The organism is Symbiobacterium terraclitae, from assembly GCF_017874315.1.
Lineage (GTDB): Bacteria > Bacillota > Sulfobacillia > Symbiobacteriales > Symbiobacteriaceae > Symbiobacterium > Symbiobacterium terraclitae.
Window position 1 is genome coordinate 1 of sequence record NZ_JAGGLG010000003.1, and the last position, 57671, is coordinate 57671.

Annotated in this window: 52 protein-coding genes (1 of these 52 running past the window's edge); 6 read left to right on the forward strand and 46 right to left on the reverse strand. The window is 69.3% G+C overall.

The features are described from left to right. Positions 1 to 256: 256 nt before the first annotated feature. The 17 genes from J2Z79_RS02410 to J2Z79_RS02490 all read right to left on the reverse strand — a co-directional run bounded on the left by J2Z79_RS02410 (position 257) and on the right by J2Z79_RS02490 (position 16447). Entirely contained in the window at positions 257 to 1303 is a 1047-nt protein-coding gene (locus J2Z79_RS02410) for an IS1/IS1595 family N-terminal zinc-binding domain-containing protein (protein ID WP_209465270.1), read from the reverse strand. A gap of 838 nt (positions 1304 to 2141) precedes the next feature. Then, positions 2142 to 2402 carry a hypothetical protein gene (locus J2Z79_RS02415; protein WP_209465271.1) on the reverse strand — a complete coding sequence of 87 codons (261 nt, stop codon included), beginning with the start codon at positions 2400 to 2402 and terminating at the stop codon, positions 2142 to 2144. Between the two features lie 89 nt (positions 2403 to 2491). Continuing rightward, positions 2492 to 2737: an FmdB family zinc ribbon protein gene (locus tag J2Z79_RS02420; protein WP_209465272.1), complete on the reverse strand. Its 246-nt coding sequence runs from the start codon at positions 2735 to 2737 to the stop codon at positions 2492 to 2494. 85 nt (positions 2738 to 2822) lie between these two features. Continuing rightward, a complete protein-coding gene (gene pyrE / locus J2Z79_RS02425) occupies positions 2823 to 3437 on the reverse strand; it encodes an orotate phosphoribosyltransferase (RefSeq protein ID WP_245301973.1) in 615 nt (204 codons plus the stop codon). Between the two features lie 25 nt (positions 3438 to 3462). Continuing rightward, positions 3463 to 4671, reverse strand: a complete 1209-nt coding sequence (locus J2Z79_RS02430; protein WP_425353529.1) for a dihydroorotate dehydrogenase — start codon at positions 4669 to 4671, stop codon at positions 3463 to 3465. After that, complete coding sequence (locus J2Z79_RS02435; protein ID WP_209465273.1) at positions 4661 to 5554, reverse strand: dihydroorotate dehydrogenase electron transfer subunit; 894 nt, start codon at positions 5552 to 5554, stop codon at positions 4661 to 4663. The genes J2Z79_RS02430 and J2Z79_RS02435 overlap by 11 nt, the downstream gene beginning before the upstream one ends. Beyond that, on the reverse strand, positions 5551 to 6855 hold the full coding sequence (locus J2Z79_RS02440; RefSeq protein ID WP_209465274.1) for a dihydroorotase: 1305 nt from the start codon (positions 6853 to 6855) through the stop codon (positions 5551 to 5553). Before J2Z79_RS02440 ends, J2Z79_RS02435 begins: the two co-directional genes overlap by 4 nt. Beyond that, positions 6852 to 7784: an aspartate carbamoyltransferase catalytic subunit gene (locus J2Z79_RS02445; protein WP_209465275.1), complete on the reverse strand. Its 933-nt coding sequence runs from the start codon at positions 7782 to 7784 to the stop codon at positions 6852 to 6854. The genes J2Z79_RS02440 and J2Z79_RS02445 overlap by 4 nt, the downstream gene beginning before the upstream one ends. 53 nt (positions 7785 to 7837) lie before the next feature. After that, positions 7838 to 8380, reverse strand: a complete 543-nt coding sequence (gene pyrR, locus J2Z79_RS02450; RefSeq protein ID WP_209465276.1) for a bifunctional pyr operon transcriptional regulator/uracil phosphoribosyltransferase PyrR — start codon at positions 8378 to 8380, stop codon at positions 7838 to 7840. A 258-nt stretch (positions 8381 to 8638) separates the two neighbouring features. Beyond that, positions 8639 to 9712 carry an acyl-CoA dehydrogenase family protein gene (locus J2Z79_RS02455; RefSeq protein WP_245301975.1) on the reverse strand — a complete coding sequence of 358 codons (1074 nt, stop codon included), beginning with the start codon at positions 9710 to 9712 and terminating at the stop codon, positions 8639 to 8641. Between the two features lie 113 nt (positions 9713 to 9825). Further along, positions 9826 to 10779 carry an orotidine-5'-phosphate decarboxylase gene (gene pyrF / locus J2Z79_RS02460; RefSeq protein WP_209465277.1) on the reverse strand — a complete coding sequence of 318 codons (954 nt, stop codon included), beginning with the start codon at positions 10777 to 10779 and terminating at the stop codon, positions 9826 to 9828. A 4-nt stretch (positions 10780 to 10783) separates the two neighbouring features. Next, positions 10784 to 11698, reverse strand: a complete 915-nt coding sequence (locus J2Z79_RS02465; RefSeq protein WP_209465278.1) for an RluA family pseudouridine synthase — start codon at positions 11696 to 11698, stop codon at positions 10784 to 10786. Next, complete coding sequence (lspA, locus tag J2Z79_RS02470) at positions 11695 to 12153, reverse strand: signal peptidase II (protein WP_209465279.1); 459 nt, start codon at positions 12151 to 12153, stop codon at positions 11695 to 11697. The genes J2Z79_RS02465 and lspA overlap by 4 nt, the downstream gene beginning before the upstream one ends. Positions 12154 to 12262: 109 nt before the next feature. Next, positions 12263 to 12622: a DUF488 domain-containing protein gene (locus tag J2Z79_RS02475; protein ID WP_209465280.1), complete on the reverse strand. Its 360-nt coding sequence runs from the start codon at positions 12620 to 12622 to the stop codon at positions 12263 to 12265. 711 nt (positions 12623 to 13333) lie between these two features. Then, positions 13334 to 14137 carry a yteA family sporulation protein gene (locus J2Z79_RS02480; protein ID WP_209465281.1) on the reverse strand — a complete coding sequence of 268 codons (804 nt, stop codon included), beginning with the start codon at positions 14135 to 14137 and terminating at the stop codon, positions 13334 to 13336. A 52-nt stretch (positions 14138 to 14189) separates the two neighbouring features. Next, positions 14190 to 14681: a DUF5665 domain-containing protein gene (locus tag J2Z79_RS18230; protein ID WP_245301976.1), complete on the reverse strand. Its 492-nt coding sequence runs from the start codon at positions 14679 to 14681 to the stop codon at positions 14190 to 14192. A 50-nt stretch (positions 14682 to 14731) separates the two neighbouring features. After that, positions 14732 to 16447 (reverse strand): peptide-binding protein, encoded by a 1716-nt coding sequence (locus J2Z79_RS02490; protein ID WP_209465282.1) that lies wholly within the window; start codon positions 16445 to 16447, stop codon positions 14732 to 14734. A 245-nt stretch (positions 16448 to 16692) separates the two neighbouring features. Between J2Z79_RS02490 and J2Z79_RS02495 the strand changes: the two genes are divergently transcribed. Beyond that, the gene (locus tag J2Z79_RS02495; protein WP_209465283.1) at positions 16693 to 18066 is read left to right on the forward strand and encodes a dipeptidase; all 1374 of its coding nucleotides are present in this window, start codon (positions 16693 to 16695) and stop codon (positions 18064 to 18066) included. Positions 18067 to 18128: 62 nt separating this feature from the next. Here J2Z79_RS02495 and J2Z79_RS02500 read toward each other — a convergent pair whose 3' ends face one another. Further along, the gene (locus tag J2Z79_RS02500) at positions 18129 to 19739 is read right to left on the reverse strand and encodes an amidohydrolase (protein WP_209465284.1); all 1611 of its coding nucleotides are present in this window, start codon (positions 19737 to 19739) and stop codon (positions 18129 to 18131) included. A gap of 197 nt (positions 19740 to 19936) precedes the next feature. Between J2Z79_RS02500 and J2Z79_RS02505 the strand changes: the two genes are divergently transcribed. From J2Z79_RS02505 to J2Z79_RS02525, 5 genes are all read left to right on the forward strand, one after another. Beyond that, the gene (locus J2Z79_RS02505) at positions 19937 to 21049 is read left to right on the forward strand and encodes a BMP family lipoprotein (protein WP_209465285.1); all 1113 of its coding nucleotides are present in this window, start codon (positions 19937 to 19939) and stop codon (positions 21047 to 21049) included. 101 nt (positions 21050 to 21150) lie between these two features. Continuing rightward, on the forward strand, positions 21151 to 22608 hold the full coding sequence (locus J2Z79_RS02510; protein WP_342589400.1) for an ABC transporter ATP-binding protein: 1458 nt from the start codon (positions 21151 to 21153) through the stop codon (positions 22606 to 22608). Next, on the forward strand, positions 22601 to 23686 hold the full coding sequence (locus J2Z79_RS02515) for an ABC transporter permease (protein ID WP_209465286.1): 1086 nt from the start codon (positions 22601 to 22603) through the stop codon (positions 23684 to 23686). Before J2Z79_RS02510 ends, J2Z79_RS02515 begins: the two co-directional genes overlap by 8 nt. Then, complete coding sequence (locus tag J2Z79_RS02520; protein ID WP_209465287.1) at positions 23683 to 24567, forward strand: ABC transporter permease; 885 nt, start codon at positions 23683 to 23685, stop codon at positions 24565 to 24567. Before J2Z79_RS02515 ends, J2Z79_RS02520 begins: the two co-directional genes overlap by 4 nt. Before the next feature lie 220 nt (positions 24568 to 24787). Beyond that, the gene (locus J2Z79_RS02525) at positions 24788 to 24991 is read left to right on the forward strand and encodes a twin-arginine translocase TatA/TatE family subunit (RefSeq protein WP_209465288.1); all 204 of its coding nucleotides are present in this window, start codon (positions 24788 to 24790) and stop codon (positions 24989 to 24991) included. 659 nt (positions 24992 to 25650) lie between these two features. On the opposite strand, the gene ileS is transcribed toward J2Z79_RS02525, so the two are convergent. The 28 genes from ileS to J2Z79_RS02665 all read right to left on the reverse strand — a co-directional run. Beyond that, positions 25651 to 28467, reverse strand: a complete 2817-nt coding sequence (gene ileS / locus J2Z79_RS02530) for an isoleucine--tRNA ligase (RefSeq protein WP_209465289.1) — start codon at positions 28465 to 28467, stop codon at positions 25651 to 25653. Between the two features lie 467 nt (positions 28468 to 28934). Beyond that, positions 28935 to 29477, reverse strand: a complete 543-nt coding sequence (locus J2Z79_RS02535; protein WP_209465290.1) for a DivIVA domain-containing protein — start codon at positions 29475 to 29477, stop codon at positions 28935 to 28937. Positions 29478 to 29489: 12 nt separating this feature from the next. Then, positions 29490 to 29771: a YggT family protein gene (locus tag J2Z79_RS02540; RefSeq protein WP_209465291.1), complete on the reverse strand. Its 282-nt coding sequence runs from the start codon at positions 29769 to 29771 to the stop codon at positions 29490 to 29492. A 37-nt stretch (positions 29772 to 29808) separates the two neighbouring features. Next, complete coding sequence (locus tag J2Z79_RS02545) at positions 29809 to 30426, reverse strand: cell division protein SepF (RefSeq protein ID WP_209465292.1); 618 nt, start codon at positions 30424 to 30426, stop codon at positions 29809 to 29811. Between the two features lie 50 nt (positions 30427 to 30476). Further along, positions 30477 to 31169: a YggS family pyridoxal phosphate-dependent enzyme gene (locus J2Z79_RS02550; protein ID WP_342589401.1), complete on the reverse strand. Its 693-nt coding sequence runs from the start codon at positions 31167 to 31169 to the stop codon at positions 30477 to 30479. Between the two features lie 49 nt (positions 31170 to 31218). Further along, positions 31219 to 32616, reverse strand: a complete 1398-nt coding sequence (locus J2Z79_RS02555) for an HlyD family efflux transporter periplasmic adaptor subunit (RefSeq protein ID WP_209465293.1) — start codon at positions 32614 to 32616, stop codon at positions 31219 to 31221. Between the two features lie 18 nt (positions 32617 to 32634). Further along, entirely contained in the window at positions 32635 to 33474 is an 840-nt protein-coding gene (gene pgeF / locus J2Z79_RS02560) for a peptidoglycan editing factor PgeF (protein WP_209465294.1), read from the reverse strand. 168 nt (positions 33475 to 33642) lie between these two features. Next, the gene (locus tag J2Z79_RS02565) at positions 33643 to 33888 is read right to left on the reverse strand and encodes a YlmC/YmxH family sporulation protein (protein ID WP_209465295.1); all 246 of its coding nucleotides are present in this window, start codon (positions 33886 to 33888) and stop codon (positions 33643 to 33645) included. 70 nt (positions 33889 to 33958) lie between these two features. Further along, the gene (spoIIR, locus tag J2Z79_RS02570; protein WP_209465296.1) at positions 33959 to 34549 is read right to left on the reverse strand and encodes a stage II sporulation protein R; all 591 of its coding nucleotides are present in this window, start codon (positions 34547 to 34549) and stop codon (positions 33959 to 33961) included. Positions 34550 to 34745: 196 nt separating this feature from the next. After that, positions 34746 to 35519 (reverse strand): RNA polymerase sporulation sigma factor SigG, encoded by a 774-nt coding sequence (sigG, locus tag J2Z79_RS02575; protein ID WP_209465297.1) that lies wholly within the window; start codon positions 35517 to 35519, stop codon positions 34746 to 34748. Positions 35520 to 35656: 137 nt separating this feature from the next. Further along, positions 35657 to 36412, reverse strand: a complete 756-nt coding sequence (gene sigE, locus J2Z79_RS02580) for an RNA polymerase sporulation sigma factor SigE (protein ID WP_209465298.1) — start codon at positions 36410 to 36412, stop codon at positions 35657 to 35659. Continuing rightward, positions 36396 to 37352 (reverse strand): sigma-E processing peptidase SpoIIGA, encoded by a 957-nt coding sequence (gene spoIIGA / locus J2Z79_RS02585; RefSeq protein WP_209465299.1) that lies wholly within the window; start codon positions 37350 to 37352, stop codon positions 36396 to 36398. The genes sigE and spoIIGA overlap by 17 nt, the downstream gene beginning before the upstream one ends. A 1333-nt stretch (positions 37353 to 38685) precedes the next feature. Then, positions 38686 to 39750: a cell division protein FtsZ gene (ftsZ, locus tag J2Z79_RS02590; protein ID WP_209465300.1), complete on the reverse strand. Its 1065-nt coding sequence runs from the start codon at positions 39748 to 39750 to the stop codon at positions 38686 to 38688. A gap of 24 nt (positions 39751 to 39774) precedes the next feature. Further along, positions 39775 to 41013, reverse strand: coding sequence for a cell division protein FtsA (gene ftsA / locus J2Z79_RS02595; protein WP_209465301.1), 1239 nt, complete (start codon positions 41011 to 41013; stop codon positions 39775 to 39777). Positions 41014 to 41215: 202 nt separating this feature from the next. Then, positions 41216 to 41614: a small basic family protein gene (locus J2Z79_RS02600; RefSeq protein WP_209465302.1), complete on the reverse strand. Its 399-nt coding sequence runs from the start codon at positions 41612 to 41614 to the stop codon at positions 41216 to 41218. After that, positions 41614 to 42342 carry a DUF881 domain-containing protein gene (locus tag J2Z79_RS02605; RefSeq protein WP_245301980.1) on the reverse strand — a complete coding sequence of 243 codons (729 nt, stop codon included), beginning with the start codon at positions 42340 to 42342 and terminating at the stop codon, positions 41614 to 41616. The genes J2Z79_RS02600 and J2Z79_RS02605 overlap by 1 nt, the downstream gene beginning before the upstream one ends. A gap of 16 nt (positions 42343 to 42358) precedes the next feature. Next, the gene (locus tag J2Z79_RS02610) at positions 42359 to 43114 is read right to left on the reverse strand and encodes a cell division protein FtsQ/DivIB (RefSeq protein ID WP_209465303.1); all 756 of its coding nucleotides are present in this window, start codon (positions 43112 to 43114) and stop codon (positions 42359 to 42361) included. Positions 43115 to 43298: 184 nt separating this feature from the next. After that, positions 43299 to 44180 carry a diacylglycerol/lipid kinase family protein gene (locus J2Z79_RS02615; RefSeq protein ID WP_209465304.1) on the reverse strand — a complete coding sequence of 294 codons (882 nt, stop codon included), beginning with the start codon at positions 44178 to 44180 and terminating at the stop codon, positions 43299 to 43301. A 145-nt stretch (positions 44181 to 44325) separates the two neighbouring features. Continuing rightward, positions 44326 to 45567, reverse strand: a complete 1242-nt coding sequence (gene fmdA / locus J2Z79_RS02620; protein WP_209465305.1) for a formamidase — start codon at positions 45565 to 45567, stop codon at positions 44326 to 44328. 218 nt (positions 45568 to 45785) lie between these two features. Further along, positions 45786 to 47060, reverse strand: a complete 1275-nt coding sequence (gene murA / locus J2Z79_RS02625) for a UDP-N-acetylglucosamine 1-carboxyvinyltransferase (RefSeq protein WP_209465306.1) — start codon at positions 47058 to 47060, stop codon at positions 45786 to 45788. Positions 47061 to 47109: 49 nt separating this feature from the next. Further along, the gene (murB, locus tag J2Z79_RS02630) at positions 47110 to 48036 is read right to left on the reverse strand and encodes a UDP-N-acetylmuramate dehydrogenase (RefSeq protein WP_209465307.1); all 927 of its coding nucleotides are present in this window, start codon (positions 48034 to 48036) and stop codon (positions 47110 to 47112) included. A 45-nt stretch (positions 48037 to 48081) separates the two neighbouring features. Beyond that, a complete protein-coding gene (gene murG, locus J2Z79_RS02635) occupies positions 48082 to 49191 on the reverse strand; it encodes an undecaprenyldiphospho-muramoylpentapeptide beta-N-acetylglucosaminyltransferase (RefSeq protein ID WP_209465308.1) in 1110 nt (369 codons plus the stop codon). Positions 49192 to 49313: 122 nt separating this feature from the next. Next, a complete protein-coding gene (gene ftsW, locus J2Z79_RS02640; RefSeq protein WP_245301983.1) occupies positions 49314 to 50414 on the reverse strand; it encodes a putative lipid II flippase FtsW in 1101 nt (366 codons plus the stop codon). A gap of 26 nt (positions 50415 to 50440) precedes the next feature. Continuing rightward, complete coding sequence (gene mraY / locus J2Z79_RS02645; RefSeq protein ID WP_209465309.1) at positions 50441 to 51445, reverse strand: phospho-N-acetylmuramoyl-pentapeptide-transferase; 1005 nt, start codon at positions 51443 to 51445, stop codon at positions 50441 to 50443. A gap of 45 nt (positions 51446 to 51490) precedes the next feature. After that, on the reverse strand, positions 51491 to 53053 hold the full coding sequence (locus J2Z79_RS02650) for a UDP-N-acetylmuramoyl-tripeptide--D-alanyl-D-alanine ligase (RefSeq protein WP_209465310.1): 1563 nt from the start codon (positions 53051 to 53053) through the stop codon (positions 51491 to 51493). 1 nt (position 53054) lies between these two features. Then, the gene (locus J2Z79_RS02655; protein WP_209465311.1) at positions 53055 to 54545 is read right to left on the reverse strand and encodes a UDP-N-acetylmuramoyl-L-alanyl-D-glutamate--2,6-diaminopimelate ligase; all 1491 of its coding nucleotides are present in this window, start codon (positions 54543 to 54545) and stop codon (positions 53055 to 53057) included. A gap of 356 nt (positions 54546 to 54901) precedes the next feature. Next, positions 54902 to 57013 carry a penicillin-binding transpeptidase domain-containing protein gene (locus J2Z79_RS02660; protein WP_209465312.1) on the reverse strand — a complete coding sequence of 704 codons (2112 nt, stop codon included), beginning with the start codon at positions 57011 to 57013 and terminating at the stop codon, positions 54902 to 54904. 588 nt (positions 57014 to 57601) lie between these two features. Continuing rightward, positions 57602 to 57671, reverse strand: the 3' end of a protein-coding gene (locus tag J2Z79_RS02665; protein ID WP_209465313.1) for a hypothetical protein. 446 nt of this gene lie beyond the right edge of the window; the window shows 70 of its 516 coding nt (coding positions 447–516); its start codon lies beyond the right edge, outside the window; the stop codon is at positions 57602 to 57604.

Here is a 57671-nt window from a genome sequence, read left to right on the forward strand (position 1 = left end):
GCGCCAGAGGCCCCAGCCCTACTTACCTGGGGGCGCTGGAGGATGCTCAGGCCTCCGTCGACAGGGGCAAGCCCGAAGCCCCCGCCTCACTCTCCGGGGCGCGCCAGAGGTCCCTGCCTCACTTACCTGAGCGCGCTGGAGGACGCTCCCGCCTCCGTCGCCAGGGGCAAGCCCGAAGCTCTCGCCTCACTCACCAGGGGCACACCAGAGGTCCCTGCCTCACCTGCCTGACCGCGCCTGAAAACTGCTGTAACGCTCACGATGCGGCTCGGCCATGACCCACCCGGTGCGCAGCAAGGGCTGCAACAGGCCAATGCGGTGCAGGCGGCACGATGTCACGGAACCAGGCCAGATAATGGGCGAGGTAGCGGGTTGCCACGCCCCGGAATCGCCGCAGCCAGTAGTCCGGTAGGACAGGGCACCGGATTGGAGTCGCGTCAGGATGAGGCCACCGGGCGTCGGCAGGCCTGATAGCTCGCTGTTGCCGCTGGTTCGCCATGGCTGCGTAGCCGTTGTGGTGCGTCAGGTCCAGAATCTCGCACGCCCCTCGCAGTTCGGGCCAGCCGAATGCGTAGACATGCGACCCCCGCTCCACGAGCTGCGCAAGGCCCTTGGCAAGGTACTCGGGGCTGATCCTCCCTTGCCCGACGATCGCAAGCTCGTATGTCTGCCCGGACTGGGCCGCCATCACGCCAACGGGCCGCCCATCGATGAGCAGCCGGAACCGCCGCCGTGCTCCTCCCGGTACAGGTGGCCGGACCCGTTCATCCGCATGCGGCCCGTGTCGGAGGATGTTCCAGTAGCCCCAGCTGCCGGGGCCGTTACAGACCCGGCTCCCCTTCTCTGAGTACTTCACAAGGCACATGGACACCGACACCGCGCCGCCCAGCCGTCTGGCCTTCCGCGTGAGCGCAGCCAGCGCGCGGTGACGCCAGTGAAAAGCTGTCGACACGCTGATCTTGAGCAGCGAGGCCGTTCGGCGTAAGGACAGGCTCTCCCTCAGAAGCTGCACCATGGCGTTCCATTCTGGGAGCTTCCGCAGCCGGTAGGCTGGCTTGCCCGTGAGCGGGCTGAAGGTGCGACGGCACGACTGGCACAGGTACCGCTGCACCCGGTCGCCTGACGCCAGACGGAAGGTGCCGTTCCTCACCACCCGTGAGCTCTGGCACCGTGGGCAGGATTCCCGTTCAGCCGGGCGAGGAGCCCAGTCTTCCCGCGCTCCGTCCGACACCCGCATGAGGTCGGTGTGATCGCCATGAGGAGGTGCACTCAGATCGTGCTGCAGCGTCGCCACTGCCGGCATGATGGCACCTCCTCTCATCACTGGATGCCACATCCAGTTTACCGCACATCTGTTCGTGTGTCTAGACCCACCTGATCACCCGAGTGGGTGATTTTGCTGCCTGATCCGGTGCCGCATCGGTCTCGCCCGTACCACTCTCGATCAGCGGTGAGCTAGATCAGACCGGGCGGCGGAAGCGAGTACCAGGGCAATCGGCAAGAGGAGGTGCGTGGGCTCGCATGACGGTCAGACACGGCATCGGGGCGCAGCCCCCCGTTGCTGGCCCCGCTCCCGGTGCCTGATCCCCGCCGGCCCTCCCCCATCAACAGTGAGCCAGAACAGACCGTATGCGGCGGAACCAAGTGCTAGGGCACGGCCAAGAGGGGGTACCAGGGCTAGCCTGACAGACAGGCGCGACGGGGTGTGGTCCCCCGTGCCTGTCCCCGCCCCCGGCGCCTGATTCCCGCCGCCCCTCCCCCATCAACAGTGGGCTAGAACAGACCGTATACGGCGGAACCGAGTGCTAGGGCACGGGCACGAGGGGGTACCAGGGCTCGCCTGACAGTCAGACGCGACGGGGTGCGGTCCCCCGTGCCTGCTTCTGCTTCTGCTTCTGCTCCCGCCCCCGGCGCCCGATTCCCGCCGGCCCCTGCGTCAACAGTGAGCCAGAACAGACCGTATGCGGCGGAACGGGGGTACCCGGCCCGGGTTGCGACCGGGGAAGGTTCTGCGCCAGCCCGGTCCGCGCCCCGAACACGGTGCGAGCCGGCCCGCGCCTCGAGTTGGACGTCAGCCCGAACCTCGATAACGAACAAGGCGCCGACGGACTGTCGGCGCCCAGATGACCTACCGATATGGATCACTTGAAAAGAGCCTGGCAGGCGAGCCGGCTGCCCTTCGCGAGGCGTTCGCCCAGCTGCTGCTCCTCGAAAGGCGTGGGCTCCGTCAAGAGGTGGGCAGTGTCCTTCGGCCACTGCACCAGGCACTGCTCGGTGGTGTGCGACTTGCCGTCGCAGTCGCACGTGATCGGGATGCCCTGCTCCACCAGGGCGTCGAGCAGCCTCATGCCGGAGCGGGTGTGGACCAGGTACTCCTCATCCTTGTACTTGATACGCCGCATTCGCTGTCCCCTCCCTGCCAGCATGATATCACTCCGCGAATTCGAACAGCAAGAGAGACCGGCGAACACCGGTCCCCCGATCTGGCCACTTATGCAGACTTGCTGGTGCTCTCGCTGGACGACTCGGACTCCGACTTCTTGCTCTTCCCCGTGAACTTCTGACCCACGGCGATGTGGCCGTTCTCCAGCCCATGGGCAGCGAAGGCGGAGACTAGACGCCGGGCGCCTACATGACCGCACTTCGGGCACTTCTGCGCCTCGCCAGTGGTGTTCAGCGGCACCAGTTCCTCAAAGACATGGCTGCACTCGCTGCACTTGAACTCGTAGATCGGCATACCGGTCTCCCCCCCATCCGATATGATCATGACGATCCAATTTTACCTGCGCCATGAGGGAGATTCAAGGGGATTTTAGCACTCGTCACCCTCGAGTGCTAACCTGGTCCTTGGGCTTCACCAGCGGGATGCCCTCCCGGCAGAGCGGGCACTCCTCGGGCGCCCAGGACGCCACATCGACCCGGACAAGCGACCGCAGCGGCACGCCGAAATCGACCTGTCCGCCCGAGCGGTCGACGATGCAGCCCACGCCCACCAGCGTCGGCCCGTACGGTCGGAGTGCGGCAATCGCCTTGCTGACCGATCCGCCGGTGGTGACGGCGTCCTCGACCATGAGGACGCGCTCGCCCGGCCGCAGGCTCCACTGGCGCTTCAGGGCCATCCCGCCGTCCTCGGTCTTCTCGGTGAAGACGGCCCGCACGTGGCCGCCCGTCAGACGCCCCAGCTGGCGGGCGACCTCGTAGGCCAAGATGATCCCGCCCGTGGCCGGTCCCGCTACCGTCTCCACCTCGTCGGCGGCGAACAGGGCCGCCAGCCCTGCGCACAGCCGCTCGGTCGCTTCGGGGTACTGGAACGTATGGGGCATCAGGAAGAACCGGTCGGAGTGTCGGCCCGAAGTCAGGCGGAAGTGGCCCTCCTGAAGGGTGCCCGTTTGCCGCAGCAGATCGAGCACGGCGTCTGCGTCCAGGTTCCGGGACATGCTTGACCCTCCTTTGTACGGGCGGCTAGGCGCGGTCGGCGTCCTTCAGGAACTGCCGCAGGCTCTCCGCCGCCTCGCCCGACGGGCGCCGCGCCGCCGGTGCAGCGGACGGATGACCCGAGCCCCGGTGGGAACCGCTGCCCGCTGAGGCGCCCCCCACTGCTGGACCGTTGGTGACCCCTCCCGGGCCGGTAGCGCCCGCTCCCGGGCCGGCGCCGCCCCTCGCTCCAGCGTTGCCCCTCGCTCCAGCGTTGCCCCTCGCTCCAGCGTTGCCCCTCGCTCCAGCGTTGCCCCTCGCTCCGGCCTCGCCTTTCGGTCTGGCGGCGCCGATGAGGTCGGCGACGCGCCGGTAGCCGTGATCGGCCATGAACCGGGCCATCTCCTCGGCAACGGTGAGCGGCGCACGGGGGTTGACGAAGCAGGCGGTGCCCACCTGTACGGCGGATGCGCCGGCCATCAGGAACTCGACGGCGTCCTCGCCGGTCATGATGCCGCCGATGCCGATCACGGGGATCTGCACCGCACCGGCGACCTGCCAGACCATCCGCAGGGCGATCGGCTTGACGGCCGGGCCCGAGAGTCCGCCGAACACGTTGCCCAGGTGCGGGCGGCGCCGGCGGATGTCGATGGACATGCCCAATAGGGTGTTGATCACGGAGAGCCCGTCCGCGCCGGCGCCCTCCACGGCGCGTGCGATCTCGACGATGTCCGTCACGTTGGGCGACAGCTTCACGATCAGCGGCAGGGTGGTAGCCCGGCGCACGGCCGCGGTCACCTCCGCGGCGCCCCGGCACGTGGTGCCGAAGGCCATCCCGCCCTCCTTGACGTTGGGGCAGGAGATGTTCAGCTCGAGGGCGGCGACGCCCGACCCCTCGAGGCGGCGCGCCACGTCGACGTACTCCTCGACGGTCCGACCCACGATGTTGACGATCACCGTGGCCCCCTGCTCCTGCAGCCAGGGCCAGTCGACGGTCAGGAAGTGGTCGACACCGGGGTTCTGCAGCCCGATGGCGTTCAGCATCCCGCCGGGGGTCTCGACTACCCGGGTCCCGGGGTTGCCGGCCCAGGGCTCGGAGGACGTGCCCTTCACGCAGATGGCACCGAGGTCGGCGAGGTCGAGGACGCCGGCGAACTCGCGGCCGTAGCCGAAGCATCCGGAGGCGGGCCAGACGGGCGTCTTGAAGGTCCTGCCGAAGAGCTCAACGCGCATGTCAGGAGCAAGGTCAGAACCCACCGAGCACCACCTCCTCCGCCGGGAAGACGGGGCCATCCTGGCACGTCTTCAGGTAGCCGCCGCCGGCCCTGGGCACCGTGCAGCCAAGGCAGGCGCCGAAGCCGCAGGCCATGAACCGCTCCACCGACACGAAGCAGGGCACGCCGGCGGCAGCGCAGCGCTCCTTCACGGCCACCAGCATCGGCTCCGGGCCGCACGCCCAGACCTCGCCGGCGTGGGTGGTGTCAACCCCCGCCCCGCGGCCGCCAACCCGATCGGTACCGACCAACAGTCTGTCCAGTACATCCGTGACGAGGCCCCGCTGCCCCGCAGAGCCATCGTCGGTCACGGTGATCACCTCGACACCGGTTGCCGCGACCTCCCGAGCACCGGCCAGGTACCGGGCGCTGCGGGCACCGAGGATGGCCAGCGCGGGACGCCCGGCCTGCACAGCCCAGCGGGCGGCGGCCGCCATCGGCGGGATGCCGAGCCCGCCGCCGATCAGCAGCAGCCGTCCCCGTCCGGCGGCCGGGGCGGGGAACGAGTGGCCGAGCGGCCCCAACAGGTCGACGGTGTCGCCCGGCTGGAGCGCAGCCAGGGCGCGGGTGCCGCGGCCCACGACCCGGTAGATCAGGCTGACCTCCCCGGCCTCGGGCCGGATCTCGCAGAGCGAGAGCGGCCGGCGCAGCAGCGGGTCGATGGCGGGTGTCCCGCCCGGGTGGCGCGCCACGGGGTGGATCTCCACGAACTGCCCCGCAGTCGCCCGTCGCGCCACCTCGGGGGCGGCGAGGGTGAGCTTGTAGATCTCGCCGTCCCCGTCGTGGGCGAGGACGCGCGCCTGCTCCATCACCCACGCCGCCCGCACCCGGGCCTGCCGGAGCGCCACTTGCTCGGGCGGCCTCATTCGGCGATCACCTTCATCTCGAGCATCCGCAGCCGGCCGCCGACGACCGTGGCGTGGGGCGCGCCGGTGAGGGTCCAGCCGATGAACGGCGAGTTCTTGGACTTCGAAGCCATCTCCTCGGCCCGCACGGTCCAGGTGCGGTCGAGGTCCAGGATCGTGATGTCCGCCTCGGCCCCCTCGGTCAGGGCGGGCGGGGTCCGCCTGATCAGCTGCGCGGGACGGGTGGACATGAGGAGGATCAACTGCTCCAGGCTGATCACGCCCGGCCGCACCAGGCGGTCGAGGGCGAGGCCCACCGCCGTCTCGAGTCCCGTGATGCCGAAGGCCGCCAGCGGGTACTCCACGTCCTTCTCGTCGATGTGGTGCGGGGCGTGGTCGGTGGCGATCACGTCGATGGTGCCGTCGGCGATGCCCTCCAGGATCGCCTGCCGGTCCGCCTCCTCCCGCAGGGGCGGGTTCATCTTGGTGTTGGTGGAGTAGGCCATGTCGGCCACGGCCTGGTCGGTGAGGGTAAAGTGGTGCGGCGTCGCCTCCGCCGTCACCCGGGCGCCGAGGGCCTTGCCCCAGCGGACCAGGTCCACGGAGCGGCGGCTGGAGAGGTGCTGGATGTGGACCCGGGCGCCGGTCTCCAGCGCCAGCAGGATGTTGCGGGCGACGTGGACCTCCTCGGAGGCGGAGGGGATCCCCTTCAGGCCCAGCGCGGAGGAGACCCGCCCCTCGTGCATGCAGCCGCTGCCCGAGAGCGACTTGTCCTCGCAGTGGTCCATGACGGGCAGGTCGAACTGGCTGGCGTAGATCATCGCCTGGCGCATGGTCTCCGCCCGGTCGACGGGGCGGCCGTCGTCCGTGATGGCGCAGGCGCCGGCCTCGTACATCTCGCCGATCTCGGCCAGCTCCTCGCCCTTGGAGCCCTTGGTGATCGCACCGGTCGGCCAGACCCGGCAGAGCCCCTCCCGGGCGGCCAGGTCCACCAGATACGAGACCAGCGGGGCGCTGTCCACCACCGGGCGGGTGTTGGGCATGCAGACGACGCCGACGAACCCGCCGCGCACCGCGGCCGCGGTGCCGGTGCGCATGTCCTCCTTGTACTCCTGGCCCGGGACGCGCAGGTGCACGTGGACGTCGATGAAGCCAGGCGCCACCACCTTGCCGGTAGCGTCGATGACCGCGGCGCCCTCCGGGGCCGGCAGGTCCGTCCCGATGGCCCGGATCCGCCCGCCCACGACCAGCAGGTCCGCCACGCGGTCGACGCGGCTCGCGGGGTCCAGGAGCCGGCCGTTCCGGATCAGCAGGGTGCTCATGCCGGTTCACCCCCTCCCAGCAGGAGATAGAGCAGGGCCATGCGGACCGCCACGCCGTTGGTGACCTGCTCGGTGATCACGGACTGGGCGCCGTCGGCCACAGCCGTGGAGATCTCGACGCCCCGGTTCATGGGGCCGGGGTGCATCAGCAGCGCGTCGGGCTTGGCCAGCCGCAGCCGCGCCTCGGTCACGCCCCAGAACTTGTGGTACTCGGCCACGGTGGGGAAGAGCCCCTTCTCCTGCCGTTCCAGCTGCAGCCTGAGGACGTTGACCACGTCGGCCCCCTCCAGCGCCTCCTCCACACGTGTGGTGGTGCGGACGCCGTACGCCTCGAAGCCGCGGGCCAGCAGGGTGGACGGGCCCGCCAGCCAGATCTCCGCCCCGTACTTGGAGAGCCCGTAGATGTTGGACCGGGCGACCCGGCTGTGGTACGAGTCGCCGACGATGGCCACCTTCAGCCCCTTGAAGCCGCCCTTCCGCTGCCGGATCGTCAGCATGTCCAGGAGCCCTTGGGTCGGGTGCTCGTGCAGGCCGTCGCCGGCGTTGATGACCGACGCCCTGAGGGCCCGGGCCAGGAGGTGGGGCGCCCCGCCCATCGAGTGGCGGACGACCACCGCATCGATCCCCATCGCCTCCAGGTTGCGGGCGGTGTCCTTCAGGGTCTCGCCCTTCTGAACGGAGCTGGTAGCTGCCGAGACGTTGATCACGTCCGCCCCCAGGTACTTGGCTGCCAGTTCGAACGACCGGGCCGTGCGGGTGGAGTTCTCGTAGAACAGGGTGACGATCGCCTTGCCCCGCAGGGTGGGCACCTTCTTGATGGGACGGGTTGCCAGGTCCTTCAAGGCCTCTGCCGTGTCCAGGATCAGGTCGATCTCCTCGACGGTCATCTCCTGCAGGCCCAGGATATCCTTGCGCGCAAGTCCGGCCATGTTCATCCTCCTTCTGGGCGCAGGGCGGAACGCCAGGCAGCGGGCGGTGGGCCTTACTCGATGTCGTAGAGGGCGACGAAGTCCTCGCCGTCCACCTCGGTCATGTGCACCTCCACCCGCTCCCGGCGGGACGTAGGTACGTTCTTGCCGACGTAGTCTGCCCGGATCGGCAGCTCGCGGTGACCCCGGTCGACCAGGACGGCCAGCTGGATCGCGGCGGGCCGGCCGATGTCCAGCAGGGCGTCCAGCGCGGCACGGGCCGTGCGGCCGGTGTAGAGCACGTCGTCCACCAGCACCACCACGGTGCCCGGGAGCTTGAAGTTGACCTCGCTCTTGTGGACCACCGGCAGGGCGGCCAGCTCGGTCAGGTCGTCCCGGTAGAGGGTGATGTCCAGGCTGCCGACGGGCACGTCGCGTCCCTCGAACTCCTTCAGCCGGGCCGCCAGCCGCTGGGCCAGGGGGATGCCCCTCCGGCGGATGCCGACCAGGGCCACATGCTCGGTGCCCTTGTTCCGCTCGATGATCTCGTGGGCGATGCGGGACAGGGCCCGGTTCATCTGCGTCGCGTCCATCAGAAGCGCCTTGGGCTCGTTCATGGAAGCCACCTCCTCGTGGGCACGAAAAAGCTCCTTGCCCGATGGCGGCAAGGAGGTCGTCTGACCCGGAGTTCGCCGGCGCGCACGGAGAGTCGGCGCCGGGGACCTGCGGTTGCAGTATTCCTGCTCCTTACCAGCCTCACGGGACTGGGTTAAAGTAGCATGTCCTGTGCCCACGTTATCATCTGGGGTGCGCAAGGTCAAGGGCCATTGCAGACGTAACCTTTCGGCGGGGTTCGACCCGCCGGCTGGTCGCGCTTACCATGCAAGGAGGCCGTCGGCCAGGGCCCTTCCGATGATCCCCTTCTGGATCTGACTGGTCCCCTCCACGATCGTGAGCTGCCGGGCATCCCGGACGAAGCGGGCCATCGGGTACTCCTCCATGTAGCCCACGGCGCCCATCATCTGCAGGCAGTCGTTGCTCGCCCTCACGGCCAGTTCGGTGGCCCTGAGCTTGGCCATGGAGAGGAAGTGGGCCGCCTCCCGCCCCACCTTCCCCTGGTCGACCAGGCTCGCGGCCCGGTAGGTGAGCAGGCGACAGGCCTCGATCTCCGCTGCCAGATCGGCCGCCATCCACTGCAGCCCCTGGTGTTCGATGATCGGCCTGCCGAAGGTGTGGCGGCTCCGGGCGAACTCCACCCAGTACATCAGGGCGCCCTCGGCGAGGCCGACACCCCGCGCCGCCACCACCGGCCGCACGGCGTTCAGGTTCTGCATGATCAGCTTGAAGCCCTCATTCTCCTGCCCCAGGAGGCAGCTCGCCGGAACCACGACATCCTCGAAGATGACCTGGTGCACGGGGATCCCCCGCACGCCCATCTTCTGCTCCTTCTTGCCCACCGTGACACCGGGGGTGTCGCGGTCGACCACGAAGACCGAGAAGCCCCGTGCCCCGGGGACGTCGGTCCGGGTCTTGGCGGCCACGATGAAGAAGTCCGCCACGCCGGCCCCGCTGATCCAGCTCTTGGTGCCGTTGATGACGTAGCGGTCGCCCCTCCGCTCCGCCCGCGTCCGGATGGACTGCGTATCGGAGCCGGCGTCGGGCTCCGAGAGGCAGAACGACCCTCTCCGCCGACCGGTCGCCGTGCCCCGCAGGTACTCCTGCTTCTGCGCCTCGGTCCCCGCGAGGGAAATCGCCATGGTGCTCAGGCGGGTCAGGAGAAGCATCAGGCCCGCCGCGCAGCAGTGCTTGGCTACCTCCTCCACCGCCAGGACCAGGCCGAGGCACCCGAGGCCCGCACCGCCGTACTCCTCGGGGATCGCCACGCCCAGCAGCCCCGTCTCTCTGAAAGCCTGGAAGTAGTCCTCGGGGTATTCGCCCTTGACAAACATCTCAACGATCTAGCCAGGCAGCACGGTGACCCAACTCCATGTGAAGGCCGAGTCGCGCGCATTGGCGGCGCCCCCACAACAGAGGGGGCGCCGCCCGTCCGTGTTGTCGCAGCTCACCACGCCAGCTTGCCCGCCGCCTGGAGGGCGCCGTTGATGTCCCGGTTCATGGCCGCCACCGCCCCGGCGATGGCGGCCGCGGCCTCCTGCGGTGACGGGTCGGTGCCCGGATAGGCGTAGATGATCGACCGGGACGCGTTGATCACCGCCCCCAGCCCGTCCAGATTGAAGGCGCCGACCACGTCATCCGCCGTGCCGCCCTGCGCGCCGTAGCCCGGCACCAGCAGGATTGCCCGGGGCATCTCCGCCCGGTAGCGCTTCAGGTCCTCGGGGTAGGTCGCGCCGACCACCGCCCCGACGGCGGAGTAACCCGCCTGCCCCACCAGCCGGGACCCCAGCGAGTCCACCAGCTTGGCCACCTGCTGGGCTACCGTCTCGCCGGAGAGCAGCGGCTGGTCCTGCAGCTCCCCCGAGGAGGGGTTGGAGGTCTTCACCAGGATGAACAGCCCGGTCCCCCGGGCCTCGGCCCGCCGCACGAACGGCACCAGCCCGTCGCTGCCCAGGTAGGGGTTGACGGTGAGCGAGTCGGCCCACTGGTCGGGCTCCTCCCAGGTCTCCAGCGGGCTCGGGTGGCCGAAGAAGGCCGAGGCGTAGCCCTCCGCGGTGGAGCCGATGTCGCCCCGCTTCGCGTCGGCGATGGTGAGCAGGCCCTTGCTGCGGGCGTAGCGCACCGTCTCCCAGAAGGCCGCCACGCCGTGCTCGCCATAGAGTTCGTAGAATGCGGACTGCGGCTTCACCAGGGCGACCTGGTCGGCCACCGCGTCGATGACCAGGCGGTTGAAGGCCAGGATGGCCGCCGCGGCGCCCCGGGCGGTCTTGCCGTACTGCGCAGCGGCCTCCCGCTTGATGAACTCGGGAAGCCTGGGCAGCACGGGGTCGAGCCCCACCACGGCGTGGGAGCGGCGCAGCTTCACGGCTGCGCACAGCCGGTCGGCGAAGTTCCGGGCCACGGCGTCATGCCTCCTCCCGCAGTCTCTGGATGACCGCCATCATGTCGGCCGGCGGCTCGGCCGTGAACTCCATCCACTCGCCCGTGGCGGGGTGCCGGAAACCCAGCTGCCGGGCGTGCAGGGCCTGGGGCGGCATGCCCAGGTGCGGCTTCCGGGTGCCGTAGAGCGGGTCGGAGACCACCGGGTGGCCGATGAAGGAGAGATGGACGCGGATCTGGTGCGTCCGGCCGGTCTCCAGCTGGCACTCGAGCAGCGCGTACCCCCGGTACCGCTCCAGCACCCGGAAGCGGGTGATGGCCTCCCGCCCGGTCTTGGTGTTGACCGCCATCCGCTTGCGGTCCGTCGGATGCCGCCCGATGGGCGCCTCGATCCGCCCGGCATCCGGCATGCTGTTGCCGTGGACCAGCGCCCAGTAGATACGCCGGGCCGTGTGCTCCCGGATCTGATCCTGCAGGCTCGCCATCGCCCGCTCGGTCTTGGCGACCACCAGCAGTCCGGTCGTGTCCTTGTCCAGCCGGTGGACGATGCCGGGGCGCAGCTCCCCGCCGATTCCTTCCAAGTCCTCCACCTTGTCGAGCACGGCATGGACGAGCGTTCCCCTCCAGTGGCCCGCGGCCGGGTGGACGACCAGCCCCCGCTGCTTGTTGATGACCAGCAGGTCCTCGTCCTCGTAGACGATATCCAAAGGGATGTCCTCGGGCTCCAGGTCCACAGGCTCCGGATCGGGGATCGCGACCACGATCTCGTCCCCGGGCTCCACCGACTGCTTCGCCTTCGGCACCACCCCGTTCAGGGTGACGTGCCCCTCCTCGATCAGACCCTTGATACGAGAGCGGGAGAGCCCCAGCTCCTCCCGCCCGGCGAGGAAGGCGTCGAGGCGGCCGTGGCTCTCCTCTGCGACGATCCGAATCTCCCTCACGCCCTGCTCTCCCTCTCCGTCAGCAGCAGGTGGAGGAACAGGAGTCCTACCCCCACCGTCACGCAGATGTCCGCTACATTAAAGTTCGGAAAGTAGTAGTCTCGCCAGTAGAACAGGAGGAAGTCCACCACTCGCCCGGTGACGATGCGGTCGATCATGTTCCCCACGGCGCCGCCCATGATCAGCCCCAGCGAGAGGCGGACCAGCGGGTGGCGGGCCTCAGGCTGTCGGAGGTAGTAGAGGATGCCCACCACGGCCGCAGCCGCCACGGCGACAAAGAACCAGCGCCCGTTCTTGAGCATGCCAAAGGCCGCACCCGTATTGTGCACGTACTGCAGGGAAAAGAAGCCGGGAATGACCGAGATCTCCGCGAGCTCGGTCATGCGGGTCGCCACCAGCCACTTCGTCAGCTGGTCCAGCACCACTGCGGCCACTGCAATGAGAACACTTTGCAAGTTCGACAGCCCCCCATTTCACCTGTCCCAGTCTACCACAGGCTGGGTGGGGGCGCCAAGGCGCCTGCGGGCCCGATGCGGATGCGGGGCCTGGGGCACGGCGGCTGCCCTACAGGTGCGCCTGCAACGCGTCTGCGATGATCTCGAGGTGCGTCTTCACCGCGTCGCGCACGCTCGTCAACAGGGTCACCGTCCGCCCCTGCCGGACCTCCTCCGCCAGTTCAGCCAGCGCCTTCTGTGCCTCCGGCGTGTGGAGGGACTCCCAGACCCTCTGCCGGAACTCCTCCCAGCTCACCTGGCCATCCAGGTAGGGGCGGATGATGTCGCGCGGCGCACCCAGTTCCCGATACCAGCGGTCCACCGCAGTCTTCTTCACGCCCCGCGGCCACATGGCGGTGCAGAGCACGCGCAGCCCGTCGTCCGGAGTCTGGGGGTCGTAGATCCGCTTGAACTGAATCTGCTGGGCCATCGAGGACACCTCCTGGGGATACCATTTGCCGCCGGGCCCGGGGACCCCTGCAGCGGCTCGTTGATGGGGCCTGCGGCGGTGGCGAGCCCCTGCCGCCCGACCCATAGGGTCTGTTCTGCTTCACTGTTGATACCCTCCGGCGGCCCCCACCTCTCGGCCGCCAGCTGCGGGGCGCAGGCGGGGTGAGACGACGCAGGGCCGACCCCGAGGGCGAGCCCCTGCCTCGCCCGCCCCATTGGGTCTGTTCTACTTCGCTGTTGATGCCGTCCGGCGACCCCCGCCGCTGAGGGGACGCCTCTGGTCCGGGGGGAGCGACGGGACGACAGGGAGAAGGCTCCCTGTCCTCCCCGCGCCGTAGGGTCCGTTCCCACTGGCTGTTGATGCCGTGGGCCGGGGAAGCCTGGCCCGAAGCGGGCACCGCCCATGCAGGCGCAACCCCTCCTGGTGCATCAACAGTCAGCCAGAACAGAGCGGATGTCTGCCGGCTGTCCTCGCCCGGGTGCCACCCGCCATCCATGACCGCACGAGCCTCACCGCATCCCAGTCGCTCCTGGCCCCCGCTCCATCAACAGTGGGCCAGAACAGACCGCAAGGCGGTCGACTCGCCCTCCCCCGGGTGTCCACCCTCGCCAGGGCATCGCAACCCGCAGACGCGACAAGGCCAGGGCCAATCACCCCGACAGGTGCGGCTCTGGCCAGTCAGTGCTAACTTCACGGGCGGCCCGGGCGCCGACCGGGGAACTTCCCGCGCCGGAACTGCCTCTCGGGCAGCACGCCCTGGAAGTACAGGCCCGGGTCCCAGTCGTAGTCGCCGCCCATGTCATCCGGGCCGTAGAGGGTGTCGTCCAGGCCCGCGCTGTACTGCACGGTTCCCCCGTCCCAGTCCCGGTCCTCACGCTGCAGCGGTTCGCCGTCCTCATCGATCAGGGCGTCGGTCGGCTCGACGATGCCGTAGACGTCTTCGTCAGAGTTGTACATGTCCTGGTACGAGACGGCGCCGGGTACGTCCTGCGGCGTCTCCGACGTGCCGTACTGTGCGACCTCCTGCCAGGCGTCCTCGCCGTCGTAGCCAGGGTCGCCCGAACTGTCGCGGAAGGTCCTGCCGAAGGGCGGGCTGGTCACCTGCTCCTCGATCGGCCGGTGGAACCGGTCGGGCAGGGCCTCGCGCCGCTGTTGACACTCGATGCACGTGGTTGCGCTGGGGAACGCCTCCAGCCGCTCCGGCGCGATGGGCCCACCGCACTCCTCGCAGATGCCGTAGGTGCCGGACTCCATGCGCTCCAGGGCGATGTCGATCTCCCGCAGGCGGCGCAGTGCGTTGCTGCGCAGCCCCAGGTCCTTGGACCGCTCGAAGGTCTCGGTGCCGAGGTCGGCCGGGTGGTTGTCCACCGTGCTGTCTTCCTGCAGCTGGTCGCCCTGCGAGGTGCCCAGGCCGGTCTCCTCGATCATCTCCAGTTGGCGCTGGTAAGCCTCCCGCTCCTCCAGGAGCGCCTGCCTCAACGCCTCGATTTCCATGCGGTTTCTGCCCCCTCTCGGGGGTAGTCTGCCCGCGTTATGTCGATGTTACTTAGGGACGCAGCTGCTGCTCGACCAGCCGGACGATGGTAGCGATGAGGTCGCCGATCACCGGCAGATTGGCCACCATGAGACCGCGCAGGATATAAAGCAGGACCGCGGTGAGCACCGTGAACCCGATGCCGATGCCCAGACCGCGGGCGGCGCCGCTCAGGAAGTTGATCCACATCATGCGCCAGGGATGCTGGAGCAGGATCGTGTAGTCCAGCACATTGGACCGCTCCAGCGCCACGGACAGCCGCTCAACCAGTTCGGCGAGGGTGCCCTCCAACTCGGCGCGGCCAGGCCGGTCGGCGCGACCGGCCCGATCGGTGCGGCCGGGCCTGTCGGCGCGGCCGGGCAGGTCGGCGGCCACGGATGAAGCACCGTGACTGGCGCCCGACGCAGCGTCAGCGCGGTCGGGCGCCCCGTCGGCGCCGGCGGAGGCAGAATCCGGGAGCGGGCGGTCAGGAGGGGTCTCCACATGCGTCGTTCCGTCGTGCATGCGAATGGATCACCCTCCTGCCCGAGCCGTCGGCTCCCGGTTTCACGCTCCTATTCTGCGCCCTTCGGCGCCGGATTAACGGACCACTCCTCCCAGTTCCAGAACAGTCCCCGGGGCGAGCCGTGGCGCACGCCCTGGACCCGGTTGCTCACGCCCACGACGGAGTCCTGGGCGAAGAGCCAGGTGTAGACCTGCTGCTCGGCCAGATGCGCCTGCAGCCGGCCGTAGATCTGCTTGCGGCGGGCCTGGTCGGTGGTGGCCCGCCCTTCCTCGATCAGGCGGTCACAGTCGGGATCGGAGTACCCGGTGATCGGGTGGAAGCCGCCCTCGGAATGGAAAATCGAGTGCGGGTCGGGGTCGAAGCCGAGGCTCCAGCCCAGGAGGTAGGTCTCCTTGGCGTCGCTGGAGATGTGTGCCAGGAAGTCGTCCCACCCCATGGCGTGAATCTCCACCTGGATGCCCACGGCCCGCAGGGCTTCCTGGATGAACAGGGCCGTCTGCCCGCGCAGCTGGCTCTCCACGTTGACGGCGAGGTTCATGACGAACGGCTGCCCGTCCCGGTAGCGGAGCCCGTCGGGCCCGAGAAGCCATCCGGCCTGATCCAGCAACTGCGCCGCCGCCGCGGGGTCGTAGCTGACGGCCTGCAGGTCGGGGTTGTAGTCCCACCGGGCCGGCGAGGCGTGGCTGTGCGCCACCTGCCCGTGGCCGGCCAGCAGCTGGTCGATCATCGCCTTGCGGTCCAGGGCGTGCGTGATCGCCCGCCGGACCCGGATGTCGGAGTAGATCGGATGGCTCAGGTTGTACCCGAGGAAGGTATAGGCGAAGGTGGCGTACTCGTGGAGGGTCACGTCCGGGACGTTGGCGCGGAAGTGTGCGACCATCTCCGGCGGGATGTCCGCCACGTCGGTCTCCCCGCGCTCCAGCGCCGCCACGGCGGCCTTCTGGCCGGGCACCACCTGGATGATCAGCCGGTCGATCTGCCCGCCCCGGCCCGTCAGGGAGTAGTGCCAGTCCGGGTTCCGCTCCAGCACGATGCGCTCGTTCTTCTTCCACTCCACGAGGCGCATGGCCCCCGTCCCCACGGGGCGGGTCGCGTAGGGCGACCCGGCCAGGTCTGAGATGTGCGGCTCCAGCAGGTGGCGGGGCATGATGCCGTAGCCGGTCAGCCGGGTGAAGAGCGGCGCGAACGGGTACTCGGCCTCGACCCGGAAGGTGTACGGATCCGGCACCTGCAGGCCGCCGGTCTGCACGAAGTGCTCGTAGGCCTCCAGCTTCTGCTGCCGGCTCTCGGCCTCCGTCAGGCGACCCTCTTCCACGGCGGCGTCTGCCGCGGCGTAGGCTCGCGCCAGCTCACCCCACCCCTTGACGGCGGTGAAGTCGCCGAAGCGGACCCCCTGGTAGTCGGGGTGAGCGATGGTGAGGAAGGTGAAGCGGACGTCGTCGGCGGTGAGCGGCGCCCCGTCGTGAAACGTGACGCCCTGGCGGATCTTGAACGTGTAGATGCGGTCGTCCTCGACCTCCCACGACTCGGCGAGGGCCGGGTGCGGGTTCAGCTGGTCGTCGTACACGGCCAGGCCGTCGTAGATGAAGTCCGTGACGAAGCTGGAGGCGGTGTCCACTGTCAGCGTGGGCAGCAGCACCGAGGCGTCGCCGGGCGTCGTGTAGACCAGCGTGGACGGGGCCGGCGGTGTCTCGGCCGTCTTCGTCCGGGAGAGCACCGAGCCGCAGCCCGTGAGGAGAAGCAAGCCGCAGAGCAGGGCGGCCACGAAGCCAGTCCGATCCGTGCAAGGCGGTGTCGTGCGGTGATTCTCTATGTCAGGTCACCCCCTCTGTCTACCTTCACACACCGGACTGCTTGTCAGGTTCCCCAGCCATTAGATAGACGACGGGAAGGTCAATGGTGTTCGGCATTGGTGTGCGGCCGGGCGTGGCCGGTGCGAAAAAGAAGGATCTGGTACTTGCTGGTGGAAGAATCACAGGGTCACGACTTGCAGACAGGAGCGTGAGGGAAGTGCGCGATGGCGACGCCTACCTGAAAGAACATCGGGATGAACACCTGAGCCAGTTGATGGACCTGCTCCGGATTCCGTCGATCTCCGCGCTCTCCGAGCACAAGCCGGACATGCGGCGCACCGCCGAGTGGCTGGCCGCGGAGATGCGCCGGATCGGCCTGACCCGGGTGGAGATCATGGAGACGGGCGGGAATCCGGTGGTCTACGCCGAGCGGGCGGACAACCCCGGGGGGCCGACCGCGCTGATCTACGGGCACTACGACGTCCAGCCCGTGGATCCGCTGGACCTCTGGGTCACGCCGCCGTTCGAGCCCGAGATCCGCGACGGCAAGCTCTACGCCCGGGGCGCCAGCGACGACAAGGGGCAGGTGTTCATGCACCTGAAGGTCATCGAGGCGATGCTGGCGGAGGAAGGGCGCCTGCCCGTCAACCTGAAGCTGCTCATCGAGGGCGAGGAAGAGGTCGGCTCGGAGAACCTGGAGCGGTTCATCGCCGAGCACCGCGATCTGCTCAAGGCGGACGTGGTCGTCATCTCCGACACCGCGCTCTACGCCAGGGGCGTGCCGTCGCTGACCTACGCCCTGCGGGGCCTCGCCGCCCTGGAGGTCCACGTGACCGGCGCCAAGGGCGACCTGCACTCCGGCGCCTTCGGCGGCGCGGCGCCCAACGCGGCGCAGGCGCTGGTGCGCCTCCTGGCCACGCTGCACCGCCCGGACGGCGGCATCGCCGTGGCCGGCTTCTACGAACAGGTCCGGCCGCTCTCCCAGGAGGAGCGCGACGCCTTCAGCGCCCTCGGGTTCAGCGAGGAGGCGCTCATGGCCGACCTCGGCGTGAGCGCGCTGCCCGGCGAGCCGGGCTTCACGGCGCTGGAGCGGCTCTGGGCCCGGCCGACGCTGGAGATCAACGGCATCTTCGGCGGATTCCAGGGCGAGGGCACCAAGACCGTCATCCCGGCCCGGGCCGGCGCGAAGATCACCTGCCGGCTCGTGCCCGACCAGGATCCGGAGCGGGTGCTCGACGCGATCGAGGCGCACCTGAAGGCCAACTGCCCGCCCGGCGTCAAGCTGGAGATCCGCCGCATGGGCGGCGCCCCGGCCGCGATGACCCCGATCGATCACCCGGCCATCCGGGCTGCGATGCAGGCCCTCTCAGAGGCCTATGGCGCCGAGGCCCGCTTCATCCGCACCGGCGGCTCGATCCCGGTCGTGGGCACCTTCGGGCGGGTGCTGGGTACGCCGTGCGTGCTGATGGGCTTCGGCCTCGAGGAGGAGAACTTCCACGCCCCGAACGAGCACTTCCACCTCGAGAACTTCGACACCGGCATGCGGGCCCTGTACCGCTTCTGGCACCACCTGGCCGAGACCATGAAGTAGACGCGGAAGGCGCAGGCCCCGCGCCAACCTTGCTGTGCGCTGGAGCCTGCGCCTCTTTTCCGTCACTCCTCGTACGCGACGATCCCGCCCACCATCGTGAAGGTCGAGCGAATCTGTTTCAGCTCGGCCGGGTCGCAGCGGAACGGATCCCGGTCCAGCACCGCCAGGTCGGCGGCCATGCCAGGGGCGAGGCGGCCCCGGAACGACTCCTCGAAGTTGGCGTAGGCTGCGCCGGCGGTGTAGAGGTCCAGCGCCTCGGCCACCGTCAGCCGCTGCCCGGGCTGCCACCCGCCCTCGGGATAGCCGCTCAGGTCCTGCCGGTTGACGGCGCAGTAAACGCCGAACCACGGGTTGAGCGGCTCGATGGGGCAGTCGGAGCCGCCGCAGAGCGGGATGCCGCGCTGCAGCATGGCGCGCCAGGCGTAGGACGTGGCGGCGCGCACGGGCCCGACCCGGTCGACGAACCAGTGCCCGTCGTTCCGCAGAAAGACGGGCTGGATGTCGCCCACCACGCCCAGCGCCGCCATCTGCGCCATGAGCGGCTCGGAGAGCACCTGGCAGTGGATCATGCGGTGGCGGGCGTCCGCACGGGGATGGCGCCGCTGGGTCTCCGCCACCGCCTCGAGGAAGAGCGCGGCCGCGCCGTCGCCGATGGCGTGGCAGCCCACCTGGCAGCCCTGCCGGTGCGCACGGGCGACCAGCTCGATGAAGGCCTCCCGCTCGTGGATGTGGATGCCGCGGGTCGAGGGATCGTCTGCGTAGGGCTCCAGCAGGGCGGCGGTGCGGCCGCCCAGCGAGCCGTCGGCGAAGATCTTGACGGGGCCGTACCGGTACCACGGGTCGCCGGATCCCGTGCGGGCGCCCCGCTCCACCGCCTCCTCCAGCTGCTCCGCCGGGATCAGCTGGGTGATGCGGATCGGGAGCGCATCCGGACCCACCAGCCCCCGGAAGAGGGCCTCGGTCTCGGCCAGGCCGCCGCCGTAGCGGCAGTCGTCGGTCTGCAGCTGCGTGAGGCCGTAGCGCAGGGCCTCGCGCAGGGCGCGGGCCAGCGCGTCCCGCCGGCGTGCAGCCGAGGGCGGGGGAATCAGCCGGGCGACCAGGTCGACCGCCTTCTCCCGCAGGATTCCCGTGGGCTCGCCGCTGACCGGATCCCGGTCGATCCGGCCTCCGGGCGGATCGGCCGTGCCGCGGTCGATTCCGGCCAGCCGCAGCGCGGCGCTGTTGGCCACGGCGATGTGGCCGCAGTTTCGGTGCAGACAAACCGGGTGCGCGGGGGATACTGCATCCAGGTCCTCTTTGGAGGGCAGTCTCCGTTCGGCGAGCTGATCCTGGTCCCAGCCCCGCCCGGTGATCCACTCCCCGGGCGCGAGCCGGCCGGAGGCGTCGGCGACGGCGTCGCAGATCGCCTGCAGCGACGGCAGTCCTGCCAGCGCGAGCTGGTCCAGCGAGAGGGCGTAGCCGAGGATGTGCAGGTGGGCGTCGGCGAGCCCCGGCACCACGGCCCGTCCGGCCAGGTCGATCACCCGCGTCCCAGGGCCCCGGGTCGTCCAGACAGCGGAGCGGGTGCCGACCTCCAGGATGCGGTCTCCGGCCACCGCCAGCGCCTCGGCGGGGCGCCAGCCGCCCACGCCAGCATATACCGGTCCTCCAATGAAAATTGTGGTTGCTCGCATAGGAGAATCCCTCCCGACCAGCGAAGCTATCTACCGGAGGAGATTCGGAAACAGGCGGCCTCTCCCTGCTGTGGCGACCTGCCCGCCGGACTCTTTCCACACTCTGTATTGCGCTGGAAATGTAGTTTTCAACATGGTATGATTTGGCCTGGGCCGATTGTCTCTCCGCATCGAGACTAGTCTAGGAGGTATCGAGAATGGCTCACAAGTGGTTTGCCAAGGTTGCCGTTGTGGCCCTGACCCTGTCGCTTCTGGCAGGTTGCGGAGGCGCAAAGCAGCAGCCCCCTGCGCAAACGCCTAGCAACCAGACTCCGTCGCAGCAGCAGCAGCAGCAGCAGCAGCAGCCGCAGCAGCCGCAGGAGCAGACGCCTGCGAAGGTCGACTTCACCGTCGGCATGGCCACCGACGTGGGCGGCCTGAACGACGACTCCTTCAACGCCGCCGCTTACCGCGGCATCCTGCGCGCCGAGGAGGAGCTCGGTGTCGACAAGATCGTCATCGAGTCCAAGCGCCAGGAGGATTACCCGACCAACTTCCAGCTCCTGATCGACGGCGGCGCTGACCTCGTCTGGGGCATCGGCTTCATGATGCAGGCCGCGCTCGACGAGATGGCTCAGGCCAACCCCAACCAGAAGTTCGCCATCATCGACGAGGTCGTCAACCAGCCCAACGTGGCCTCGGTCACGTTCAAGGAGCACGAGGGCTCCTTCCTGATGGGCTTCCTCGCCGGCAAGTCCACCAAGACCGGCAAGGTCGGCTTCGTGGGCGGCATGGAGAGCCCCGTCATCGGCCGCTTCGAGGCGGGCTACCGGGCTGGCGTGAAGGCCGCGAACCCCGACGTCGAGGTGATCGTGGTCTACTCCAACTCCTTCGTCGACCCGGCCAAGGGCAAGTCTGATGCGCTGGCCATCTACAACCAGGGCGCCGACATCATCTTCCACGCCGCCGGTGGCACCGGCCAGGGCGTGATCGAGGCGGCCGTGGAGAAGAACCTGTTCGCCATCGGCGTCGACTCCGACCAGAACTACCTGGCCCCCGAGCACGTCATCAGCTCCATGATGAAGCGGGTTGACGTGGCCGTGTACGAGGTCATCAAGATGGCCGTCGAGGACGAGTTCCCGGCCGGTCAGCACGTCGTTCTGGGCCTGGCCGAGGACGGCGTGGGCTACGCTCCGTCCACCCTGTGGAACAAGCTGCCCGAGGGGCTGCAGGCCGAGGTCGACAAGTGGGCCCAGGCGATCAAGGACGGCAAGGTCACTGTACCCGACACGCCGGAGGCTGTGAACGCCTGGACCGCCCCGACCCTCTAGGACTAGAGAAAGGGGGACAAAGGGTGGGACTCCGGTCCCGCCCTTTTTTATCCGACATGCTACTGAGACTCGAAGGAATTACGAAGAGATTCGGGTCGCTGGTGGCAAACGACCACATCGACCTGGAGATCCGGCAAGGTGAGATCCATGCCCTGCTCGGTGAGAACGGGGCCGGTAAGTCCACCCTGATGAACATCCTCTACGGCCTGTACACGCCGGACGAGGGGCGCATCTTCTGGAAGGGGCAGGAGGTCAAGATCCGGGGCCCCAGGCAGGCCATCGACCTCGGCATCGGCATGGTGCACCAGCACTTCATGCTGGTCCCGGTCTTCACGGTGGCCGAGAACATCATCCTCGGCAAGGAGCCGGCGAAGAACAACTTCCTGGATATGCAGACCGCGCGGCAGCAAGTGTACGAGCTCTCCCGCCGCTTCGGCCTCGAAGTGAACCCGGATGACCGGATTGAGTCCATCTCGGTGGGCCAGCAGCAGCGCGTGGAGATCCTCAAGGCGCTCTACCGCGGCGCCGAGCTGCTGATCCTCGACGAGCCGACGGCGGTGCTCACGCCCCAGGAGGTCGAGGAGCTCGGCAAGATCATGAAGCGGCTGGTCGCCGAGGGCCACACCATCATCATCATCACCCACAAGCTGAAGGAGGTGCTCCACCTCGCGGACCGGGTCACGGTCATCCGCCGGGGCAAGAAGATCGCCACGCTGGATGCCGCCGGCCGGAGCGAGGAGGAGCTGGCCCGGCTGATGGTCGGCCGCGAGGTCACCCTGAAGGTGGACAAGAAGCCGCCCGAGCCCAAGCGGGTGGTGCTGGAGGTGGAGCACCTCCACGCCAACAACGACCGAGGCCTGGCGGCCGTGCGGGACGTCTCCTTCAATGTGCGGGCCGGCGAGATCGTCGGCATCGCCGGCGTGGACGGCAACGGCCAGTCGGAGCTGATCGCCTGTCTGACGGGGCTGCGCAAGCCCACCGCCGGGCGGGTGCTGGTGAACGGCAAGGACGTGACCGGCCAGAGCCCGCGGCGCATCCGGGAGGCCGGCGTCGGCCATGTCCCGGAGGACCGCCAGAAGCGCGGCCTCGTGCTCAACTTCACGGTGGCCGAGAACGCCGCGCTGGGCAACCACAGCGCCTTCGCCCGCTGGGGCTTCATGAGCTACCAGCGGATGGTGGAGGTGGCGAGGAAGATCATCGGCGAGTTCGACGTGCGCCCGCCCCGCCACGACTACCTGGCCCGCTCGCTCTCGGGCGGCAACCAGCAGAAGGTGATCGTCGGGCGCGAGATCCTGCGCGACCCCGATCTGCTGATCGCCGTCCAGCCCACCCGCGGCCTCGACGTCGGGGCGATCGAGTTCATCCACCGCAACCTGGTGGCACAGCGGGACGCGGGCCGGGCCGTGCTTCTGGTGTCGCTTGAGCTGGACGAGATCATGAACCTGGCCGATCGGATTCTGGTGATGTACAAGGGGCAGGTCGTGGCCGAGGTGGCCGGCCACGAGGCGACCGAGGATCAACTGGGCCTGCTCATGATGGGAGGTGGCACAGGTGCCTAACGACTCCCGCTGGAAGCAGGTGCTGAAGGACGGCCTCGAGGCGCTCACCGTGCCCGTGCTGGCCACGATCGTCGGCCTGGCGGTGGGCATGCTGGCCATCATCATCGCGGGCAAGGACCCGGTGGCTGCCTCCCGGGCGTTCTACCGGGCCGTGGCCGGCGAGCCCCGCATGTTCGGCGAGACGCTGGTCTCAACCATCCCTCTCATCTTCACGGGTCTGGCGGTGGCCTTCGCCTACCGGTGCGGCCTCTTCAACATCGGCGTCGAGGGCCAGTACCTGATGGCCCAGATTGCCGTGGTCGTGGTCGGCGTGTTCTGGACGCCCCCGCCGGGGCTGGCCTGGCTCCACCCGATCCTCGCCCTGGCCGCCGGCGCGCTGGCCGGTGCCCTCTGGGCGGGCATCTCCGGCGTGCTCAAGGCGTGGCGCGGCATACACGAGGTCATCAACTCGATCATGCTGAACTACGTGGGCCTCTTCATGGCCGACTGGCTGCTGAAGTACTACCTGCGGCCGGATAACAGCCGTGCCGCCTCGTTTGACCTGCAGAAGACCGCCTGGCTCCAGCAGGGGCTCATCGAGGGCTCCCGGCTGCACACCGGCCTCTGGGTCGCCCTGGGTGCGGTGGTCGTGGTCTGGATCATCCTGTTCAAGACCTCGCTGGGCTACGAGATCCGCTCGGTGGGCTTCTCGCCGGGCGCTGCCGAGTACGGCGGCATCTCGGTGGCCAAGAGCCTCATCCTGGCCATGGCGATCTCCGGTGCGCTCGCCGGCCTCGCCGGCGCGGTGCAGACGATGGGCATCAACCACCGCTTCAACGAGACCGCGGCCTTCGTGGGCTACGGCTTCGACGGCATCGCCGTCGCCCTGGTCGGACGGCTGCACCCGGTGGGCGTGGTGCTGGCGGCCCTGCTCTTCGGCGCGCTGGACCGCAGCGGCCCGATGATGCAGGCCATGGCCGACGTGCCCAAGGCGGTCGTCTGGATCGTGCAGGGCGCCGTCATCTTCTTCGTTGCGGCTGAAGGCCTCTGGTCCTTCCTGAAGAAGCGCCGCGTCAAGAAGGAGGTGACCACCGCATGATCTGGGTAGCCCTTTCCACCCTGCTGATCGCCACGTTGCGCTCTGCCACTCCCCTCCTCCTCGCTGCCCTGGGCGGCATCTTCTCGGAGCGGTCGGGCGTCGTCAACATCGCCCTGGAGGGCATCATGCTGTCGGGCGCCTGGGGAGCGGTCTTCTTCTCCTACATCAGCGGGAACGCCTGGGTCGGCCTGCTGGGCGCCATCCTGGTCGGCGTGCTGATGGCCGGGCTGCACGCGGTGGCCTCGATCAAATACCACGCCGACCAGGTGGTCAGCGGCACGGCGATCAACCTGCTGGCCACGGGCTTCACCGAGTTCATGCTGAACCGGATCTGGGGCCAGGCCGGCGGTTCGCCCAGCGTGGCCGCGATCCCCAACGTCGGCGGGCTGAGCCTCTTCGTCTACCTGGCCTTCGGCCTCGCCATCGTCTCCTGGTTCGCCCTGTACCGCACCCCCTGGGGCCTGCGGCTCCGGTCGGTGGGCGAGCACCCGCTGGCGGCCGACACCGTCGGCATCAACGTCTACAAGATGCGGTACGCCGGCGTGCTCCTCTCGGGCGTCTTCGGCGGCCTGGCCGGTGCGTCGCTCTCCATCGGCCTGCTCTCCCGCTTCGTCCACGGCATGTCGGCCGGCAAGGGCTTCATTGCCCTGGCGGCGGTGATCTTCGGCAACTGGAACCCGCTCGGTGCCATGGGCGCCACGCTGCTGTTCGGCGCCTCCGAGTCGCTGGGCACGATGTTCCAGATCTTCGGCATCGAGAACGTGCCGACGCAGTTCTTCGCCATGACGCCGTACGTGCTCACCATGCTGGCCCTGGCAGGCTTCGTGGGCCGTTCGGTCGCCCCGGCCGCCGACGGCGTGCCGTACAAGAAGACGACCTAAGCTGGCGTTCCGGCTGCGCCGGGCCCGGGTGGTCAGCCGATCCACCGGGTCCGGCGCTCACTCTACCCGGGTGACTACCTGACAGCGCCGGGCAGCCAAACTAACATCGGGCCGCGGCGAACGCATCGTGAAATGGTCCGAAGGGTGGCTGTTCAACGCAGCCGTTGACCTGTACACTGATTGGAGACGAGGGCCTGATCGTCCAGGGGGAGGATGGCGCATGAGCAGGATCGGAACAACCGAGATCATCCTGATCCTCGTGGTCGCACTGCTGATCTTCGGACCGGCCAAGCTGCCGCAGCTGGCCCGGTCTGTCGGCGAGTCGATCCGCGGCTTCAAGGAGTCGATGAAGGGCGGGCTCGGCGAGGACATCGCCGAGGTCAAGAAGGAGCTTCAGGATATCAAGGACAGCGTGACGAAGTAGGTTCGAAGGCGCACTTGAGGGCTGTGGCAGAATGCCACAGCCCTCGTCTGTTTGCCCGTTGCGGCCGGGGGACTCGGCGGTCGGCGCCTCTGCGTTCTGTTCGACCTCACTGTTGATGACGGCGACCGGGGCAGGTGGTTGACCCACATGCGTTCTGTTCGCCTTCACTGTTGACACCCGTGCGCGCGGACGGAGCGCCGGCCCGAGAACACAGATGACGACCGGCGACCCACGCCTGGCAGCCCACGCCTGGCAGCCCATGCCTGGCAGCCCAGGTCTGGCGGGCGGCGCTGGGGGAGGCCCACACCGCCGTCGCGCATCCGTTCTGTTCGGCCTCACTGTTGATGCGCAGGAAAGGGGCTGGGGCTGGCCAAGACCCTCTCGATTCGGCCCCCTCCCCCTCCCTGGAGCCGGCCAGGTCATCAACAGTGAACACGAACAGAGCGCAATGCGGGCGAGAGGACACCCCCCGCCCTCCGGCGGTCGTACATATGCAGAACCTTATATGCCGAAACATCAAGGGCGATCTCCGCCCCCCACAAAGTGCGCCACGAAGCGCCGGCGCAGCGGTCCCATGGCGCGCAGACCCCCGTGAAGGACCGGACAACGAGCCCGTCCTTCACGGGGGTCACGGTTGCCGCAGCCTCAGCCGGCAGCCATCAGGCCTCCTCGAGGTTCATCGCCAGCACGACCCCGGCGCAGCGCTCGCACAGCGTCGGGTGCTGCTCGATCTTTCCGAGCTCCCGGTAGTTCCAGCAGCGCTCGCACTTCTCGCCAGAGGCCTTGACCACCTCGACGGAGAGGTCGCCGGGGCCCTCGCCGAAGTAGGCGCCGCTGGGAGCGGACTGGCCGCCCACGAAGACCTTCACGTCGGACACGATGAAGATCGAGGGCAGGTCGGGCAGGTGCTTGTTGAGCAGCTCGGCGAGCGAGCCCTCGCCGCCGGTGGTGTACAGGTTGACGGCGGCCTCCTGGCTCGAGCCGATCAGCTTGTCGGCCCGGGCCCGCTCCAGCACCAGCTGCACGGCCTCCCGCACCTCCATCAGCTTCTCCCACTCCTCGGCCAGCGGCTGGTCGAGGTAAGTAGGATCAACCTGCGGCATCGTGAGCAGCTGGCACGTGGCGGGCGAGTCGGCCGGCTTGGGCAGGTAGCCGTATGCCTCCTCGGCGGTGAAGGAGAGGATCGGCGTGAGCATGCGGATCAGGGCGTCGGCCACGTGGTACAGGACGGTCTGGGCCGAGCGCCGCTCCAGGGAGGTGGCACCGCTGGTGTACAGCCGGTCCTTCAGGATGTCGAGGTAGACGGCCGAGAGGTCCACCGAGCAGTAGTTGTTCAGGGTGTGGTACACCACGTGGAACTCGTACTCCCGGTACGCCTCGGAGACCCTCCCCACGACCTCCTGCAGCCGGTGCATCTGCCACCGGTCGATGTCGAGCATGTCGTCCCGCTCGACCATGTCGGTCTCGGGGTTGAAGTCGTACAGGTTGCCCAGCAGGTAGCGCAGGGTGTTGCGGATCTTCCGGTAGGCGTCGGCCACCTGCTTCAGGATGTTCTCGGAGAGCGCCATGTCGTTGCGGTAGTCGGTTGAGGCCACCCAGAGCCGCAGGATGTCGGCGCCGTACTGCTGGATCACCTTGGCCGGGTCGACGACGTTGCCCAGCGACTTGGACATCTTCCTGCCCTGCTCGTCGACGGTGAAGCCGTGGGTGAGCACCGCCTTGTAGGGCGGACGGCCGTCCCGCGCCACCACCGCGGTGAGCAGCGACGACTTGAACCAGCCGCGGTGCTGGTCGGAGCCCTCCAGGTACAGGTCAGCCGGCCAGTTCAGCTCGGGACGGGTCTCGAGCACGCCGACGTGGCTGGAGCCGGAGTCGAACCAGACGTCGAGGATATCCTTCTCCTTGTGGAAGGTGCGGGAGCCGCACTTGGCGCAGGTGAGTCCTCCCTCGGGCATGAAGTCCTCAGCCGGCCGGCGCCACCAGGCGTCGGAGCCCTCAGTGCGGAAGATCTCCGCGACCCGGGCGAACACCTTCGGCTCGAACGACGGCTCGTTGCAGGCCGAGCAGGTGAGGATGGGGATCGGCAGGCCCCATGAGCGCTGCCGGCTGATGCACCAGTCCGCCAGGCCGTCGATCATGTTGTACATGCGGTTGTAGCCCCACTCGGGGATCCACTTGACGTGGTTCATGGCCTCCTTGGCGGCATCCATGAACCCCTCCACCCGCACGAACCACTGCACCGTGGCCCGGTAGATCACCGGGTTCTTGCAGCGCCAGCAGTGGGCGTACTGGTGGCGGATCTTGCCCTGGCCCAGCAGCATGCCGGCCTCGTCCAGGGCCCGGATGATCTCCGGGTTCGCCTTCTCGATGAACATGCCGGCGAAGGGACCGGCCTCGGCGGTGAAGACGCCCTTGTCATTCACCGGGTTGAGCACGGGCAGCCCGTACTTCTGGCCGACCTCGAAGTCCTCGTGGCCGTGGCCGGGCGCAGTGTGGACCAGGCCGGTGCCGTCCTCGGTGGTGACGTGCTCGCCCAGGATGACCGGCGAGACCCGGTCGTAGAGCAGGTGCCGGTAGGTGATCCCCTCCAGGTCGGTGCCCTTCAGCGTGGCGGTCGCCTCCACGGCCGGCAGCGAGACGGCCGCGAAGAACTTCTCCGCCAGGGCAGTGGCCAGGACGAGGGTCCCTTTCTCGGTGGGGTAGACGCCGTACTCGACGTCGGGGTGCACGGCCACGGCCAGGTTTGAGGGGATGGTCCACGGGGTCGTGGTCCAGATCACCAGGTAGCTGCCCTCGGGCAGCCGGCCCCGGGCGTCGACCACGGGGAAGCGGACGTAGATCGAGAAGGAGGTCTTCTCGTTGTACTCGATCTCCGCCTCGGCCAGGGCGGTCTCGCAGTAAGGACACCAGTAGACTGGCTTCAGGCCGCGGTAGATGTGGCCCTGGGCGGCCATGGCGCCGAAGACCTCGACCTCCTTGGCCTCGAACTCAGGGGTAAGCGTCTTGTAGGGGTGCTCCCAGTCGCCCCGGACCCCCAGCCGCTTGAACTGCTCCCGCTGGACGTCGAGCCAGTGGTGGGCGAACTCGTGGCAGCGCGCCCGCAGCTCCAGCGGATCGATCTTGCTGCGGTCGATCTTCATCTCCTTGAGCGCCCGCAGCTCGATGGGCAGCCCGTGCATGTCCCAGCCGGGCACGTACGGGGCGTCGTAACCGGCCATGGTGGCGTGCTTGACGATGATGTCCTTGAGGATCTTGTTCAGTGCGGTGCCCAGGTGGATGTCGCCGTTGGCGTAGGGCGGGCCGTCGTGCAGGACGAACTTCGGCCGGCCGGCCGTCGCCCGCTGGACGGTGTTGTAGAGGTCCATCTCCTCCCATGCCTTGAGCTGCTCGGGCTCCCGGGTCGGCAGGTTCGCCCGCATCGGGAAGGCGGTCTGAGGCATGTTCAGCGTCGCCTTGTAGTCACGTTTCTCAGACATCAGCGCAACTCCTTCCGGAAGAACTGACAAGCCCCGCCCCCGGTAAGGGGCGAGGCTGTGCTCGCGGTACCACCCTTGTTGTGCGACAGGATGGCCAATGCCCATGCCTTGGCTTCTGCCTCCAGCTTGGCTGCTGCCTATGCCTAGGCATCTGCTGCAACTCGGCCGCTGCCTATGCCTAGGCGTCTGCCTCCGGCTCGGCCGGTGGCAACGGTTGGCCTGCTTCCTGTCGACGACTCTGGCGCCCTCTAACGGAGGCGACCCCGCCTGCGCCTACCCCCAGGCGTGAACCGCACAGGGCTCGGGCAGGAGCTCCGAGGTGATCTTCACGGGCTGCGTCCGGGACCGGTCTCGCACCGAGGTGACCGGCTCTCTGCCCCGCGTCCACCCGCTACTCGTCCTCATCATCGCCGGATTCGTTATTGGGCTAGATTACCATGCGGAGCCCGGGCTGTCAATCCCGGGATCTACCGGGCGACGCCACCCTGGGATGCGGGACCCCGGCGGTCGTCGGGCCGCGCCTCCCGGGCGTCGCTGAACTGGGCGGCGGCGACGGCGCTCAGCGGGTCGGGGAGCGCATCCAGGGCCTCCAGCTGCGACTGCAGCAACGCCCGCACCTGGGTGCGCAGGGTCTCGACCACCCGGATCAGATCGCTGTTGTCAGCCATGATCTGCCGGGCCTTGGCCTGGCCGTTCTCCAGCATGCGCTCCACCTGCGCCCTGGTCTGGCTGAGCAGCAGGTCGGCCTCACGGCGGGCGCTCTCCTTGATCTCCTCGGCCGCCTGCTCGGCGAGAACCAGGGTGCGGTTGATCGTCTGCTCCAGGTTCTGGTACTGCTCCAGCCGCTGGGTCAGGTTCGCGATCTGCTCCCGCAGGCTGGCGTTCTCGCGGATGAGCTGCTCGAACTCCTGAACCACCCGGTCCAGGAAGTCGTCCACGGCGTCGCGGTCGTAACCGCGCATCCGCACGGGAAACTCCTTGTTGCTGATATCCACAGGCGTCAGCGCCATCTTGCTCTCCTCCTAGTACGGGAGCAGCCCCCACACCATGCGCCGCACGAGCGACAGGAGGATCATCAACACGAAGGGGGAGAAGTCGATCATACCCGTGCTGGGCAGGATGTTGCGGATGGGAGCCAGCAGCGGTTCCGTACCCCGCCACACATACTCCTCAATCGTAAAGAACCAGCTGTTACTGCTGGTTCGATAACGAGGGCGGAACCACGACATGAGAACACGCGCCCAGACCAGCGCCTCCAGAATGCTCAGGAAGATGCTGATCGCGCGGAACAGCACTGGCATCATTCAGGTTTGGTCTCCTCTCCGTGGGGTCCGGGACCGCCTACTCGCTGCGCCAGTCGAACTTCGACCGGTCGACGGCCGTACGGTCGCCTTCCTCCTTCCGCCCGGTGGCCCGGGCGAGGAGATCGCTCTCACGGCTGCCGGCCGACTGGCCCGTCAGCTTCTCGAGCACGCCGGGGGGCAGGTCGACGGCGCCGCCGCCGATGGCCGTCCCGGTCAGCCCGCGGCCCATGGTGGAGACGTCCACCCCGGGCGGAGCGTAGAAGAAGATGCCCGCGGAGACGCGCTGTGTCTCGCCGTTCAGGGCATAGATGGCCCCGTTGAGGAAGTTGAGGATCTTCTGAGCCAGATCCTTGTCGAGGGACTCGAGGTTCAGGATGACCGGCCGCCGGGCCTTCATCTGGTCGACGATCGTCTGGACCTCCTCAAAGGACCGGGGCTCCACGACGATGACCTTGACGGCCCCCTTGTTGGATGGGACGGCGCTGATGGGCACCACCTTGTCGCGCCGGTCCGACGCGGCCGAACGGCGGGGCTCCTCCTGGTAGGCGACCGGAGCAGCCTCCTCCTCCAGTTCCTCGTCCTCGAACTCGTCCTCCTCGGGACCGAACCCCAGGTAGTCAACCAGTCGATTCCACAGTCCCGGCTTGTTCGGCATGTGCAGGTTACCTCCCCGGGTGCTTCTGGTGTACCCCAAACGTGCGCCCCTCAGTCCCGCGGGCCGAAGATCGCCGTGCCGACGCGGACCAGGGTGGCGCCCTCCTCTACCCCGACGACGTAGTCGCCGGACATGCCCATCGACAGGTGCTCCATGCTGATGCCCTCGAGCCCAAGATCCCGCACCTGGTCCCGCAGCTCCCGCAGGCGGCGGAAGTAGGGCCGGGCCTTTTCGGGGTCGTCGACCAGCGGGGCCATGGTCATCAGGCCGCGCACCCGCACCCAGCGCTGCCCTGCGACGAGGCGCAGGAACGGTTCCAGATCGGCGGGGGCCAGGCCTTGCTTGGTATGCTCGCCGGATACGTTCACCTGGACCAGCGCATCGCACGGGCGCCCGCGGCGCTCGCACTGCTTGACCAGCTCTTCCAGGAGCGAGACCCGGTCCAGCGAGTGGATCAGGTCTGCCCACTCCAGGGCCTGCTTGACCTTGTTGGTCTGCAGGGTGCCGATCAGGTGCCAGGTCGGCTGCTGGGCCTGCAGGAAGGGGGCCTTGGACCGCAGCTCCTGCACGCGGTTCTCGCCCAGGTGGCGGACGCCGGCGGCGAGGGCCTCCTCGATCTCGGCGACCGTCCGGGTCTTCGTGACGACCACCAGCGTCACCTCAGCCGGGTCGCGCCCGGCCCGCAGTGCGGCCGCGCGGATCTCTCCCAGCACTGACCCTATGTTTTCCATGATCTTCGACACCACGAACCAACTTCCCTTCCAATGCCGGATGGATTTCCCACCTCAGCATTTACTCTGCCAGCCGCTGCGCCGCAGGGGGAGGCGGCTCCGTCAGCACCTCTGCGTCGGGCGACAGGTCTGCCTCCACCGCCACCTCGTCGTCCGTGCCGCCGAGGACCCGCGCCGGCACGAAGCGGTAGCCGATCCGCCGGGCGACCCACACCCCGGTCCGGCCGCCTTCCACATCCACCGCCGACCGGGGCAGGATGGTGCCCTCGTACTCGGCCAGCAGCAGCGCGACCCGGATCCGCCGCACCCGCAGCGCATCGGCGGACGGGAGCGGCGCCGACAGGTGGAGCAGCACGTGCTCGCCCTCCTCGGCGATCCGGAGCACCGTTGCCTCCAGGGGCAGGTCCCGCCCGGCCACCTTCAGGGTGGCCCCGTTTGCGAGCAGGTCGGCGCGGGCCGACTCCGGCAGGCGCTCGGCCGGTACCAGGAGGAGCATCTCCACCTGGAGGTCGTCCACCAGCTTGAACAGGGGGGCGCCCTGCGCGACGGTCCCATGCGGAGCTTCGGTCACATCCGGATACGGCAGGTTCAGCAGCGACGCGGGCCCCCACCCGGCCACGGCCTCTGGCGTGAGGATCTCCTCCAGCCCGTCGGTCTGGTAGAGGACGACGCCCGAGACGTCGGTGGTGACCACCTGCGCCTCACCCACCGGCCACCCGGCTGGGATCTCCGGAGGGTCCTGCGCATCGGGTGGCGAGGTTGGGGACGGAGAGGGCGTGGGCGGGGCAGACGGCAAAGGTGCCGCCTCCGTGCCCGCCCAGGCGGCGTCCAGGCGCAGGGCCGGCAGCAGGGCGTCCTGGGCCCTGGCCAGCTCGTTCAGCCGTTCCTGGTAGGTCGACGTCGGCAGCCCATGGGCCAGGGCCTCGTTCAGGGCGACCGCCGTGGCGTAGATCTCGGCCGCCAGCCGCTCGTACTCCAGCCGGGCCGCCGACGGCACGGTCGGAAGCGACCCGGGATCAGTGCCGGGCGGTGCCGGCGTGGACTCGCTGCCGCCTGCCGGCTCGGCGCCGGTTCCAGCGACCGATTCCGTGCCGGTGCCGACCGCCGCCGCTTCGGTGCCCTCCGACGCCGGAGAGGCTGCGAGGCCTCCCGGGACGAACTCCACGACCGCCCCGCCGACCCGCACCCGTCCGCCCTCGGCAGCCAGGCGGCGGACGGCCCCGGCCTGCGGCGCCCGGACCACCTGCTCCCGGCGGACGATAACCGCATCGGCATCCACGGTAACCGCCAGGGTTCCGATACGCACCCCCGACAGCGGCAGTTCGGACCCCGGGCCGGTGGCCGCCGGCGTGGTCCGGAGCAGGTAGGCTGCGGATGTGACGGCGGCAGCGGCCAGCAGGAGGAGGGGCCACCGGCGGCGGCGCCGCAGCCGGCGCGGCCTGCGGTTGTCGGAACCCATGGCAACCCCCCTCCAGGATCAGATCAGGGCGATGATCGCGGCACCGCGGCCCGCCGTCCCGCCCTCGGCCCGGTGGCTGAACAGCCGGTCGCGCTGGCAGGCGGTGCAGACCTCCGCCAGATGGATATGCCGTACGCCTGCCGACTCGAGATCGAGCCGGTTGGCCGTCCAGAGATCGAGCATGTGGCGCCCCGCGCGGGCGCCCGGGCGCAGCAGGGCCTGGGCCCTGTCGCCGTAGTAGCCGCGCACGGGCCGGACCACGGCGTCGTCCACCTCGTAGCAGCAGGGGCCGATGGACGGCCCGATCGCCGCGTGCACGTCCGCGGGGTCGCAGCCGAAGCGGGCGGCCATGGCCCGCACGGTCGCGGCGGCGATGCCGGCCACGGTACCGCGCCAGCCGGCGTGCGCCACGCCGACTACCCGACGGACGGGATCGTACAGGTAGACGGGGACGCAGTCGGCCGCGGTGACCACCAGGCCCAGGCCGGGCCGGTCGGTGATCAGGGCGTCGGTCTCGGGGATGAGCCGGACCTCGTCGGCGGAACTTGGGGGCAGCGGGCCGTCCGGGTGCACGGCGTCGCCGGTGGCGTCGGGCAGCGCCGCCACCCGGTTGCCGTGCACCAGCCCGGCCATGACGGCCGTGCCCGGCGTCAGACCCAGCGCCGCGATGCTGCGCCGCCGGTTCTCCCGCACGGACTCCGGCTGGTCGCCGACGCTCACGCTCCAGTTGAGGCCCCCGCCCCAGCGGGCGCTCACGCCGCCCTGCCGCCCGGTGAAGACCGCCCGGACGCCCCCCAGCGCCTCCAGTGCGGTCAGGTGCAGCAGCTGCACCCCGTCGTGCTCAACCCATGTGGCCACGCCCACCCTCGGGCCAACCCCTCTCATAGTTCAACTTTCATGCCATCTATTCTACCAGAAAATCGGCGTCTCAGACGCGCTGCGGCGGGGTGAAATGGCGGGAGCGGTTCACCGCACCGGTGAACCGCTCCGTGCTTCCCGTATGTGGACTCAGGCCAGGGTCCGGGTTCAGAGCGGGACTGGCCGCTCGATCTCGACCAGAATGCAGTCTGGCCCGATGCAGACGATCTTGGTCCAGGGGATCACGATGTCGGGGCCGCCGCCCCAGAGGCCGAACCAGCGCCCCTCCCCCGGCACCACGATCGCCGTGATGCGCCCGGACTTCTCGTCGATCTCGATGTCGATCAACTCGCCCAGCCGCCGCCCGGTCCGGATGTCGATCACGTCCTTGCGCAGGTCCGACGCCTTGGCCACCGTGACCGCCCTCCTCCCGCGCTGCTCACCTCATCCTATGCGGCGAGGGCTTGGCCGTTTCCGTGGGCGGTCAGAGCGGGCAGACGCACTGGCAGGGCATCGCCCCGCCGGCGTCGACGACGCCGAACGGATCGGGCCGGCGGCCCGGACCGGCCGCCGGGGCCTGCACCTCGCGGATCGTGTAGCAGAACGACGGGTAGACCAGGCACCAGAAGTTCGCACCCGCCGCATCGCCGATCAGGATGCGCAGGGCCCGGTACCGGCCGGCGGGCAGGTAGAGCCCGTCGTAGGCCTTGCCGGGAAAGTCGAAACTGCCCAGTTCGGCCCGCACCGGGTAGGTGAATCCCTGCTCGGCGATGACCGCGGCGGCGGCGCCCTCCAGCTCCCCGAGCAGGCTCCGGATGACCTCCTCAGCCGCCTCCCGGCTTCCCGCCCCGGCCAGGGCGGGCCGGAGCCGGTCGAGGACGGCGTCGCGCACGTCCAGCTTCAGCGCCTGGTCGGCCTCGTCGTCGCTGTGGGCGATGACGTGGATGCGCACCAGGTTCGGATCGGCCAGCTCGGGCTCGCCAGGCGCCGCGGCCATGGCCAGCATGATGCCCCCGCCCGCCTGGACGAGGCCCAGGGCAATCAGGAGCCAGCCGGTAATCAGCTTCCGGTTCATCGTTTCTCCTCCCTCGGCGGGGGATACGTCCCCGCCCTCCCAGGAAGAGAGTCTTGCCCGGTTGACGATAATCTAAACAGGGTGACATAAACGGGTGAACGAGGCCGCCCTGCGAACATGCGGCTTGGGCGCGCCGCCGCGCCGGACGCGCCGGGGCCCCACCCGGGTCGGGTGAGGCCCCTGCACTGTGTACCGGTTACACGTACTTGCGCATGTGCGACAGCGCGGCCTTCTCCAGCCGGCTCACCTGCGCCTGGGAGATGCCGATCTCCTCCGCCACCTCCATCTGGGTCTTGCCCTCGAAGAAGCGGAGCGTCAGGATCAGCCGCTCCCGCTCGTTGAGCCGGTGCAGGGCCTGGCGGATGCTGATCCCCTCCAGCCACTGCCCGTCGTGCTCCGACTCGTCGCTGACCTGATCCATGACGTAGATGGGGTCGCCGCCATCGTGGTAGAGCGGCTCGAAGAGCGACACCGGCTCCTGAATCGAGTCCAGGGCGTAGACGATCTCCTCCAGGGGAAGCTTCAGTTCGTCGGCGATCTCCTGGACGGTCGGCTCCCGTGAAAGCTTGCTGACCAGCGTGTCGCGCACCTGCAGCGCCTTGTAGGCGATGTCCCGCAGCGAGCGGCTGACCCGGATCGGGTTGTTGTCGCGCAGGTAGCGCCGGATCTCGCCGATGATCATGGGCACGGCGTAGGTGCTGAACTTGACGTTCTGGCTCAGGTCGAAGTTGTCGATCGCCTTCATCAGGCCGATGCAGCCGACCTGAAACAGATCGTCGACGTACTCCCCCCGGTTGTTGAACCGCTGGATGACGCTGAGCACCAGGCGAAGGTTTCCGGTGATCAACTGGTCGCGGGCCGCAGTCTCACCGCTCTGCATCCGCATGAACAGCTGGCGCATCTCGGCATTGGTCAGGACCGGAAGCTTGGCGGTGTTGACCCCGGGTATCTCCACTTTGTTGATCATCATGCCGGGACGATGCCTCCCCCATGGGCGCCGGACGGCTGCCCCATTCATGTGGGAGTATGTCCACGGCTTCCGGGCGCTATTCCGTGTTCAGGAATCGCTTACATATACTGTATACCTGCATAACGTTCCGACACTGGTTATTCCATACGAAGGATCTCCTTCTTCAGCCGCTTGAAGATGCGCTTCTCCAGGCGGGAGATGTAGCTCTGCGAGATGCCCAGCAGGTCGGCCACCTCCTTCTGCGTGCGCTCCCGGCCGTCCGTGAGTCCGAAGCGCAGCTCCATGATGCGCTTCTCCCGGCCGGTCAGCTTGGCCATCGCCTTGCGCAGCAGGATGCGGTCGACCTCCTCCTCGAGGCCGCGGTAGATGATGTCACCGTCCGTGCCCATCACGTCCGAGAGGAGGAGTTCGTTGCCCTCCCAGTCCTTGTTGAGCGGCTCGTCGAAGGAGACCTCGCTCCGGGTGCGTGAGGAGCGACGCAGGTACATCAGAATCTCATTCTCAATGCATTTTGAAGCATAGGTGGCCAGCTTGATCCGCTTCGACGGGTCGAAGGTCTTCACCGCCTTGATGAGGCCGATCGTGCCGATGGAGACCAGGTCTTCGACCCAGATGCCCGTGTTGTCGAACTTGCGGGCGATGTAGACGACGAGGCGCAGGTTGCGCTCGATCAGGGTGTTCTTGACGCTCTCATCGCCCTCTGTCAGGCGCATGAGCAGCTCGGCTTCCTCTTCCCCCGTCAGGGGCGGCGGCAGCGCCTCGCTGGAGCCTACGTAGTAGATCGGTCTGGGCTTCAGCAGGCCTCTGGCGACGAGCCAGCGCAGCGCGCGGGTAGACACCCGGAAGAGGACCCCCTGTAGCGCCAGAAGCTGCCTCCTAACGAACGTGTGCATCGGGCCACTCCTCCTCCTTCTCACCGGTGCGGCTCCGCCGTTGATTCCTCCGGGCCGCTGCCGCAATCTCCCCGGGCAGAAGCGCCGCATAGCGCCCTTCCGGATCCAGCGGGTGGGCCGCCAACCCGATATGGCCGCGCACGGGCACCCACTCCCCCCGTCCCAGCGGGCGGACGGCCACGCCGTCGGGCCTGACCACCAGCAGCATCCCGTCGGCCCGCCCCACCGCGGCGTAGGGCACCAGCTGGCACCGGACCTGCCACTCCGGGGGCAGGCCGTCCAGCACGTCCAGCCCGCCGCCCGCAGCGCGGACCACCTCGGGCGGGAGGTGGGCACGCATCCGGTCAGCGGCCACGATGACGACGGGAAGGCCGCTCACGGGGGTGCGCAGGTGGTTGCCCGAGTCCAGCAGTCCGACCAGGGTGGCCCGCCGGTCGTCGAAGAAGACCGCCAGCTCGTAGAGGGCGTCATCAACCTCAGCCCGCTCCCGGTGCACCTGCCAGAGCAGCTGGACGCCGCCGACCGCCACGCCCACCCCGGTGGCCACCAGGATGGCCGGTGGCGAGACGAACAGGTCGGGGCGGCGCTCCTCGAGGAGCCGCAGCAGCCCGCCAGCCAGGGCCAGACCGGTCCAGAAGAAGGCGAACACCGCCGCGAACTGCGACCACGTGCCGGGCCAGACCACCAGCAGGACCAGCAGGGCACTGACCGAGACCACCGCCGCCCCGGAAACCAGCCAGTCCCCCCCACCGCCCGGCCAGGCGGTCGGGAGGACCACCGGCAGCACCGCAAGGGCCGCACCCAGCAGCGCCGCCGCCCAGAGCCTCCAGGTACGCGGGCGCACCCGGGCGACCCGAGCGGCGAACCAGAGCAGCGCCAGGTCGAAGGCGAGGTTGATGACGAACAGGAGCACCTGCCCGACAGCGGTCACTTCACCCACGCCAGGCCCCCCTGCAACGGCTCACCCCATCCCGCAGCGCGAGACTACGAAGCAAGTCCTGCATTTATGCCACCATCTTAGCCCAGCCGCGCTGTCGCTTGTGGTCGCAACGTGACGCCGCCGTTTGACGCATCTTGTCGAACCCCGGGAGCATGCTCATGCCGCCCGGCCATCGACCCGGTCGGGCGGCGGGGGCGCGTCCGTCCGCCCTGGTGGAGGGGGCGCATCGGTCCGTCCTGACGGAGGGAGCGCACCGGCCCTCATCGGCAGGGGAACGCCTGGCCCCGGCCCCGGGGGGTGCTCCCACCCCATCCGTTCTGTTCGGCTTCACTGTTGATGCGGTGGCCCAGGGGGACCCAGCCGACTCCATCCGCTCTGTTCCACTTCACTGTTGATGCCCTGGCCCAGGGGGACCCAGCCAACCCCATCCGCTCTGTTCGGCTTCACTGTTGATGCCGCTGCTCCAGGGGGCCCCACCCGACCGTATCCACTCTGTTCGGCTTCACTGTTGATGCCTGGCCCAGGGGGACCCAGCCAACCCCATCCGCTCTGTTCGGCTTCACTGTTGATGCCGCTGCTCCAGGGGGCCCCACCCGACCCCATCCGCTCTGTTCGGCCTCACTGTTGATGCCGCTGCTCCAGGGGGCCCCACCCGACCCCATCCGCTCTGTTCCACTTCACTGTTGATGCCCTGCCCCCGCGGCCCCACCCGACCGTATCCACTCTGTTCGGCTTTACTGTTGATGCCGCTGCTCCCCGTCTCTGAACTGCAACGGGTGGACCTGCGGCGGGATCAACATCGGGCTATAACAGATCCCGTGCGCGAGAACGGGGGCCTCCCCGCCCGAGCCCTAGCCTCCGGGGCCCCCACCGTGTCGGGCTGCGGGCGGACACCACCATCAACACTCAACCAGAACAGACCCGATGCGCGGCAACGAAGCCCCTCCCCGCCCGAGCCCCGGCCCACGCGGCCCCCACCGTGCCGAGCCGCGCAGCGCCATCAACACGCAACCAGAACAGACCCGATGCGCGGCAACGAGGACCCTCCCCGCCCGAGCCCCGGCCCCCCGGGGTACCCACTGTGTCGCACACTCCCTCGCACCACCATCAACACGCAACCAGAACAGACCCGATGTGCGGCAACGAGGGACCTCCGCGCCCGAGCTCCGGCCCCCCGGGGTACCCACCAAACCGCACGAGCCTGGAAATGCCGCCCGCGCCGGCGGGCGCGAGAAAGGGCGCCCCCTGCTCAGGGGCGCCCCCAGTTCGCGATCTTCAGCTCCGGAGCTCACGCCCAACTCGGGCGCAGACTCCCGCGTCTGTCGGCAAATCCTTACTGCGGCTTGCGGCGGAGGAAGGCGGGGATGTCCAGTTCGTCCACGATGGGCTTGACCTCGCCCACCTGCGGCTGGCCGGCCTTGCGGCGGCCCCAGCCGGGGAAGTCGCTGTCGCCGAAGCCGGTGGCGATGACGGTCACGCGGATCTCGTCGGTGATGGAGTCGTCGATGACCGCGCCGAAGATGATGTTGGCCTCGGGGTCGGCGGCCTGGGCGATGATCTCGGCGGCCTCGTTGACCTCCATGAGGCCGAGGTCGGAACCGCCGGTGATGTTCAGCAGCACGCCCTTGGCGCCCTCGATCGAGGTCTCGAGCAGCGGGCTCGAGATGGCGGCGCGGGCGGCGTCGGCGGCGCGGGACTCGCCGCGGGCGACGCCGATGCCCATCAGGGCGGAGCCGGTGTTGGACATGATCGTGCGCACGTCGGCGAAGTCCAGGTTGATCAGGCCCGGCACGGCGATCAGGTCGGAGATGCCCTGCACGCCCTGGCGGAGCACGTCGTCGGCCGTGCGGAAGGCGTCCATCAGGCTGGTCTTCTTGTCAACCACCTGCAGCAGGCGGTCGTTCGGGATGGTGATCAGCGTGTCGACCTTTTCCTTCAGGTTCTGGATGCCCTTCTCGGCCTGGCTCATGCGCTTGCGGCCCTCGAAGGTGAAGGGCTTGGTGACCACGCCCACGGTCAGCGCGCCCATCTCGCGGGCGACCTCGGCCACGATCGGCGCGGCGCCGGTGCCCGTCCCGCCGCCCATGCCGGCCGTAACGAAGACCATGTCCGCGCCCCGCAGCGCGTTCGCGATCTCCTCCCGGCTCTCCTCGGCGGCGCGGCTGCCGATGTCGGGGTCGGCGCCCGCGCCGAGCCCCTTGGTCAGCTTGGCCCCGATCTGGAGCCGGGTGGGAGCCTGGGCGCTCTTCAGCGCCTGCGCGTCCGTGTTGACGGCAATGAACTCGACGCCCTTCAGGCCGGCCGAAATCATGCGGTTGACCGCGTTGTTGCCGCCGCCACCAACGCCGATGACCTTGATGCAGGCAAACTGCTCAAACCCCGGCTGATACTCGTTCACGGCTGTGATCCTCCTTGCATGGCGCTAGTGGAACAGGGCCTTCAGCCAGTCCCGGACCCGTCCTGTTCGCTTCGGCTGCTCCTGGGCCGGCGCCTCCGGTTCCCCCCGGGCTTCGGAGGCCTCGGCGGGCGTCAGCGCCCGGGCGCCCCAGAGGGCGAGGCCTGCGGCCACCGCCATCTCCGGTTCGGCGGCCAGGGGGCTCGCTGGCGTGCCGACACGGGCCTTCAGGTTGAGGCAATCGCCGGCGAAGGCGTCGAGCCCCTTCAGGCGGCTTCCTCCGCCCGTCAGTACCAGCCCTGCCGGGAAAAGGCCCGCATAGCCAGACCGCTTGACCGCAGCGGCGGCCATCTGGAGGATCTCCTCCACCCGCGAGCCGATGATCTCTGCTACGTGCTTGACGGTGATCTCCCGGCGGTTCAGCCCGGACGGCGTGGCCACCTCGAAGCTCCCCTCGGGGGCGAGCAGCGGCGAAGCCCAGCCCTGCTCCCGCTTCAGCTGCTCCGCTGTCGCCACAGGCACCCGGAGCAGCGTCGCCAGATCGTGCGTGATGTGGTCGCCACCCACGGGGAGCACCGCCAGGTGGAACAGGTGACCCTGCTCGTAGACGGCCACACCGGTCGTCCCGCCGCCCAGGTCCAGCAGCAGGACGCCCTGCTCCCGCTCCTCGGGCGTGAGCACGGCCTCGCCCGCCGCACGCACCGCCACGAGGTAGTCGTCGACCTCCAGGCTCGCATGGCGGGCGGTCCGCAGGTGGTTCTGCACCTGAAGCGCATCGCCCGTGACCACCAGGACCTCCGCCTCCAGCGTGCGGCCGCAGAGGCCCAGTGGATCGCGCAGTGGAACGCTGCCGTCCAGGCGGTAGCTGCGCGGGACCACGTGCACCCGCTCGCGCCCTGCATCCGGCGTGACCGACGCCGCAGCGGCGTCCAGCGCCCGCCGGACCGCCTCGGGCGACACGCCCGCCGCCGGCCGGGGAACCGGCACCTCCGCCGCCCCGACCTCCGACCGCAGGTGTGCGCCGGAGACGGAGATCACGGCACGGCCGACGCGCTGGCGATCCGCCATCGCACAGGCCGCATCCGCCGCCCGGCGCATGGCGTCAGCCGCCGCGCCAAGGTCGCTGATCAGCCCTCGGTACACCCCTGCCGACGGGACGAGACCCACGCCGATGATCTGCGCATCGCCGCCCTCCGTCCGCTCGGCCAGGGCCGCCACCACATGGGTGCTGCCGGCGTCAAGACCCAACACCAGGTTCTCTGCCACCGAGCCGGCTCCCTCCACTCTCGGATCATGCGTGCACTTCTTAAGTGCATTCAACGCCCGAAGTGCGAATCCTCCTCCTGAATATGGGTGGCGCTATAAATCTTGGGAACGGCTTCCGCAAGAAATGTAGCCTGTCCCATCCAGGAACAGGCTGCGGGCTCCTCACGATGGGGTTGTGCGGCGCAGGCCACGGGCCCCCCTGCTACTCCTCCTGCGCCTGCTTGGGCTCCTCTGCACCCTCCTGCGGCTCCGCCCCGTTCAGGAGCCCCCAGCGCCGCAGCAGCAGGCGCCGGATGATGCCGAGGTTCTGGAAGAGCCGGATGCCCATGGCGACCACGCCGGCCATGTAGAGGCTCTCCACCCCGATGCGGTCGCCCAGGTAGACCAGGCCGGCGGCCAGCAGGGCGTTGGTGAAGAAGCCGGTGATGAAGATGCCGTTGTCGTACGTGCCCTCCAAACTGGCGCGCAGGCCGCCGAAGGCGGTGTCCAGGGCCGCGAGGACGGCGATGGAGAGGTAGCGTGCGTAGGCGATGGGCAGCGTGAACGGCGACAGGACGCCGAGCAGGATGCCGACGATAAAGCCCAGGACGATGATCCACATCAGGGGGCGACCTCCTCGAGAGCGGGCTGGGCATAGTCCAGCCGCAGGCGGGCCGTGTATGCGGGCACCCGCACCTGCGTCTCCTTCTTGACCGTGATCTGAATGCCCCAGAAACGCAGCGACTCGGCGACGCCGCCCTTCATCGTGATGGCCCGCTCCAGCTCGTCCGGGTTGCCGATGGCGACGATGTTGAGCGGCGGCGCCGTGCGGACGCCGTTGATGGTGACGACGGGCCCGGTGCAGCGGATCTCGGTCCGCCCGGTCAGGCGCTGCCCGTTGATGGCGATCGCCTCGGCCCCGGCGGCCTGCAGCTCGTTGATCACCCGCAGGACGTCCTCGTCGTGGATGATGAAGTTGTTGGGGTTCTCGCCCGAGGTGACCGGGTGGGCGGAGTCCGCCATGACGACGGTCACGCCGGGCCCGACCAGCGGCAGCAGCCCGGCGTGGATCTGCGCCTGCTCGAGCCGCTCCGCCAGGGCCTGGTACTCGTTCTGCGTCTTCACCGAGATGAGCTGCTGCTGCCGGAGTGCCTCCACCTCAGCCGCCAGCTCGTCCCGGTGCCGCTCCGCCTCGGCCAGCTGTGCGACCAGCCGCTCGGTGCGCTGGACGGTCGCCAGGTCCGCCAGGGCGACCTGCCGCTGAACCTTGAACTGCATCGAGAGCATGAGGCCGAGGGCCACGCCGACCAGCGCGGTCGCCCAGGGCATCCGCCGCACCCGCTCCATCATGGCCTCACCCCCACCGTTATTGACACCCCAGCCCGAGCACCTTGCCGTAGACCCTGAGGTCGATCTGGCAGGTCGCCCGGGCGGTCGCAGGAACCCGGTCCAGATGGTCCAGGAGCCCCTTCAGCTGCGTCTGGATGTGCTTCTCCCGCTGGGCGGCGTCGTCCGGCAGCACGCCCACCTCCACCGTCGTGCCGCCGGTCAGGTAGAGCCGCAGGTAGCGGTCCTCCCGCACGTGGACCTCCGAGAGCTGCTCCAGCAGCGGCTCGCCCGTCCACCAGAGCAGCGTGAGCGCATCGCGCAGGCCCAGATCCTCCACGACGGCCCCGCGCAGGGCGCTCGGCAGGGAGACGCCGCTCACCACCGGCAGCCGCTTCCCCTCCTCCAGCAGACGCTGGCCGAGGATGCGGCCGCCCTCGTCCAGCAGCAGGTAGAACCGCCCCTGGTACTGCAGCAGCGCCAGCGGCTCCCGCTCGGCGACGCTGATCAGCAGCGCGTTGCCCCGCCACGTGACCGTCGCCGACTTGATCCACGGCTCGGACAGCAGGCGCTCCCGCACCCGCTCCGCCGAGGCCTCCCACCTGAGCATTCCCGGGCTGACGCCGGCGATCTCCAGGATCTCCGCCTGGCTCAGGCGCTGGTTGCCGGAGATCTGCACCCGCTCCAGCCGGAAGAGCGCCGAACGGTAAGCGGCGAACAGGCAGACGCCGAGCAGCACCAACAGGGTCAGCACCAGGCCCCACCGGCTGCGCGTCTGCGCCGCCCGTCCCCCCACTCTCTGCGCCTGCTCCATGCTCCGCCGTCACCGCCCCTTGCCTGCAAAGCCATGTCAATTATACCGCAGGCAGTCCGTGCGCCGCCTCCGGTCATTTCTGTCATGCCGCCGGGCGATCAGCCGCCACCTCTGGTCATGGCTGCCGCACCGCCGCGGCGCCGCCCCGGTCATGTCTGTCACGCCGCTACGCGGTCGGCAGCACCACATCGAGAGCCTGCGGGATGATCTCGAACGTCACGGGCAGATGGCCGGCCACGTCGCCGTCCAGCTGGAAGACGACCTTCTCCGGCGAGCTGGCCGTCACCTTGCGGCCCTGCATCATGCGGACCTTCGGATGGCCGACGTGCTTGCCGCTGTATATCTGCGACACGAGCCGCAGCAGCTCCAGCCGGCCGAGGTTCTCGCCCCAGGCGATCTCGAAGAGGCCGTCGGCGAAGTCGGCGCCGGGGAAGATCTGCATGCCGCCGCCGAAGTAGCGGCCGTTGCCCACCTCCAGCAGCAGCACCCGGGAGAGGTGCACCCGCTGATCGTCGATCTCCACGTCCACCGGCACTCCGGTGAAGCGGAAGAGGGTGTCGAACACCCCCCGGAGGTAGCTGAGCTTGCGGAAGCGCGGGCCATAGGACCGGATCCGGTCGCAGACCTCGGCGTCGAAGCCGAAGCCGGCCCCGTTGAAGAAGTAGCGGTGGCCGTGGGCCAGGCCGACGTCGATCCGGGCGACCCGCCCCTGAAACGCCATCCGGCAGCCCTCGACCGGATCCCGGGGCAGCCGGGCCGTGCGAACCCAGTCGTTGCCGGTGCCCGCCGGGATCACGGCCAGCGCGGCGCGGCTGCCCATCAGGCCATTGCCCACGTCGTTGAGCGTGCCGTCGCCGCCCATGGAGACCACGCGGTCGTAGCCTTCCTGCACCGCCTCCCGGGCGAGCGCGGTGCCGTGCCGGGGACCCTGCGTGAACTTGACGCAGTAGTCGCCGAGCTGGGCGGCCAGAGGTTCGATCTGCTTCCACTCGGCCAGCGCACGCCCGTGGCCGGCGACGGGGTTGACGATGAAACAGACCCGCGGCATGTGGCACCACCTCCGGGCTAAGAGCGGATCGCTGTAACGTCATTCACTTCTCCCTACCGAATCTCCTTCCCACCGTAATTCTCTTCCAGAACGCGGTGGAAGCGAGTCGGCACCCCGATGGTGCAGACTCGCTTCCCGTGCACCGTCAACTGGGCTCTCGGACGGCGGTAGGCAACCGCCCGCCTGTCACGACGCGCACCGGTCCCTCCTTGGTCGGGCGGATGTCGAAGTCGAAGATCTCGGTGGGCAGCCAGAGCGTGCAGCAGGCGTTGGGAATGTCGACGATGGCGCTGATGCGCCCCTCGACCGGGGCGGTCCCGAGGATCATGTACGCCTCCTCGCCCGTGTAGCCGAAGCTCTTCAGGTAGTTGATCGCTTCCAGGCAGGCCCGCCGGTAGGCCACGTGGGGGTCCAGGTAGTACTGGCGGCCCTCCTCGTCCACCGAGTAACCCTCGAACACAACATAGCTTGTGAAGCGGGGTTCGGTGAAGCTGGGCTGGAAGATCGCGTGCTGGAGGTTGTACTTGTTCATACCGTCCTTGATCAGGTCGACGCTCATGGTGATGTAGCCCGGCATCTCGATGGCGCCGCAGAACGTGATCTCGCCGTCGCCCTGGCTGTAGTGCAGGTCACCGACCGTCAGCTTGGCACCCTTCACATGGACGGGGAGCATCGCCCGGGCTCCCCGGGTCAGGTTCTTGATGTCCCGGTTGCCGCCGTTCTCACGGGGCGGGATGGTGCGGGCGCCCTCGCGGGCCACCCGCTCGAACTCCGGCGTGCCTGGGCGCAGCGAGCCGAGGATCGCGTTCCGCGGCTCGGGCGGCAAGGCGAGCGGGGGCACCCGTTCGGGGTTCTGGGCGATGAGCCGGCGCTCCCGCTCGTTCCAGCGGGCGAGAAGCTCGTGCGACGGCGCGGTTCCCAGGATGCCGGGATGAGCCAGGTAGGGGATGCGCACTCCCGGAACGTGCCGGGAACGGGCCCATACGCCATCGAACTCCCAGATGGCCTTGTGTGCGTGCGGGAAGTGGTCGGTGAGGAAGCCGCCGCCGTTGTGCTTGCAGAAGATGCCCGTGTAGCCCCAGTTCTGCTTCGGATGGTGGCCGATGTCCAGGATGGCCACGACGAGGAGGTCGCCGGGCTCCGCACCTGCCACCTCGATGGGGCCGGTCAGGTGGTGGTTGGGCGTGAGGTCCATGTCTCGGATGTCGGTGGCCGTATCGTCGTTCCGGACCTGGCCGCCGGTCCAATCGGGGCACTCCACGGTGAACACCTCGCCCGGCCGGACGCTGGCCACGGCCGGGATGTCCGGATGCCACCGGTTCTGCAGGACCTCCCGGTACTCGGAGATCGGCTTGGTCGGATCAACCTCGATCAGTGGGCGTCCCATCACATGCCCTCCTCCGTTCATGTGGTCGCGGCCGGTCGTCGGTCCAGCGGCCGGTCCAGCTGACACCCCGCTGGTCTGAGCGCCAGCCGCCCGTCGTGCGGGGCCGCCAACCCCCGGGCAGATGGCTTCACACCCCCCGAAGCCTGTACGATAGATATGCGGAGGGGGACAGGTCCAGACGCGCGAAAACGGGACCAGCCCGTGCCGGTCCCGCCTCGCTATCGCCGCTCGATCACCGCGCCGATCCGGGTCAGCTTCTCCTCCAGGTTCTGGTACCCGCGGTCGATGTGGTAGATCGCCTCGATCTCGGTTTCGCCCTCGGCCACGAGGCCGGCGAGGATCAGGGCCATGCCCTCCCGCAGGGCGGGGCACTCCACCGTCGCCCCGGAGAGCGACCTCACGCCCTGGACCACCGCCGTGCGCCCCTCGGTCTTGATGTTCGCCCCCAGCCGGCGCAGCTCGTCGGCGACCTTGAACCGGTTCTCGAAGATGGTCTCGGTGATGATGCTCGTCCCATCGGCCACGGCCATCAGGGCCATCATCTGCGGCTGCATGTCGGTGGGGAAGCCGGGGTAGGGCAGGGTCTTCAGGTCGGTGGCCTTCAGGCGCCGGGGGCCGATGGCGGTCACGCTGCCGGCTCCCTCCCGCACCGTGACGCCCATCTCCCGGAGCTTGGCCGTCACCGCGTCCAGGTGCTCGGGGATCACCCCCTGCACGGTCACCTCGCCGCCGGTGATCGCCCCGGCCGCCAGGAAGGTGCCGGCCTCGATGCGGTCGGGGATCACCGTGTGCTCCACCGAGCCCAGCCGGCGGACCCCGTCGATGCGGATGACGTCCAGCCCCGCCCCGCGCACCTTCGCCCCCAGCTTGTTGAGGAACTCCTGCAGATCGACGATCTCGGGCTCCCGTGCGGCGTTGCGGATCACCGTGGTCCCCTCGGCCAGCACCGCCGCCATCATCAGGTTCTCGGTGGCCCCCACCGAGGGGAAGTCCAGGTAGATCTCGGTTCCCCTCAGCCGCCTGGGAACGCTGGCCTCTATATAGCCGAAGCGCTCCTCGATACGGGCCCCCAGCATCTCCAGGCCCCGGAGATGAAAATCGATCGGCCTCGGGCCGATCGCGCAGCCGCCAGGATAGGAGATGCGAATCTTCCCGACACGGGCCAGCAGCGGGCCCATCAGGAAGATCGAGGAGCGCATCTCGCGGGTGAAGTCGGCTCCGACCTCAAGGCTGCTCACGCCGTCGGCCCGAATGTGCAGGGTGCGCCCGGACACACCCGCAGGCCCCTCCTCCACCCGGGCCCCCAGCTTGCGCAGGATCTCGATCATCACCGCGACGTCGCGGATCATCGGTGCGTTGTGGATCACCGACTCACCCGCCGTGAGGAGCGCCGCCGCCAGAATCGGCAGGGCGGCGTTCTTGGCGCCGCTGATCGCCACCTCCCCCTCGAGGCGGCGCCCGCCTGCGACCACGTAGCGCTCATGCTGCTTCACAGTGCATGCGACCTCCCGCAGCCGGAGCCAATCCGGGGAGGCCGGCCCGTCAGGGCAGGAAGCAGGGGCTCTGCCCCCAGATCTTCACCTCGGCCTCCAGCAGCACTCCGAACCGCTGTTGAACGGTACTGCGAACCCGGTCCATCAGCGTCAGCACATCCTTCGCCGTGGCCTGACCCAGGTTGACGATGAAGTTGGCGTGCTTCGCGGAGACCTGTGCGTCGCCCTCCCGCGCCCCCTTCAGCCCGGCCTGCTCGATGAGCCGGCCGGCGTGGTCCCCGGGCGGGTTCTTGAAGACCGACCCCGCGTTGGGATACCGCAGGGGCTGGGTGGCGCGGCGCCGCTCCAGATGGTGCCGCATCGCCTCCTGCATCTCCGCCGGCCCGGCGGGGTGCAGGGCCATGACCACCTCGACCACGATGGCCGAGGTTCCCTGAAGGCGGGAACTCCGGTAGCCGAATCCGATCTCGTGCGGCGAGAGGCGCTCGAGGCGCCCGTCGCCCCATATGACGGTCGCCTCCTTGACGACCTGCGCCAGATCGCCGCCGTGCGCGCCGGCGTTGATCACCACCCCGGCCCCGACGGTGCCGGGGATGGCGCAGGCGAACTCGATGCCCCCGAGGCCGGACTTCCGGGCCTGGTGGGCCAGCTTCGGCAGGCTGCAGCCGCCTCCGACGCGGACCGTGCTGCCCTCCAGGGCAAGATGGCCAAACTCGCCCGTCAGGCTGAGCACCAGCCCGCGGACCCCTTCGTCGGAGACCAGCAGGTTGCTGCCTTTGCCGAGGATGTAGACGGGTAGGCTCTCCTCTCCTGCGAGGCGCAACAGGCCGGAGAGCTCCTGGCGGTTGGCCACCTGAATCAGGTAGTCGGCCGGACCGCCTATGCGAAAGGTGGTGTGCCGCTTCAGGGGCTCATCTCGGCGGATGCGGCCCGGGTCGCGGATTATGCTACGCAGCCGTTCGGCGATGGGTGACATAGGGCGGCCTCCCGAGGCGGGCGCCCGACGGCGGCTGGCAGCCGCTCACCGGCGGTTCCGACCAGACTCGCGGGCGATGGAGACGATGCGCTGCGCGATGGTGCCGGCAGCGCCGGGGTCGGCCAGCTCCCCCAGGGCGGCCCGCATGCGCGCCGCCAGGGCCGTGTCGGTGAGGACGGACGTGAGGGCCGCGGCCAGGTCGTCGGCGGTGAGGCCCGCCTCCCGCAGCACGAGGGCTGCGCCCCGCCGCTCCAGGGTGCGGGCGTTCCACTCCTGGTGGTTGTGGGTGACGTTGGGGCTGGGGATGAGGACGCTGGGCAGCCGCCGCACCTGGATCTCGGCCAGGGTGAGGGCGCCGGCGCGGAAGAGGCCGGCGTCGGCAGCAGCGTAGATCTCCGGCATGTTATGCGCATAGGGCAGCAGGGTGACGAACGGCGCCCTGTCGCCGTAGTGGGCCTTTACCTGGTCGAAGTAGCGCTCGCCCGTGATGTGCACCACCCGCAGGCCGTCGACGGATAGCCGGAGCACGGCCTCGACGGCCGCGCGGTTGAAGTCCCGGGCGCCGCCGCTTCCGCCCATGATGACGAGCACCCGCTCGTCGGGGCCGATCCCCAGGGCGGCGCGGGCGGCCGCGCGGTCGGCGGCCGCGATCTCGGGCCGGACGGGGTTGCCCGCCCGGACCAGGCGCGCACGGGCGGGGAAGTGGGCCCGGGCCTCCTCGTACGGCACGAAGACCGCCTCGGCCCACCGGGCCGCGAGGCGGTTGGTCACGCCGGGGAAGGCGTTCTGCTCCTGGATGACGATCGGCACGCGCATGAGCCGGGCCGCCGCCAGCACCGGGCCGGCGACGAACCCGCCGGTGCCCACGACCACGTCCGGGCGGAACCGGCGGATGTGGCCCAGCGCCTCCACCAGCCCCCGGGCGGCCCGCAGCCCGCCCCGGAGCTTCTGGAGCAGGCCGAGGTTGATCACCCCGCCGCTGGCGATGGTAGCGAACGGCACGCCGCTCCGCGGCACCACCGACGCCTCCCGGCCGGTGGCGGTGCCCACGTAGAGCAGCTCGGCGCCGGCGTCCAGTTCCGTGAGTGCGCGGGCGATGGAGAGGGCGGGGTAGATGTGGCCGCCGGTGCCGCCGCCGGTGATCAGGTAGCGCATGGGAGTACCTCCTTCGAATGGGTGCGAGCACGAGGGCAACCCGACGGCCGCAAGTGGCGGCCCGGGACGGGCGGGGTCCGCCAGTGGCCGCGATAGAGGTCTCCAACCCGGACGGAGGCCCGTCAGTTGCGACAGTACCGGGAGACCCCCAGCAGGATGCCCACGCCCGACAGGGTGATGAGCAGCGAGGTGCCGCCGTAGCTCAGGAACGGCAGGGGGATGCCCGTGGACGGCACGGAGGCCGTGACCACGGCGATGTTGAGCGCCGCCTGCAGCGTGATCAGCGAGGTGACGCCCGCGGCCAGCAGGCTGGTGAAGCGGTCAGGCGCCTGGATGGAGATGCGGTAGCCCCGCCAGGCGAAGGCGAAGAAGAGCAGAAGCACCAGCACGGCGCCGATGAACCCCAGCTCCTCGCCCAGCACGGCGTAGATCATGTCGGTGTGCCGCTCGGGCAGGTAGAAGTACTTCTGCCGGCTCTGGCCGATCCCCACGCCGAACAGGCCGCCAGAGCCGAAGGCGAGCAGGGCCTGGATGATCTGGTAGCCCGAGTCGGTGGGGTCCGCCCAGGGGTTGAGGAAGGTGGTGATGCGGCTCCAGCGCTCCTCGTCGATCTTGGCCAGGGCGAAGATCCCGGCCACGCCCACCACCGCCAGCCCGGCGAGGTGGGAAAGGCGTGCCCCGGCCGCGAAGAGCATGAGGCCGCCGGTGCCGGCCAGCGTCAGCGACGTGCCGAGGTCCGGCTCCAGCATGATCAGGCCGAAGAGCAGGCCCAGCACCAGCAGCGGGGGCAGGAGCCCGCGGACGAAGTTCTGCACGTCCCGGGCGTTCCTGGCCAGGTAGGTGGAGAGCCACATGATGAAGGCGAACTTCGTCACCTCGGAGGGCTGGAAGGCCAGCTGGCCGTAGCCCAGCCAGCGGCGGGCCCCCAGGCGGGAGATGCCCACGCCGGGGATGACCACGAGGATCAGGAGCACGATGGCCACCAGCAGCGCCGTCCGGCTGTGCCTCTGCCAGAACCAGGGGTTGATGCTGGCGAAGACGGCCATGGAGCCTAGGCCGATGGCCACCCAGATCGCCTGGCGCACCAGGAAGTAATACCGGTTGCCGAAATCCGCCTCTGCGATGGCGGTACTGGACGTATACACCATGACAATTCCGATGCCGAGTAAGAGCGCAACCACTGCCATGAGGGTGTAGTCCGGACTCCTGCGGATGGGATGCAAGGAGAGCCGACCCCCTCAGAATCGTCCTACCGCCCGCCCAGCACGCCGGGCAGGGCGAACCAGCCCAGGGCGGTCAGGAGAAGCGCAGCCCCCCAGAAGAGGCGGAGCACCTGCCCCTCCGACCAGCCGAGCAGCTCAAAGTGATGGTGCAGCGGCGCCATCTTGAAGATGCGCCGGCCCGTGAGGCGGAAGGAGGCCACCTGCAGGATGACCGAGATGACCTCGATGACGTAGACGCCGCCCACGATCACCAGCAGGAACTCGGTCCTGGTGAGCACCGCCATGGCGGCCAGGGCGCCGCCCAGGGCGAAGGAGCCCACGTCGCCCATGAAGATGCGGGCGGGATGCCTGTTGTAGTAAAGGAAGCCGAGGCAGCCGCCCACCAGGGCGACGGCCAGCACGGCCATGTCGGTCTGGCCCACGGCCAGGGCCACGAACAGGCCGTAGAAGGTGAACGTGATCACGCTGAGGCCGCCGAGGAGCCCGTCCAGCCCGTCGGCGAAGTTGACGGCGCTGGCGGTGCCCCACACCATGATCAGCACCAGCGCGTAGTAGAGCGGCTTCCCCAGGTCGACGGTGACGTTGACGAAGGGCAGGGTGACGGCGGTGCCGAGCCCCAGCACCTCCACCGCCCCGTACCCCAGCACGGCGGCGAGCGCCACCTGGGCCAGCAGCTTGTCGCGGGCCCGGAGGCCCAGCGAGCGCTTCAGCACCACCTTGATGTAGTCGTCGGCGAAGCCCACCAGGCCGTGGCCCACGGTGAGCACCAGGGCGATGATCAGCCGGGTGAGCGCGTCGCCCCCGCGCGGGGCGAAAAGCAGCGTGGCCAGGATCGCCGGGATCGTGAAGATGACGCCACCCATGGTGGGGGTGCCCGCCTTGGCCTGGTGGCTGGCCGCCATCTCGGCCCGGATGGTCTGGCCGGCCTTGAGCCGCCGCATCAGCGGGATCACGACGGGACCCAGGGCCAGGGCGCCCAGGAGTGCGACGAGCCCGGCGGCAGCCAGGCGGAGCAGCGTGGTATCGGTCATGTGATCGAGCCCTTTCCTCGTGTATTGCGGCAGACGGCTGGGAGGCTACGACTGCGGCTGCTCCAGGAACGCCGCGAGGGCCTGGACGATCTCCTCCATGGCCATCCCGCGGGACCCCTTCACCAGCACCGTGTCGCCCCTGCGGAGGACTCGCTTCAGGTGCTCCACGGCGGCACCGTTGGCGTCGACCTCGTCGATGGCGGTAAGCCGGGTGCCCGCCGCGGCGTCGGCCGGGCCACCCTGGCGGCCAGCAGCGACGGCGTCCCGCGCCCCGGCAGCGATGTGCCGGCCCAGGGCGCCCACGGCCACCAGCTCGTCCGCCAGGCGGGCGGCCGCGGCCCCCACCTGACGGTGCCCCTCCACCTCCATGGCGCCGAGTTCGTACATCTCCCCCAGCACGGCGATGCAGCGGCCGGACGGGCCGGCGATGCTCCGCATCACCTCGAGGGCGGCGATGACGGATGCAGGGGCAGCGTTGTACGTGTCGTCGAGGATGCGCACGCCCCCGGCGTTCACGAGGCGCATCCGGTTGCCGGTGTTCTCGAAACGGGTGAGGCCTCTGGCCACCTCGGCCAGGGTCATTCCCCCGGAGAGACCCACGGCCGCCGCCGCCAATGCGTTCAGGCGGTTGTGGGCGCCCGGGGCGGGCAGGTCGACCTCGACCTCACCCAGGTGGCTCACGAGCCTGAACCGCTGGCCCAGGCCACTGGCGGGCGAGTTGCCCGCAGGCCGGTGTGCCACAGGCCGGTCTCCCGCGGGCTGGTCACCCGCTGACCGGACTTCCTCGGCGGTGACCCACCGACCACCGGGGGGACCATCCCCGCCCGCGGCGCCCTGCCTGGCCGCCCACTCGGCGGCGGCCTCCCGCGCCGTCAGGCCGTAGAACCAGACCCGGGCAGGGGTCGCCTCCGCCATCGCCCGCACCAGCGGGTCGTCGGCGTTCAGCACCGCGTCGCCGTCGGCGGGCAGGGCCCGCACCAGCTCCGCCTTGGCCAGGGCGATGTTCTCCCGGGTGCCCAGGAGCTCCAGGTGGGTGATGCCCACGTTGGTCACCACGCCCACCTGCGGCCGGGCGATGGAGGCCAGGTAGGCGATCTCGCCCAGGGCCCGCATGCCCATCTCCAGCACCGCCACCTCGTCGGCGTCGGTGAGGCCGGCCAGGGAGGCGGGCAGGCCGATCTCGGAGTTCAGGTTGCCCTTGGTGCGGAAGACACGGAACCGCTCGGCGAGGACCGCCGCCACCATCTCCTTGGTGGTGGTCTTGCCCACCGAGCCGGTCACCCCCACCACGGTCAGGTGCGGGTGGCGGTCCCGGATCGCCCGGCCCAGCTGGCCCAGGCCCAGCAGCGGGTCAGGGCAGATGACGACGGCGGCGCCGGGCGCTTCGACCGGCCGGGCGGCCAGGACGCATGCGGCGCCGGCGGCAGCTGCCTGGCCGGCGTAGTCGTGGCCGTCAACGCGCTCGCCCACCAGGGCGACGAAGCAGTCGCCGGGGACCACCTTGCGGCTGTCCCAGGCGAGGCCGGTGACCCGGGCGGCGGGGTCGCCCGCCGCCACGCGGCCGCCGGTCAGCACGGCGATCTCCGCCGCGGTAAAGAGGTGCGTCAATTCAGGACCCGCCCTTTCCGGCCCGCGCCTCGATCAACGAGCGGGCCACAGCCCGGTCGTCGAAGGGGATGGTGCGGTCCTTGAAGATCTGGTACGTCTCGTGGCCCTTGCCGGCGATGACGATCACGTCGTCCGGCTGGGCCATGGCCACTGCCCGGCGGATCGCCTCGGCCCGGTCGATGACCACCTCGTAGGTGCGTCCCGGGCCGAGCCGGTCCAGCACGCCGGCCTCGATCTGTTGGACGATGCGGACCGGGTCCTCGCTCCGCGGGTTGTCTGACGTGATGATGGTGTGGTCGGCCAGTTCGGCGGCGATGCGCCCCATGATCGGCCGCTTGGTCGGATCGCGGTCCCCGCCGCAGCCGAACACGGCGATCAGCCGCCCGCGGGTGAAGGCCCGGGCGGTGCGCAGCACGTTCTCCAGCGAGTCGGGCGAGTGGGCGTAGTCGACGAAGACCCCGAAGGGCTGCCCCGCCCGCACGGGCTGGAGCCGGCCGGGCACCCCCTCCTCGGCCTCGAGCGCATCGCGGATGACCGGCAGGTCGACGCCCTCCACGACGCCCGCGGTGGCGGCGGCCAGGGCGTTGTACACGTTGAACCGGCCCACCAGCCGCAGGGCGACAGCGATCTCCCCCTGGGGCGTCTTCAGCCGGAACCTGGTGCCCGCGGGGCTGAAGTCCATGTCCTCGGCGCGGACCATGGCCCCGGGGCGCAGCCCGTAGGTGTATACCGGCACCTCGGCCACCGTGCGGTAGTACTCGCTGGCCGGGTCGTCGAGGTTGAGGATCGCCGCCTTGCGGGGCTTGAAGCCGGGCCTCGACAGCAGGCGGAAGAGCCGTGCCTTGGCCTCCCGGTAGGCACCGAAGGTGCCGTGGTAATCCAGGTGATCCTGGGTAAGGTTTGTGAATATCCCAAGGTCAAACTCTACATCATCGACACGGTTCATGTCGAGCCCCTCGGACGAGGCCTCCATCACGCTGTAGGTGCAGCCGGCCTCCACCATCTGGTGCAGGAGCCGCTGCAGGTCGGAGGCCTGGGGGGTGGTGAGACTGGCGGGCCGCGCCTCGCCCGGCATCAGGGTGTGCACGGTGCCGATCAGCCCCACCCGGTGGCCGTGCTTCTCCAGCACCGCCTTGACCAGGTGCGTGGTGGTGGTCTTGCCGTTGGTGCCGGTGACCCCCACCACCCGGAGCCGCCGGGAAGGGTAGCGCCAGAACCTGGCCGCCAGGCGCCCCAGGGCCACGCGGGCGGAGTCGGTCTGGATGACCGCCACGTGCGCCGGGACCTGTACCGGGCGCTCCACGACGAGCGCCGCCGCCCCCCGCCCCACCGCTTCACCCACGTGCTCGTGGCCATCGGTACGCCGCCCGGGAAGGGCCACGAAGAGAGCGCCGGGCGCCACCTGCCGGGAATCGTAGACGACGTCGGTGATCTCTGCCGCCGGATCCCCCTGGAGCAATCGGCCGACGAACAGGCAATCCTTCACCCGCATCGCGCGATCCGCCTCACTTTACCGGAGGTTGCACCTTCTGTCTCCCATTATTTCCACATAATAGAGGTGAAATACCTCCTTCCATATGGGTGCTTTTTGCGAGATTCGGAAACTTTTTGCGGCCGGGATGGGCTGCGAATGTGCGTGGTGATGGGTAGAAGGCGCGGGGCGCGATTTCCAGGTCGAGAAGTGTCCCGTCAGAGCGGCCGGGTCGGGAAATGCCATGGCGGGGCGGACGCACTGCCCACGCACCGGCTCACGCCCGACTTGCGATCGGTCGCCCGCAACCCGCGTCCCCGGCACGCACGAGACGCAGGATCCTGTGCGCGCCACCCCGCACCACCCGATCCCACGCCTCAGCGCTTGCCGCGCAGGTAGACCTTGACGGGCGTCCCGCTGGGGATCCGCGCCCCCGCTGCAGGCTCCTGCTTGTAGACCGCCCCCGACCCCTGCGCCTCCATCAGCAGCCCCCGTTCGGCCAGCGTGCGGGCGGCCTCGTACAGCGACAGCCCGGCCAGCGGCGGCACGGTCACCTCCCGGGACCCGGGCGGTGACGGCGTGAGGTTGGCGGTGATCTCGCCGCCCTTGTAGGCCGTGGACCCCGGCAGCGGGAACTGGCTCACCACGTAGCTGCCGGCGCCCGTCAGGCTGAGGCGGAAGCCGGCCTCGCGGGCGACCTTCTCCGCGTCGGGGATGGGCAGGTTGACCAGGGACGGCACCTGGGCCGGCTCCGGCTCCTTCGGCGGGTCCGGCTCCCAGGGGTGCTCCTTCGGCGGGGGCGGCGCCGTCGACTTGGGCGCCTCGAGGTAGGCCAGCACCGAGCCCATGACCTCGCCGAAGATCGGGGCGGCGATCTGGCCGCCGTAGTAGGCGCCCACCGGCTCGTCGATGGAGATCAGCACCGCCACCTGGGGGTCCGGGTAGGGGGCGAAGCCCACGAAGGAGGCGATGTACTTGCCGGGGGCGATGCGGCCGTCGATCACCTTGTTGGCGGTGCCCGTCTTGCCGCCCACCTGGTAGCCGGCCACCCGGGCGTTCTTGCCGGTGCCGGTCTCCACCACCTCCACCATCAGCTCCTGCACGTACCGGGCCACCTCGGGGGCCACCACCTGGCGCACCACCCGGGGCTGGATCTCCTTGACGAGGTTGCCCTCGTGGTCGTAGATGGCCTTGCCCAGGTGGGGCCACATCAGCTTGCCGTCGTTGGCGATGGCGGCGATGGCGGTCAGCATCTGGATGGGGGTCGCCGTGAGCGTCTGGCCGTACGCCTGGACCGCCAGGTCGATGGCGGTGGCCTGCTTCTTCGGCCGGTACTGGCCCGTGGCCTCGCCCGGCAGGTCGATGCCGGTGGGCCGGTCGAGCCCGAACCGGGAGTGGTACTCGTAGAACTTGTCGGCGCCCAGCCACATCCCCAGCGTGCCGAAGCCGACGTTGGAGGACTTGGCCATCACGGTGTCGATCCTGACGGGGCCGAGGCCCTTGCGGTCCCAGTTGCAGATCGTCCAGCCCTCCACCGTCATGCAGCCGGTGTCGTTGAAGACGGTGTCCTTGGTGATGGTGCCGCTGTCAAGCCCCGCCGCGGCGGTGATGGGCTTGAAGATGGAGCCGGGGTTGAGGGCGTCGGTCACCGTGAAGATGCGGCGCAGCGCCGGGTCGGAGTTGCCGCCCAGCTCGGGGTCGTACCGGGGCCACTGGGCCAGGCCGAGGATCTCGCCGGTCTTGACGTCCATCACGATGATGGTCGCCCGCTTGGCGTTGGTCTCCAGGACCGCCCGCTCGACGTCGCGCTCGATGATCCGCTGCAGGTTCACGTCGATGGTGGTGACCAGGTCGTGGCCCGGCTCGCCGTAGAGCACGTGGCACTCGCCGTCCTCCATCGGCAGGCCACGGGCGGTGTACTCGCACTGGATCTGGCCGTTCTTGCCCTGCAGGTACTCGTTGTACGTGAGCTCCAGCCCCTCGATGCCCTGGTGGTCCAGGTTGGCGATGCCCAGCACGTGCACGGCGAGCTCGCCCTCGGGGTAGTAGCGGCACTTCTCGGGGGCCAGCCCGATGCCGGTGATGCCCATCGCCTTCACCTGCTGGGCCACGTCGGGGTCGACCTTCCGCTTCAGCCACTCGAAGAAGGTGTGCCGGCTCATCCGCCGCTCGAGCTCCTCGGGCGCCATGTTGAGGATGGGCGACAGCGCACGGGCCGCCGCCGCCTTGTCCTTGATGAGGATGGGCTCGGCGTAGATGGACTCGCAGACCCGGTTGGTGAGCAGCGGGTAGCCGTTGCGGTCGAGGATGTGGCCCCGGTCGGCCTGGATCGGGACCGGGCGCATGCGGTAGCGGAAGGCCTTGTCGGCGAAGTAGTCACCGGCGGCGATCTGCAGGTAGACCATCCGGCCGACCAGCCCGCTGAACACCAGGGCGAAGATGCCGATGAGGGCCACCGTGCGGCGGCGGGCCAGCACCCCTGTGGACATGGCGAAACTCCCCCCACGGCCGAAGGTTGGCCACAGGGAGTCTATGCGGCAGGTTGTCCGGGCAGAAGTGAGCGGCGGGACAGCCACCCTCGCGAGCCCCGCGCCTTTGGCGCGTCGGCGCACCCTCACACGAGTTGACACGAGCAAACCCGCGCCACAGCAGGCCTCCGGACCATCACCCGGAGGCCTGCTGCCATGCGGCCTGCCATCTCTCAACTCTTGTGAAAGTCACTCGAGAGGCGGCGTCGCCTTCATGCATGATGTAATTTCCACCACCGAGAGGCGGCGTGGCCTTCAAATGCAGTGCCTACACCTATCGATTCGATTGCTGCCCCGAGGGCCGCGGCGCACCCTCACACGAGTTGACACGAGCAAACCCGCGCCGCAGCAGGCCTCCGGACCATCACCCGGAGGCCTGCTGCCATGCGGCCTGCCATCTCTCAACTCTTGTGAAAGTCCCCGTGCGATCCGGGGGAACGCACAGAGCACACCGTATGCGCAAGACCTGGTCAACCCTCCAGCCCACAGAACGAAGAAAAAGCTGTCCCAGCAGATCGCTCCGCTGGGACAGCCCAGTCTCTCTTCGTCCTACCGCCTTCCGGCCGCCAGGGAGCTCACCCGGGAGGTGACCCGCTCCAGCAGGGCCTGCCAGAACGAG

Bases quoted from the DNA above. Each gene is read 5' to 3' on its own strand.
- J2Z79_RS02655 (WP_209465311.1), bottom strand. From the start codon at position 54,545: ATGCGGGTGAAGGATTGCCTGTTCGTCGGCCGATTGCTCCAGGGGGAT.
- J2Z79_RS02440 (WP_209465274.1), bottom strand. From the start codon at position 6,855: ATGAGCACCCTGCTGATCCGGAACGGCCGGCTCCTGGACCCCGCGAGC.
- J2Z79_RS02615 (WP_209465304.1), bottom strand. From the start codon at position 44,180: ATGCCGCGGGTCTGTTTCATCGTCAACCCCGTCGCCGGCCACGGGCGT.
- J2Z79_RS02605 (WP_245301980.1), bottom strand. From the start codon at position 42,342: ATGATGGAGCGGGTGCGGCGGATGCCCTGGGCGACCGCGCTGGTCGGC.
- J2Z79_RS02410 (WP_209465270.1), bottom strand. From the start codon at position 1,303: ATGCCGGCAGTGGCGACGCTGCAGCACGATCTGAGTGCACCTCCTCAT.
- J2Z79_RS02545 (WP_209465292.1), bottom strand. From the start codon at position 30,426: ATGCCGAACAAGCCGGGACTGTGGAATCGACTGGTTGACTACCTGGGG.
- ileS (WP_209465289.1), bottom strand. From the start codon at position 28,467: ATGTCTGAGAAACGTGACTACAAGGCGACGCTGAACATGCCTCAGACC.
- J2Z79_RS02525 (WP_209465288.1), top strand. From the start codon at position 24,788: ATGAGCAGGATCGGAACAACCGAGATCATCCTGATCCTCGTGGTCGCA.
- J2Z79_RS02480 (WP_209465281.1), bottom strand. From the start codon at position 14,137: ATGGAAATCGAGGCGTTGAGGCAGGCGCTCCTGGAGGAGCGGGAGGCT.
- J2Z79_RS02435 (WP_209465273.1), bottom strand. From the start codon at position 5,554: ATGAGGCCGCCCGAGCAAGTGGCGCTCCGGCAGGCCCGGGTGCGGGCG.
- J2Z79_RS02555 (WP_209465293.1), bottom strand. From the start codon at position 32,616: ATGGGTTCCGACAACCGCAGGCCGCGCCGGCTGCGGCGCCGCCGCCGG.
- J2Z79_RS02455 (WP_245301975.1), bottom strand. From the start codon at position 9,712: ATGTTTGTCAAGGGCGAATACCCCGAGGACTACTTCCAGGCTTTCAGA.
- J2Z79_RS02475 (WP_209465280.1), bottom strand. From the start codon at position 12,622: ATGGCCCAGCAGATTCAGTTCAAGCGGATCTACGACCCCCAGACTCCG.
- J2Z79_RS02500 (WP_209465284.1), bottom strand. From the start codon at position 19,739: ATGCGAGCAACCACAATTTTCATTGGAGGACCGGTATATGCTGGCGTG.
- mraY (WP_209465309.1), bottom strand. From the start codon at position 51,445: ATGACCGATACCACGCTGCTCCGCCTGGCTGCCGCCGGGCTCGTCGCA.
- fmdA (WP_209465305.1), bottom strand. From the start codon at position 45,567: ATGGGACGCCCACTGATCGAGGTTGATCCGACCAAGCCGATCTCCGAG.
- J2Z79_RS02520 (WP_209465287.1), top strand. From the start codon at position 23,683: ATGATCTGGGTAGCCCTTTCCACCCTGCTGATCGCCACGTTGCGCTCT.
- murB (WP_209465307.1), bottom strand. From the start codon at position 48,036: ATGTCACCCATCGCCGAACGGCTGCGTAGCATAATCCGCGACCCGGGC.
- spoIIR (WP_209465296.1), bottom strand. From the start codon at position 34,549: ATGAACCGGAAGCTGATTACCGGCTGGCTCCTGATTGCCCTGGGCCTC.
- J2Z79_RS02505 (WP_209465285.1), top strand. From the start codon at position 19,937: ATGGCTCACAAGTGGTTTGCCAAGGTTGCCGTTGTGGCCCTGACCCTG.
- J2Z79_RS02415 (WP_209465271.1), bottom strand. From the start codon at position 2,402: ATGCGGCGTATCAAGTACAAGGATGAGGAGTACCTGGTCCACACCCGC.
- J2Z79_RS02660 (WP_209465312.1), bottom strand. From the start codon at position 57,013: ATGTCCACAGGGGTGCTGGCCCGCCGCCGCACGGTGGCCCTCATCGGC.
- pyrE (WP_245301973.1), bottom strand. From the start codon at position 3,437: ATGTCCCGGAACCTGGACGCAGACGCCGTGCTCGATCTGCTGCGGCAA.
- J2Z79_RS02445 (WP_209465275.1), bottom strand. From the start codon at position 7,784: ATGGCCGGACTTGCGCGCAAGGATATCCTGGGCCTGCAGGAGATGACC.
- J2Z79_RS02420 (WP_209465272.1), bottom strand. From the start codon at position 2,737: ATGCCGATCTACGAGTTCAAGTGCAGCGAGTGCAGCCATGTCTTTGAG.
- J2Z79_RS18230 (WP_245301976.1), bottom strand. From the start codon at position 14,681: ATGCACGACGGAACGACGCATGTGGAGACCCCTCCTGACCGCCCGCTC.
- J2Z79_RS02600 (WP_209465302.1), bottom strand. From the start codon at position 41,614: ATGTGGATCATCGTCCTGGGCTTTATCGTCGGCATCCTGCTCGGCGTC.
- sigE (WP_209465298.1), bottom strand. From the start codon at position 36,412: ATGCACACGTTCGTTAGGAGGCAGCTTCTGGCGCTACAGGGGGTCCTC.
- pyrR (WP_209465276.1), bottom strand. From the start codon at position 8,380: ATGAACGAGCCCAAGGCGCTTCTGATGGACGCGACGCAGATGAACCGG.
- J2Z79_RS02540 (WP_209465291.1), bottom strand. From the start codon at position 29,771: ATGATGCCAGTGCTGTTCCGCGCGATCAGCATCTTCCTGAGCATTCTG.
- J2Z79_RS02535 (WP_209465290.1), bottom strand. From the start codon at position 29,477: ATGGCGCTGACGCCTGTGGATATCAGCAACAAGGAGTTTCCCGTGCGG.
- sigG (WP_209465297.1), bottom strand. From the start codon at position 35,519: ATGATGATCAACAAAGTGGAGATACCCGGGGTCAACACCGCCAAGCTT.
- murG (WP_209465308.1), bottom strand. From the start codon at position 49,191: ATGCGCTACCTGATCACCGGCGGCGGCACCGGCGGCCACATCTACCCC.